47 protein-coding genes and 3 pseudogenes (1 of these 50 only partly in view) are annotated in these 57,671 nt (G+C 42.2%); 23 read left to right on the top strand and 27 right to left on the bottom strand.

Annotation, left to right across the window (positions count from 1 at the left end):
* Positions 1-167 precede the first annotated feature (167 nt).
* The 7 genes from QUD05_RS06795 to QUD05_RS06765 form a co-directional block, all read right to left on the bottom strand.
* Positions 168-842: a calcium-binding protein gene (locus tag QUD05_RS06795; protein WP_289795404.1), complete on the bottom strand. Its 675-nt coding sequence runs from the start codon at positions 840-842 to the stop codon at positions 168-170.
* 1,263 nt (positions 843-2,105) lie between these two features.
* Positions 2,106-2,804, bottom strand: a complete 699-nt coding sequence (locus tag QUD05_RS06790; RefSeq protein WP_289795403.1) for a calcium-binding protein — start codon at positions 2,802-2,804, stop codon at positions 2,106-2,108.
* Between the two features lie 555 nt (positions 2,805-3,359).
* Positions 3,360-3,953: a calcium-binding protein gene (locus tag QUD05_RS06785; RefSeq protein ID WP_289795402.1), complete on the bottom strand. Its 594-nt coding sequence runs from the start codon at positions 3,951-3,953 to the stop codon at positions 3,360-3,362.
* Positions 3,941-4,063: a hypothetical protein gene (locus QUD05_RS06780; RefSeq protein WP_289795401.1), complete on the bottom strand. Its 123-nt coding sequence runs from the start codon at positions 4,061-4,063 to the stop codon at positions 3,941-3,943. The genes QUD05_RS06785 and QUD05_RS06780 overlap by 13 nt, the downstream gene beginning before the upstream one ends.
* Before the next feature lie 1,043 nt (positions 4,064-5,106).
* A complete protein-coding gene (locus QUD05_RS06775; RefSeq protein WP_289795400.1) occupies positions 5,107-6,105 on the bottom strand; it encodes a calcium-binding protein in 999 nt (332 codons plus the stop codon).
* Positions 6,074-6,589, bottom strand: coding sequence for a calcium-binding protein (locus tag QUD05_RS06770; protein ID WP_289795399.1), 516 nt, complete (start codon positions 6,587-6,589; stop codon positions 6,074-6,076). The genes QUD05_RS06775 and QUD05_RS06770 overlap by 32 nt, the downstream gene beginning before the upstream one ends.
* 722 nt (positions 6,590-7,311) lie before the next feature.
* Positions 7,312-10,455 (bottom strand): coiled-coil domain-containing protein, encoded by a 3,144-nt coding sequence (locus tag QUD05_RS06765; protein WP_289795398.1) that lies wholly within the window; start codon positions 10,453-10,455, stop codon positions 7,312-7,314.
* Positions 10,456-10,996: 541 nt separating this feature from the next.
* Here QUD05_RS06765 and QUD05_RS06760 point away from each other — a divergent pair.
* The 4 genes and pseudogenes from QUD05_RS06760 (at position 10,997) to QUD05_RS06745 (ending at position 14,251) form a co-directional block, all read left to right on the top strand.
* Positions 10,997-12,278 (top strand): annotated as a pseudogene (locus QUD05_RS06760) (histidine kinase).
* A gap of 142 nt (positions 12,279-12,420) precedes the next feature.
* Complete coding sequence (locus tag QUD05_RS06755; RefSeq protein WP_289795397.1) at positions 12,421-12,882, top strand: BON domain-containing protein; 462 nt, start codon at positions 12,421-12,423, stop codon at positions 12,880-12,882.
* A gap of 183 nt (positions 12,883-13,065) precedes the next feature.
* The gene (locus QUD05_RS06750) at positions 13,066-13,500 is read left to right on the top strand and encodes a CAAD domain-containing protein (RefSeq protein ID WP_289795396.1); all 435 of its coding nucleotides are present in this window, start codon (positions 13,066-13,068) and stop codon (positions 13,498-13,500) included.
* Positions 13,501-13,843: 343 nt separating this feature from the next.
* On the top strand, positions 13,844-14,251 hold the full coding sequence (locus tag QUD05_RS06745; RefSeq protein ID WP_289795395.1) for a hypothetical protein: 408 nt from the start codon (positions 13,844-13,846) through the stop codon (positions 14,249-14,251).
* 347 nt (positions 14,252-14,598) lie between these two features.
* Here the strand turns inward: QUD05_RS06745 and QUD05_RS06740 are convergent, their stop codons facing one another.
* Together QUD05_RS06740 and QUD05_RS06735 are read right to left on the bottom strand one after the other, a co-directional pair.
* Positions 14,599-16,149, bottom strand: coding sequence for a metallophosphoesterase family protein (locus QUD05_RS06740; protein ID WP_289795394.1), 1,551 nt, complete (start codon positions 16,147-16,149; stop codon positions 14,599-14,601).
* Between the two features lie 206 nt (positions 16,150-16,355).
* Positions 16,356-17,327 carry a YegS/Rv2252/BmrU family lipid kinase gene (locus QUD05_RS06735; RefSeq protein ID WP_289795393.1) on the bottom strand — a complete coding sequence of 324 codons (972 nt, stop codon included), beginning with the start codon at positions 17,325-17,327 and terminating at the stop codon, positions 16,356-16,358.
* A gap of 823 nt (positions 17,328-18,150) precedes the next feature.
* Here QUD05_RS06735 and QUD05_RS06730 point away from each other — a divergent pair.
* The 3 genes from QUD05_RS06730 (at position 18,151) to glgA (ending at position 21,872) form a co-directional block, all read left to right on the top strand.
* Positions 18,151-18,888 carry a phycobilisome rod-core linker polypeptide gene (locus QUD05_RS06730; RefSeq protein WP_289795392.1) on the top strand — a complete coding sequence of 246 codons (738 nt, stop codon included), beginning with the start codon at positions 18,151-18,153 and terminating at the stop codon, positions 18,886-18,888.
* 432 nt (positions 18,889-19,320) lie between these two features.
* A complete protein-coding gene (hemC, locus tag QUD05_RS06725) occupies positions 19,321-20,292 on the top strand; it encodes a hydroxymethylbilane synthase (protein WP_289795391.1) in 972 nt (323 codons plus the stop codon).
* Between the two features lie 137 nt (positions 20,293-20,429).
* Entirely contained in the window at positions 20,430-21,872 is a 1,443-nt protein-coding gene (gene glgA / locus QUD05_RS06720) for a glycogen synthase GlgA (protein WP_289795390.1), read from the top strand.
* Positions 21,873-22,085: 213 nt separating this feature from the next.
* Here glgA and cpeY read toward each other — a convergent pair whose 3' ends face one another.
* Positions 22,086-23,357 (bottom strand): C-phycoerythrin alpha-cysteine-82 phycoerythrobilin lyase CpeY, encoded by a 1,272-nt coding sequence (cpeY, locus tag QUD05_RS06715; RefSeq protein WP_289795389.1) that lies wholly within the window; start codon positions 23,355-23,357, stop codon positions 22,086-22,088.
* 183 nt (positions 23,358-23,540) lie between these two features.
* Positions 23,541-23,723 carry a hypothetical protein gene (locus tag QUD05_RS06710; protein ID WP_289795388.1) on the bottom strand — a complete coding sequence of 61 codons (183 nt, stop codon included), beginning with the start codon at positions 23,721-23,723 and terminating at the stop codon, positions 23,541-23,543.
* Positions 23,724-23,948: 225 nt separating this feature from the next.
* On the opposite strand from QUD05_RS06710, the gene QUD05_RS06705 reads away from it, so the two are divergent.
* Positions 23,949-24,188: a DUF8630 family protein gene (locus QUD05_RS06705; RefSeq protein WP_289795387.1), complete on the top strand. Its 240-nt coding sequence runs from the start codon at positions 23,949-23,951 to the stop codon at positions 24,186-24,188.
* Positions 24,189-24,220: 32 nt separating this feature from the next.
* On the top strand, positions 24,221-25,129 hold the full coding sequence (locus QUD05_RS06700) for a HEAT repeat domain-containing protein (protein ID WP_289795386.1): 909 nt from the start codon (positions 24,221-24,223) through the stop codon (positions 25,127-25,129).
* 157 nt (positions 25,130-25,286) lie between these two features.
* On the opposite strand, the gene QUD05_RS06695 is transcribed toward QUD05_RS06700, so the two are convergent.
* The 4 genes from QUD05_RS06695 to QUD05_RS06680 all read right to left on the bottom strand — a co-directional run bounded on the left by QUD05_RS06695 (position 25,287) and on the right by QUD05_RS06680 (position 27,745).
* Positions 25,287-25,892 (bottom strand): HEAT repeat domain-containing protein, encoded by a 606-nt coding sequence (locus tag QUD05_RS06695; protein ID WP_289795385.1) that lies wholly within the window; start codon positions 25,890-25,892, stop codon positions 25,287-25,289.
* A 271-nt stretch (positions 25,893-26,163) separates the two neighbouring features.
* Complete coding sequence (gene cpeA / locus QUD05_RS06690; RefSeq protein ID WP_289795384.1) at positions 26,164-26,658, bottom strand: C-phycoerythrin subunit alpha; 495 nt, start codon at positions 26,656-26,658, stop codon at positions 26,164-26,166.
* 78 nt (positions 26,659-26,736) lie between these two features.
* Positions 26,737-27,294, bottom strand: coding sequence for a phycoerythrin subunit beta (gene cpeB, locus QUD05_RS06685; RefSeq protein ID WP_289795383.1), 558 nt, complete (start codon positions 27,292-27,294; stop codon positions 26,737-26,739).
* A 280-nt stretch (positions 27,295-27,574) separates the two neighbouring features.
* Positions 27,575-27,745 (bottom strand): NblA/ycf18 family protein, encoded by a 171-nt coding sequence (locus QUD05_RS06680; RefSeq protein WP_416211620.1) that lies wholly within the window; start codon positions 27,743-27,745, stop codon positions 27,575-27,577.
* Between the two features lie 293 nt (positions 27,746-28,038).
* On the opposite strand from QUD05_RS06680, the gene QUD05_RS06675 reads away from it, so the two are divergent.
* The 3 genes from QUD05_RS06675 to QUD05_RS06665 all read left to right on the top strand — a co-directional run bounded on the left by QUD05_RS06675 (position 28,039) and on the right by QUD05_RS06665 (position 30,403).
* Complete coding sequence (locus tag QUD05_RS06675; protein ID WP_094349981.1) at positions 28,039-28,656, top strand: phycobiliprotein lyase; 618 nt, start codon at positions 28,039-28,041, stop codon at positions 28,654-28,656.
* Complete coding sequence (locus tag QUD05_RS06670; protein ID WP_289795382.1) at positions 28,653-29,198, top strand: hypothetical protein; 546 nt, start codon at positions 28,653-28,655, stop codon at positions 29,196-29,198. The genes QUD05_RS06675 and QUD05_RS06670 overlap by 4 nt, the downstream gene beginning before the upstream one ends.
* A 437-nt stretch (positions 29,199-29,635) precedes the next feature.
* The gene (locus QUD05_RS06665) at positions 29,636-30,403 is read left to right on the top strand and encodes a phycobilisome rod-core linker polypeptide (protein WP_289795381.1); all 768 of its coding nucleotides are present in this window, start codon (positions 29,636-29,638) and stop codon (positions 30,401-30,403) included.
* Positions 30,404-30,603: 200 nt separating this feature from the next.
* Here the strand turns inward: QUD05_RS06665 and QUD05_RS06660 are convergent, their stop codons facing one another.
* The 5 genes and pseudogenes from QUD05_RS06660 to QUD05_RS06640 form a co-directional block, all read right to left on the bottom strand.
* Complete coding sequence (locus QUD05_RS06660; protein WP_289799901.1) at positions 30,604-31,521, bottom strand: RluA family pseudouridine synthase; 918 nt, start codon at positions 31,519-31,521, stop codon at positions 30,604-30,606.
* A 448-nt stretch (positions 31,522-31,969) separates the two neighbouring features.
* Positions 31,970-32,320 carry a DUF952 domain-containing protein gene (locus QUD05_RS06655; protein WP_289799900.1) on the bottom strand — a complete coding sequence of 117 codons (351 nt, stop codon included), beginning with the start codon at positions 32,318-32,320 and terminating at the stop codon, positions 31,970-31,972.
* A gap of 123 nt (positions 32,321-32,443) precedes the next feature.
* Positions 32,444-33,010, bottom strand: a pseudogene (locus tag QUD05_RS06650) (HAD family hydrolase); the annotation flags it as partial.
* Positions 33,011-33,104: 94 nt separating this feature from the next.
* A complete protein-coding gene (locus tag QUD05_RS06645; RefSeq protein WP_289799899.1) occupies positions 33,105-34,619 on the bottom strand; it encodes a thioredoxin-like domain-containing protein in 1,515 nt (504 codons plus the stop codon).
* Between the two features lie 459 nt (positions 34,620-35,078).
* Positions 35,079-35,552, bottom strand: a complete 474-nt coding sequence (locus QUD05_RS06640; protein WP_289795380.1) for a hypothetical protein — start codon at positions 35,550-35,552, stop codon at positions 35,079-35,081.
* Between the two features lie 377 nt (positions 35,553-35,929).
* Here QUD05_RS06640 and glsA point away from each other — a divergent pair, with 377 nt between their 5' ends.
* The gene (gene glsA / locus QUD05_RS06635; protein ID WP_289795379.1) at positions 35,930-36,844 is read left to right on the top strand and encodes a glutaminase A; all 915 of its coding nucleotides are present in this window, start codon (positions 35,930-35,932) and stop codon (positions 36,842-36,844) included.
* On the opposite strand, the gene QUD05_RS06630 is transcribed toward glsA, so the two are convergent.
* A complete protein-coding gene (locus QUD05_RS06630) occupies positions 36,821-38,485 on the bottom strand; it encodes a hypothetical protein (RefSeq protein ID WP_289799898.1) in 1,665 nt (554 codons plus the stop codon). The two genes, glsA and QUD05_RS06630, sit on opposite strands and share 24 nt — an antisense overlap.
* Before the next feature lie 539 nt (positions 38,486-39,024).
* On the opposite strand from QUD05_RS06630, the pseudogene psaA reads away from it, so the two are divergent.
* From psaA to QUD05_RS06615, 3 genes and pseudogenes are all read left to right on the top strand, one after another.
* Positions 39,025-41,285 (top strand): annotated as a pseudogene (psaA, locus tag QUD05_RS06625) (photosystem I core protein PsaA).
* A gap of 134 nt (positions 41,286-41,419) precedes the next feature.
* On the top strand, positions 41,420-43,645 hold the full coding sequence (psaB, locus tag QUD05_RS06620; protein WP_069070059.1) for a photosystem I core protein PsaB: 2,226 nt from the start codon (positions 41,420-41,422) through the stop codon (positions 43,643-43,645).
* A gap of 172 nt (positions 43,646-43,817) precedes the next feature.
* Positions 43,818-44,288 (top strand): REP-associated tyrosine transposase, encoded by a 471-nt coding sequence (locus QUD05_RS06615; RefSeq protein ID WP_289795378.1) that lies wholly within the window; start codon positions 43,818-43,820, stop codon positions 44,286-44,288.
* 84 nt (positions 44,289-44,372) lie between these two features.
* On the opposite strand, the gene QUD05_RS06610 is transcribed toward QUD05_RS06615, so the two are convergent.
* Positions 44,373-44,786: a tetratricopeptide repeat protein gene (locus QUD05_RS06610; protein WP_289795377.1), complete on the bottom strand. Its 414-nt coding sequence runs from the start codon at positions 44,784-44,786 to the stop codon at positions 44,373-44,375.
* A gap of 285 nt (positions 44,787-45,071) precedes the next feature.
* On the opposite strand from QUD05_RS06610, the gene QUD05_RS06605 reads away from it, so the two are divergent.
* Entirely contained in the window at positions 45,072-45,959 is an 888-nt protein-coding gene (locus QUD05_RS06605) for a DNA-methyltransferase (RefSeq protein WP_289795376.1), read from the top strand.
* Positions 45,960-46,056: 97 nt separating this feature from the next.
* On the opposite strand, the gene QUD05_RS06600 is transcribed toward QUD05_RS06605, so the two are convergent.
* On the bottom strand, positions 46,057-46,269 hold the full coding sequence (locus QUD05_RS06600; protein ID WP_289795375.1) for a hypothetical protein: 213 nt from the start codon (positions 46,267-46,269) through the stop codon (positions 46,057-46,059).
* A 906-nt stretch (positions 46,270-47,175) separates the two neighbouring features.
* Between QUD05_RS06600 and QUD05_RS06595 the strand changes: the two genes are divergently transcribed.
* Both QUD05_RS06595 and QUD05_RS06590 read left to right on the top strand, forming a co-directional pair.
* Positions 47,176-48,231 carry an SGNH/GDSL hydrolase family protein gene (locus QUD05_RS06595; RefSeq protein ID WP_289795374.1) on the top strand — a complete coding sequence of 352 codons (1,056 nt, stop codon included), beginning with the start codon at positions 47,176-47,178 and terminating at the stop codon, positions 48,229-48,231.
* A gap of 131 nt (positions 48,232-48,362) precedes the next feature.
* A complete protein-coding gene (locus QUD05_RS06590) occupies positions 48,363-48,719 on the top strand; it encodes a DUF4864 domain-containing protein (protein WP_289799897.1) in 357 nt (118 codons plus the stop codon).
* A 25-nt stretch (positions 48,720-48,744) separates the two neighbouring features.
* On the opposite strand, the gene larE is transcribed toward QUD05_RS06590, so the two are convergent.
* Entirely contained in the window at positions 48,745-49,572 is an 828-nt protein-coding gene (larE, locus tag QUD05_RS06585) for an ATP-dependent sacrificial sulfur transferase LarE (RefSeq protein ID WP_289799896.1), read from the bottom strand.
* Between the two features lie 91 nt (positions 49,573-49,663).
* Positions 49,664-51,556, bottom strand: coding sequence for a hybrid histidine kinase/response regulator HrmK (hrmK, locus tag QUD05_RS06580; protein ID WP_289795373.1), 1,893 nt, complete (start codon positions 51,554-51,556; stop codon positions 49,664-49,666).
* A 207-nt stretch (positions 51,557-51,763) separates the two neighbouring features.
* Here hrmK and QUD05_RS06575 point away from each other — a divergent pair, with 207 nt between their 5' ends.
* Entirely contained in the window at positions 51,764-52,630 is an 867-nt protein-coding gene (locus QUD05_RS06575; RefSeq protein WP_289795372.1) for a branched-chain amino acid ABC transporter permease, read from the top strand.
* Positions 52,631-52,651: 21 nt separating this feature from the next.
* Here QUD05_RS06575 and QUD05_RS06570 read toward each other — a convergent pair whose 3' ends face one another.
* A complete protein-coding gene (locus QUD05_RS06570; RefSeq protein WP_289795371.1) occupies positions 52,652-52,792 on the bottom strand; it encodes a photosystem I protein PsaX in 141 nt (46 codons plus the stop codon).
* 151 nt (positions 52,793-52,943) lie between these two features.
* The gene (lipA, locus tag QUD05_RS06565) at positions 52,944-53,888 is read right to left on the bottom strand and encodes a lipoyl synthase (RefSeq protein WP_289795370.1); all 945 of its coding nucleotides are present in this window, start codon (positions 53,886-53,888) and stop codon (positions 52,944-52,946) included.
* Between the two features lie 234 nt (positions 53,889-54,122).
* Between lipA and QUD05_RS06560 the strand changes: the two genes are divergently transcribed.
* The 3 genes from QUD05_RS06560 to QUD05_RS06550 form a co-directional block, all read left to right on the top strand.
* Positions 54,123-54,773, top strand: coding sequence for a response regulator (locus QUD05_RS06560; RefSeq protein WP_289795369.1), 651 nt, complete (start codon positions 54,123-54,125; stop codon positions 54,771-54,773).
* Positions 54,774-56,125: 1,352 nt separating this feature from the next.
* Positions 56,126-57,445, top strand: a complete 1,320-nt coding sequence (locus QUD05_RS06555) for a hybrid sensor histidine kinase/response regulator (RefSeq protein ID WP_289795368.1) — start codon at positions 56,126-56,128, stop codon at positions 57,443-57,445.
* A 42-nt stretch (positions 57,446-57,487) separates the two neighbouring features.
* Positions 57,488-57,671 carry the 5' end (the start) of an FIST signal transduction protein gene (locus QUD05_RS06550; RefSeq protein ID WP_289795367.1) on the top strand. The gene runs 968 nt beyond the window's last position, so only the first 184 of its 1,152 coding nucleotides appear in the window; the start codon lies at positions 57,488-57,490; its stop codon lies beyond the right edge, outside the window.

Raw genomic sequence — 57,671 nt, 5'->3', positions numbered from 1 at the left:
TGATTCCGGTGCAAAGATGAAGAGACTCTAACTTTGCACTAGAGTTATTCTTCAAAATTATATCTGCCTTGAAAATAGTGACTAGGGACTGAGGACTGGGAAAGAGATGTTTTCATTCTCTAGTGCTTTCTGCATTCTGCCTTATTTTCAAGGCAGGAATATTAAATTTAAAGAATGAAGTCACTTGACACTACTTGTGGTGCTCCTATAAGCCGAATTTGAAACTCAGCCGACCGATCCCCATCAGTGCTACCTTCGAGAATACCTCCTGAATAACGGATTTGTCCGGGTGCGGAGAATTGGGCACTCCCAATGAAAGTGAAAGCTTGATTGCCCCCAATAGTCGAGTTGGCATCGATATCAAATAGATCAATTCGATCGCCTGGCAAATTACCGTTTCCACGAAAGTCAGTGATTAAGTCACGTGACGAAAGTGGACTATCAGAAATTGAGTTGTACTTGAAAACATCATTACCCGATCCTCCAGTGAGGATATCATTCCCACTACCGCCAGCCAGGACATCATTCCCATCACCGCCGATGAGAGTATCTTTGCCAGTACCGCCAGCGAGGATATCGTTGCCAGTACCGCCATCGAGCTTATCGTTGCCACCAGCACCGTTAAGAATATCGTTGCCAGCATTACCAAAGAGGCTATCATTGCCACTACCAGCGTTAAGGATACTGTTGCCACCACCACCTACAAGGGTACTGTTGCCACCACTAACATTAGCGATATCGCTCTCGCTCTGACCATTATTGCTACTACTGCTACTGCTATGACTACTAGAGCTGGCACTAACACTGCCGCTACCGTAAGAGATTGATATTGAAGTTGCCATTGATGAGTTTCTCCTAAACTTAGATCAGAAAAAAATTACGTCTTTACTTCCCCATTATAAAACGGCATTGCTGATTAAGAGTATGAATTTGATTTCCTTCAAATGCATAAAGTAAACAATTTCAAACATGGAATTTGGGAATTTTATAGTTTCATTCAGTAATGCCGACAAAACCAGGTCAAAACATCAAGAATGGCAATATATTCTTGAACAAACCTGATTGGTACAGGTCTTTACTATTAAGTTTGAATATTTGAGAATATTTGAGAATATTTAAGAAGTACTAGATGTATTTAATGAGGTTTACATCAAAATCGTACCAAAAATCATTTGATATCCTTGTACCTTATGTTTTCAGTTGTTTTAGTTGGAAAATACTAAGGTATAAGTAGATTTTTTCTACGTAATTATATAGATTTTAGGACATTGGCACTGTATTCATAATAACAATACTATAGTATTACTCTCCAGCAGACTTTTGGATAAATAGAAAAAAGAATAATTAACTTTCTTTTATTCTCTGGTCAGAATAAAATCGAAAACCTTTGTACAGATAGAGTTGGTTTTGCATATTGGTATTTGTTTAGTGGTTTCTGTAGTTATATATAACAAATAATTGCCAATAAGTTAAAAGCTTTGTTAGATGCATGAGACGAAGAAAAGCCTAAAGATTTGTGTAACTTGAATTCGTTTCCAGTCTTAAGACTCAAAATGTATTTCGAGAGTACTGCTGCCTATGCTCAAGCCAATGGAGGCAGAGCCTTACAGGATCAAGGCTGTATTTGAACTTAGTGTCATTCCCTTNGTTGACCAGTGCGTAGGCGTAGCCCGCACTTCTCTACGAGACGCTGCGCGAACGGCTGCGCTCAGTCACCGTAGACATCGCGCACCCCTAGCGTTACAATTTGGATATTGTGGCATCATCACAACTTTNTGCGATTGTATTAACAGATTTTCTCATGCATACGCAGCACGCTCGAACCTTAGCAAGCATTGGTAATTTTCTACTTTTGAGATGTGCTTTTGTTAGGTGCAGTTGATGTGAGCAACTTTGTTAGTATTTAACTGTGCTTGACTATAGCAATATCATTCTTGACAAGTTAAAGCCTACTGGATTTTCTCACAATTGGAGTATGTTTTGCTTTGCACCTAAATTATTCTTCAATATTAGACTTCTTGCATAAATCATAAATAACAACCCCACTCCTAAGCGCTTGCTTTTAGAAGTAGGGTGTTCAGCGCTTTTGCAAGAGGTCTATTAGATTAGAGGATAATGTCGCTTGCCACTAGTGATGGTGCTCCTGTCAGTCCAATCTCAAACTCAGCCGACAGATCCCCATCAGTGTTAGCTTGAAGAATACCTCCTGAATAACGAATCTGACGGGCTGCTGAGAATACGCCAGCCCCGATGAAAGTGAAGGCTTGGTTGCCCGCTACACTGGAGTTAGCATCAATGGTAGATAGATCGATTTGATCGCCTGCAAAGATACCGTTTCCAACGAAGTCAGCGATAACATCTCGTGACAAACCAGTAGGACTATCTGAAACTGAATTGAAATCGAAAATATCGTTGCCAGCACCGCCAGTAAGAGAATCAGTCCCAGCACCGCCAGTGAGGATATCGCTGCCAGCACCGCCATTTAGGGTATCGTTGCCAGCCCCGCCAGTGAGGATATCGCTGCCGAGATTACCATTTAGGATATCACTGCCAGCATTACCGTTAAGGGTATCGCTGCCGAGATTGCCGTTGAGGATATCGCTGCCAGCATCGCCATTTAGGCTATCGTCGCCGGCATTCCCGTTAAGGATATCGCTGCCAGCACCGCCATTTAAGATATCGTCGCCGCCATTGCCGTTAAGGATATCGCTGCCAGCACCCCCATTTAGGGCAGGGCGAAAGATAAATGGGGAACCGTTGATGGTATTGTTGTCATTAAAATTGGTACCGTTGATAATTGCCATTAGTAAGGTTCTCCTAAACTTAGTGGGNNNNAAAATAACCTCGTCACTTTCCCATCAGAAAACCGTGTTGCTGATTAAGAGTATGAATTTGGTTTCCCCCAAAGGTGTAAAGGAAACAGTTTCAAATATTGAATTTTTAAATTTCACACTTTCATTCAGCAACGCCGAGAAAACAAGGCAAAGAAATAACGAGTGGGAAGAGATAACTGAACCACACCTGATTGGAGCAGGTCTTTGCTGTTAAGTTTGAAGATTTGACAAGCACTAGATGTATTGATGATTTGGCATCAAAATTAAGCCAAGAGTAATGTCATGTCCTTATCCCGCATTTCTCACAAGCTCAAGGCGTTTGATGGAGGAAAGGAGAAGTAATGAGTAATGAGTAATGAGTAATGAGTAAAAACTTCTTACTTCTTACTCATTACTTCTCCCCGGCACTTGCGCAGGCTTTAAGAGGTGTGGTGAGAAATCCGGGTTATATCTTTACTGGTTGCAGTAGTAGGCTGCTATGAAACAAGCAAAGTTCCTCCTAATTTTCAAGGCAGGTCTATTAGATTAAAGGATGATGTCGTTTGCCACTATTGGTGGTGCCCCTTTAAACCTAATTTCAAACTCAGCCGACAGATCCCCATCAGTGTTAGCTTGAAGAATACCTCCTGAATAACGAACCTGACGGGCTGCTGAGAATACGCCAGCCCCGATGAAAGTGAAGGCTTGGTTGCCCGCTACACTGGAGTTAGCATCAATGGTAGATAGATCGATTTGATCGCCTGCAAAGATACCGTTTCCAACGAAGTCAGTGATCACATCGCGTGACAAACCAGGAGGACTATCTGAAACTGAATTGAAATCGAAAATATCGTTGCCAGCACCGCCAGTAAGAGAATCAGTTCCAGCACCTCCACTTATGGTATCGTTGCCAGCATCCCCATATAGAACATCACTGCCAGCACCCCCATATAGAACATCGCTGCCAGCACCCCCATATAGAACATCGCTGCCAGCACCCCCATTTAGGACATCGCTGCCAGCACCCCCATTTAGGACATCGCTGCCAGCACCCCCATTTAGGACATCGCTGCCAGCACCCCCATTTAGAGTATCATTGCCTAGCATTGCCGTTAAGGACATCGCTGTTAGCACCCCCATTTAGGATATTGCCGCCGAGCATCGTCGTTAATGACATAACTGCCAGCAAAGCCAAAGATAAATGGGGAATTGTTGATGCTACCGTCAAGCAAATTGTTGATAATTGCCATTAGTAAGTTTCTCCTGAACTGAGAAGGTAAAAATTAACCTCGTCACTTTTTCATCAGAAAACGAACAGTGTTGCTGATTAAGACGATGAATTTGGTTTCTCCCAAAGGTGTAAAGGAAACAGTTTCAAAGATTTAATTTTTAAATTTCACTCTGTCATTTAGCAACACTGATAAAACAAGATAAAGAAATAACGAGTGGGAAAAGATAACTGAACTACACCTGATTGGAACAGGTCTTTGCTGTTAAATTTGAAAAACACTGGACATATTAATGATGTTGGAATCAAAATTATGCCAAAAGTTATGTGATTTTTTTATATAGCAGTCGCCAAAGCCGTTAGGACAGTTTGCGGGAAACGCGTCTTCAACAGCGTACTTTGTGATTTTATTGCTGTCCTAAGCTCCCTGTCCGTTGCTATATCTTTACTGGTTAAAGTAGTAGGCTGCTATGAACCAAGCAAACTTCCTCCTCCAGAAGTGCATAACTTTTAGAACGTTTTGATTGTATTCACAATAATACAAACTATAGTATTACTTTCAAGCCTAACTTTTTCTATCTATAAGAAAGAGTAATTAAATCTATTTTATTTCTCTCACTAAAGCAAAATATGAAACCTTTGTTTAGATAGGGTTGGTTTTGCTTTTTGAGATTTATTTGGTGATTTATCTAGTTATGTATAACGAATTAATTGCCAATAACTTAAAAGCCTTGTTAACCAGTGCGNNNGTGNNNCCCGCACTTCTCTACGAGAGCTGCACGNNNCTTGCTTCCCCGGAGGGGTACGGCTGCGCTCAGNNNCACCGTAGACATCGCGACATCCCTTGCGTTACACAATGTGCCTTCTCAAGTTCTCTGACATCTTTTGAATTAATTGGCATCATNTGCAAGATTGCGATTGTATTACCTGATTTTCTGATGNNNACGCGGCGCAATTTAATAACTATAAACTATCAGAGAGGCAAGCTAAACNNNTCTCTATTTCCGACTATTNNNTTATCAAAATTCTGCATTCTGCCTTATTTTCAAGGCAGATAATATTAAATTAAAGGATAATGTCACTTTCTACTAGTTGTGGCGCTCTTGTAAGCCGAATTTCAAACTCAGCCGACAGATCCCCATCAGTACTACCTTGGAGAATACCTCCTGAATAACGGATTTGACCGATTGCAGAGAATGCACGACTCCCGATGAAAGTGAAGGCTTGGTTGCCTTCTTTAGTGGAGTTAGCGTCGATGGTAGATAGATCTATTTGATCCCCTGCAAGGATACCGTTTCCCACAAAATCAGCGATCGCATCCTGTAACAAACCAGGTTGACTCTCTGCAACGAAGTTAAAATCGAAAACATCGTTACCCAATCCTCCAGTGAGAACATCAGTTCCACCAACACCCGTGAGGATACCACCGTTACCAAAATCACCGCTAATCGTATCATTGCCAGATCCGCCAAGTAGGCTATCGTTGCCTAATCCGCCAACAAGGCTATCGTCGCCAGATTCGCCGTTAATCTTATCGTCGCCAGATCCGCCGTTAATCTTATCGTTGCCAGATCCGCCGTCAATCTTATCGTTGCCAGATCCAGTATTAATGATATCGTCGTCAGACCCGCCGTCAATCGTATTGTTACCATCACCGGCGTTAATCGTATCGTTGCCAAATCCGCCGACAATTGTATCGTCGCCAAATCCGGTGTTAATGCGATCGTTGCCCGATACACCGTTAATTATATTGTTCCCCGCTCCGGCGTTAATCGTATCGTTGCCTGAACCGGCGTTAATCGTATCATTGCCTGAACCAGCGTCAATCTTATCGTCGCCAGATCCGCCGTCAATCCTATTGTTGCCAGATCCGCCGTTAATCGTGTCGTTGCCAGATCCGCCTTGAATCCGATCGTTGCCAGATCCGGTGTTAATTATATCGTTGTCATATCCACCATCAATCGTATTATTGCCATCACCAGCGTTAATCGTATCGTTGCCAAATCCGCCGACAATTGTATCGTCACCAAAGCTAGGTGTTAATGCGATCGTTGCCAGATACACCGTTAATTATATTGTTCCCCACTCCGGCGTTAATCGTATCGTTGCCAGAACCAGCGTTAATCGTATCGTTGCCAGAACCAGCGTCAATCTTATCGTCGCCAGCTCCGCCGTCAATCCGATCATTGCCAGATACGCCGTTAATTGTATCGTTGCCAGATCCGGCTTGAATGCGATCGTTGCCATTACCACCTTGAATTTTATCGTCACCGTCAAATCCGCCGTCAATCGTATTGTTGCCAGATCCGCCGTCAATTATATCGTTGCCTCTTCCCCCGTCAATTGTATCGCTGCCAAATCCGCCCAGAAGGCTATCATTACCGTTTCCGGCGTTAATTCTATCGTCGCCAGAACCACCATTAATCGTATCGTTGCCAGATCCGCCCCTAATTGTATCGTTACCGTCAAACCCGTTGATGATATCAGGCAAAACAGAAAAAGAATTACCAAGATTGTCAGGCTGATTAGTACCGTTAATGGTTGGCATAGTGAATTTATCCTGAATTTAGAGGGTAAAAAATTACTTCGTCACTTCCCCAGTGGAGAAATAACGAGTGAGAAGATATAACAAATTAGACCTGATTAGAACAGGTCTTTGCTGTTAAGTCTAAAGATTTGAGAAACGATCTATTGATGATATTGGCACCAAAATAGATTGTGCCAAGAGTCATTTGATGTCCTTGTACCTGATGAATTCACCGTTTCTAGCAGCAATCTGCTAGCAAATAAGCAGATTATCTCCTACGGAATTGCATAGGTTTTAGGACATTTTTACTGGATTCAGAATAACAAGAGTATGATACTACCTCAAGCTTAATTTTTTCTATCTTTCAGAAATAATAATTAACTCTTTTTTGTTACTCTTGCTATAACGAAATATGAAATATTTTTTTCAGATAGAGTTTTTTGATATATCATTCAAGGGGAAAAAGGCTTTTCCGATTTGTGCACAGATGCGGTAATCATAAGTAATTAACAGGACTTGATATCACGATACTTTTTTGATAAATCAAAAAAGTGGCATTCATTTATAAAGACTGAATGCCACTTTGTATTTCTCAAAATTTCTGATGACGGAGATATTAGACTTCTTGTATAAGTCGGTAAAAGGGTAAGGGGGAAAGGGGAAAGGAACAATAAAAACCTTTTCCCTTTAACCTTTCCCCTTTTCCCGCTTCTTGCAAAAATTACTTTTGCAAGAGGTCTATTTTACCCAGGTAGAGTTATCCCCGTCACAGCGATCGCACCTGCGATCGCACTGGCGCAAAGAGAAGTAATCGCTGTGCCAAATATCCACCACGCAGCGTTTGCAACGGTTTTCTTGGTTTCTTCGGCTTGCTTTTTAGCTTGCTCTTGAATCGCTTTCAGGCGTTTTTGAGTTTCTTTCTGGATGCGTTCGGCTCGTTGTAATACGCCATCCCGCGCCGATTCTATTTGGTTAATTATGCGATTAGCATCGGCCTCGGAAATATCTTCACGAGAACTCAATACAGCAACTAAGGTGTCACGATCGAATTCACTGAGGCGATCGCGCAAGGCTTCAAATCCGGCTTGGGGATCGTCAAACACTTTCGCAAAGTCTTGCTTAATGCCTTCATAGTTGAGTTCGGAACGATTCAGGGAGTTGAGATAGTTGCGGACTTTGGCAAAAACTCCATCTAGCACTGATTGCACTCTCTGCTGAATCTGCTGGAATTGTTCGACAATTGAGCTGCGAACAGAATCAATTTGATCGACAATTCGGTTAGCTTCCTCTTCTGAGATATCCTCACGTTGGGATAATAGTGCCACAATTGTGGAACGGTCAAATTTCGCGGCGCGATCGCTTAAACTCCCAATTCCAGCGCGGGGAGAAGACAGCAGCAATTGTAAATCGCGTTTGATTCCTTCGGGGTTGAGTTCTTCTTTGTTGGTATTACGCAGATATTCTTCGAGATTGGCTTCAAAATCTAAAGCTTGTTGAGTGGTGCGCTTTGCTAAACGTCGTGGCGTTCTCAGGATATCACCAATGGCATCTTGAGCGCGATCGATAATCTGATTAACCTGCTCTTGGCTCAAGTCGCCGCGTTGACTCACGAGTTTAACCAAGGTTTCTCGATCAACATTAGATAAGCGATCGCGCAGTGCTGAGGCTCCAGCTTGAGGATCGTCGAGTAATTTCTCCAAATCGGCTTTGATACCTTCTGGATTAAGTTCTTCCAAGTTGGTATTGCGGAGATATTCAGCGAACCCTTCGGGAAGCTCCGCTAACGCTTTTGTAGTCTTTTCGTACTGTTCTTTCGCTTGTTGCGGTACTTGCAAAATACTATCTCGGACTGCTTCTAGCTGATCGAGAGTTTGGTTTACCTGTTCCTCACTCAAATCTTGACGCTGACTGAGCAATTGTACCAAGGTATCGCGGTCAAATTGGGATAGGCGCGATCGTAAAAGGTTAATTCCGGCTTGCGGATCGTCTAGTAAAACTCTAAACTCACGTTTGATCGCTTCGGGATTGAGTTCGTCTTTGTTAGTATTCCGCAGATATTCTTCAACTCTTTGGCGCAGTTCATCGGCTTTCGCTTTTGCTTGCTCTTGCAATTCCCTAGCACGATTCAAGAAATTATCGCGGTTGCGTTCGAGTTGACTAACAATATTATTAGCTTCCTCTTCGCTGATATCTTGACGCTGTTGGAGCAATTGTACAAAAGTATCGCGGTCAAATTGCCCAAAGCGGCTACTTAAATCTTCAAACCCAGCTTGTGGATCGTCTAGTAACTTGCCAAAGTCTCGTTCAATACCTTCGGGATTGAGTTCCTCTTTACCCGTAGAACGCAGATAATCTTCAATGCGGTTGCGGAAATCTTGACCTTTTTCGCGAGTTTGAGCCTGTTTGACAGTTTCTAAAACTTCCAGGCGATCGCTTTCCATTTGTTCGGAAATTTCTTTCACCCTAGCTTCGCTAATATCACCGCGCTGCTTCAACAAGTTGCTGAAATATTCTTGGTTGATTTCTTCCAACTCTCGTCTCACAGTTGTCGGATCTGCATTTACGTCATAGATGACTTCTTTAAATTCATCTACTAGAGTAATTCGGTTAAAGTGCCAAGGGAAGGAATGCAATATGTAGTCTTCTATATCTGCCTTAATTGCATTTTCCAGTGATATGGGTAATTTTGCAGATACTTGCTCAGTTGCCTGTTCTCTAAACTTTTGAAATTGTTCTGTGACTTGCTCAACATCGACATCTTGAACTTTTTCTTTCAGTTTTTGCAACTGAGTTGTAATTTTGTTCACATCGATATTAGAAAGGTTTACCCGTTCCATAACTGCTGGCGCAGCTGCACTTAAGCCATACCTAATAGCTTGCTTGATTACACCATTGCCATTACCGCTGCCGATTGTAACCAGTTCTTGAAGCCGTTCACCTAATTGCTCAGAATTAAGTTCTTCAGGAGTAGCGGACTTGAGTAAATTAATTACTTGTTCTGTGGGATTTTTGCGATTTAAAGCTTGTTGCCATGCACCTTCAAATTGGTCAGCAATGTTATTGATATCTTCTTTAGATAAATCGCCACGGCTGCTGATTAAATCAACAAATGTTTGGCGATTAACGTTTTGCAATAGATCGCTATTAGCAACAGATTGCAAATCTGTATCCTTCAGAAGTTGGTCAAATTGACTCCGAATTTCTTTGATATCCAGCTTTGGCAATTGCAGAGAACCTAAAGAACTTTGGAGAGTATTTTTAATACCTTCAGAATCAAAACCTGAAGTTAATTCCCGCCGGACTGCGGCTGTAATATCTTCAGCAGTAGAAATTAACTGTTTTTTTGCAGTATTCGCACCGATGCCAGCAGTTGCCGTGCCCATCAGAGTTTGAAAACCAGAAGTAACAGTATTAGATATAGAACCAATTAAAGAACCTACTGCTGATGAACCCAACCAAATTACTAGTGAAAAATAGGTAGACCAAATGACTACACCAATAATTGCTCCTAAAAATGCGCTTTCGATTAGGCTAAGTTTTACTGCTAAAAAACAAGCAATAAATAATGCGATGCTAACGGTTATTAATGCCCAAGCACCAACTTTCGCTTGACCTTTACGAATTGTCTTACCCAAACCTTCAGACTCATCATCAGAATCGGAGCCAATTTCCCAAGATGAAATTCCGACAGCGACTGAAAAGTTTGTCAACAACAATTGAAAGGCAAATGCCATCAAAACCCCAGCTAGCAGTGCCACCAACAATTTAGGCCCAGAAAAAACAACTGACGCTTCTTCTGGAGTTAGTACTTCCTGAGCTAAAGTTAGGGGCGCTAATCCAAAAGATAGCCAATTCCATCCAAAAAGAGTTAAAACACCTTGAAACATAGGACTTTCCCACTTCTACTCAATTAAATAGCCATTCATAAAATGGCTTATTTATCAGCTTAATTATTATTTATGTAAGCTGGCACTTTCTTAAGTAATAGGTTGGTTGTCCAAAAGTCGTATTTAAAAAAATAAATATTTATCTGGTCTCTAAAAGAAAACATATGATTTAGTTAACATTTTTTCTCGAAGAAAATTTATGAGGCAAAAGTAAATCTCATAAAACTATATCTAACGATATACTAGGTTATGAGCGGGTTAATTATAGTTAGTAGCAAATGTTAGAAAGTAACATTTTTTGGTATCAACTTTCTCAATAAAATTGATGTCAGAGATAATTGTTATAAAAACTTTAGAAAATAAAATATATTTTCTACTTAAGATTTAGTTACTAACTTTAGATAAAGACACCTATATCTAATGATAGAGATAAAAATTCTTCCAAGCGATTGATGAAAACGAAATAGAAAAATGTATTAATAAGGGTTATTACGAGCATATGAATTAGTAAATAATTGATTTTTGCTGAGGAGAAAGAATAATGGTGGTAGGTGTACATAAACGTGCTGTAGGTGTATTTTCTCATCGCCGAGATGTTGAACATGCTCTACATGAATTAAAAAAAGTTGGCTTTGACATGAACAGAGTTTCTGTCATTACCCAAGATGGGGACAGAGATGATATTGCTGGTGCAGATGTGAGCGATCGCGTTGGCGATCAATCTGACGAAGGTGCTAAAGTCGGAGCAGCTACAGGTGGTGCTTTGGGCGGATTGGCTGGCTTATTAGTCGGTCTTGGCACTTTAGCAATTCCTGGAGTCGGGCCAATTATGTTGGCTGGAGCCGCAGCAACTACCCTAGCTACAACTCTTGCTGGCGCTGGTATTGGTGCAGTGGCTGGTAGTTTGCTTGGTGCATTAATTGGTTTAGGAATTCCTGAAGAACGGGCTAAAGTTTACGACGAACGTGTTAAACGAGGACACTATTTAGTCATTCTCGATGGTACAGAGGCAGAAATACTTAGAGCAGAAGCAATTTTAAATCATCAGGGTGTGGAAGAGTTTGGCATTTACGACCACCCAGATGCGACAAATGCAACCACTGGTTATGTGACTCCAACCTCTACTGCGGGTTATAGTGGTGTTGCGAAACGCGCGATCGGGGTATTTTCTCATCGTCGAGATGCTGAAGTCGCAATTGCAGAATTGCGAGATGCAGGTTTTTCGTTGAATCAAGTCTCCATCATTGCCAAAGATACAGACGGTCATGGGATTGGTGGTGTAGATGTAGATAGAAATGTTGGTACTGGTAATAAAGCAGACGATGGTGCTAAAGCTGGAGCAGCTACAGGCGGTGTTCTGGGCGGCTTGACTGAGCTTATTGGTTGGACTTGGAACTTTAGCAATTCCTGGAATCGGGCCCGTAATTGCAGGTGGTGCAGTTGCAACCACTTTGGCGACAACATTAGCTGGTGGCGCGATCGGTGCAGCAGCAGGGAGTATTGTAGGCGCACTTGTTGGCTTGGGAATTCCTGAAGACAGAGCGCGAGTATATAGCGATCGCTTCCAAAGAGGCGACTACTTAGTAATTCTCGATGGTACGGAAGCTGAAATCCACCAAGCTGAAGCGATTCTCAAACATCGAGGTATTGAAGAATTTGCAATCTATGATGCTACTGAGATTATTGAATATCGCCCAGGTTCCGACCGAGTAACGCATAATGACGCAGCAGTAGTCGATCCCATTCGCCCTAATTACTCAACAGAGGCTCATAGAAACGATCCTGCTGTAGTTATTGTTGATCGTCGTGATGAAGTACTTTAATCCAAAGTAATTGTCATTGACGCTAATCCTACAAAATTGCAGGAGTAAAAATTTGAAACCTTTTCTCCTGACTAAAAAAACTTGCTCCTCACTTTTGCCGTAAATATCAACAAATTTCAGTTTCTAATTCAGAATTAAACCTATGCAAAAATTAACCCCCTTCGTAATTAGTTGCCTTTTAGTTTTTGGTGTTGCTGCTTGTGATAACGCTTCTAAAACAAGTGAATCTGCACCCAATAATCCTAACGAGGCTCCCCAAGCACCGAGTGCAAAAACAACAGAAGCTTCTCAAAAAGATGCACAAAGTGAAGTTCGTAGAAGACAACTCAATGAGGATATTCGCGCCCGCGAACAGCGTAATAATGTCACTGGTGGCGATACAAAAAGAGATCCAAGTGACTTAGCAAGTCAAGTTCGCTCAAAATTAGAGGCTAATATCCCCAAAGGTCAGCTAACAGTTAATGCCGCAGACGGTGGTGTTGTGACTGTCGCCGGAACTGTCACTAATCAGCAGGAGTTAGCTAAAATTGAAAGATTAGCTAAGGAAATTAAAGGTGTCAACAGTGTAGTTGTGAAAGCAACTGTCTCCACAGTAACTAACTAAAGCAGTTAACAACATTAAGTGAGCAGGTAGGCGTAAAGAGATTTAAATGCTCCTGCTCGGTCTAAGTGGTCAGTAATAAGTTTAACTGACCACTCATAATTGACAACTGACAACCTTAATAACTATATTTATTGATGCTCAGTTCAGTTATACAAAGTCTTGTAGTTACCAAACAGAAAAACTATGGAAACCGAACAACAGCAACGTGAATCCATCAATGCTTCCTTATCACAAGGTACGCTAGCACTTGAAGGTACTGATACTGCAAACTTGCCAAAGTTACCGCCAGCACATGAGCCTGAATCTCAATGGCAGCAAATTAGCAGACAAATTTCTCAATTTTTAGAGCAACTGCCCCAATACTTAAGTAGGTTTTTTCAGGACTACAAACAACCTCTAATAACCGTTGCTTTAATTTTTGCGGCGATTGTTACAGCTAGGCTAGTACTAGCGGCACTAGCTGCAATAAATGATGTTCCACTACTATCACCACTTTTTGAGTTAGTTGGAATTAGTTACACCAGTTGGTTTGTTTTCCGCTATCTACTGAAGGCTTCAACTCGCCAGGAATTAGCCGATGAAATTCAATTACTGAAAAACCAATTCGTGGGCGAGTAAATTTACTAACCATTAAAGTAAGATTTACACGGGCAAATAGAATTCGCAGCTACGCCAACTCTCATCCGCCTCTGCGGGCTTGGGTAAAGCCTCTTATAGTTGCAGTTTCTAATTGCCCTTTTAATGTTAGGTTGACTCAACTAAAACCCTTGTTCTACCAAGAAATGTAAATCAACAGTATTTAACCGGATTCCATTTTAGTCTTTTGGATACATCAAAAGATAGAGAATATAACATTATTTTTAAATTTAAGTCACTTCTCAAGATAGTAGTTCGCAGATGAGAAACAACCTAATCTAGTTTTAGAAGTTATTCAATAGATTCTTTAACGAGGACATAAATTATGGCTAATGAAGCAGTTAAGAGAAGTACAGATTCATCCGATCGCGCGGAAGTCGATACATATGATCGCGGCATTATCCCTGCTGAAACCGCCGCTAGAATGGAAAGAGAAGGAAATAAGTACAAAACACTTCCCACAGAAGAAGGGGAAGCAGATGCATCTACTGACGATCAAACCGATCCAGACAGTATACGTACCACTGACGGCTATACCGTGGACAAAGAAGGTTTGTTAAACAACTATGCAGTTGAACCAGAAATGTACTACGAAGAACCGGGTGATGCACGCCAGCAAGTGGCAGAAGATACGGCAGAACGTATCGAAGAACTTGGAGAAATTAATCAGGATGAGGAAGGCAAGTTGACAGATAAGGGTGACAGCCGTGGTAGAGGCTCAGGAGTAATTTAATTAACAACTATTTTGCTGGGTGCAATTACAGGTAAGAAGGCTTAATAGGTGGTTTCTAGAGACGCAATAACTGCGTCTCTAATTTTTTATATTTTGTCTTTAAGACCGCAGAGCGGCAGGGTTTTTAGGCTTTCTGCATATATAGCAACGGACAGGGAGCTTAGGACAGCAATAAAATCACAAAGTACGCTGTTGAAGACGCGTTTCCCGCAAACTGTCCTAACGGCTTTGGCAACTGCTATATTTGAGAATTATAACTAAACGTGAATTGGACAGACCTCACCCACCCAGCCTCCCTCTCCTGCGTAAGCGTTTTGGATCTCTACGGGTTTAATACAGCAGTATTACTAGATAATCAGTGGCTCAAGTTCACAATTATGCCATTGCCGCTGATACCATTCGGCAACCAAAGGACGAACAATAAACTTAGGCTGTCCATCGCCTTTAACGTCAATACGTAAACCTGAATAAGGTCGTCGCTTCTGAGAACCTTGACCGTTGCGACCGATGAAGAGATGCGATCGCGCTACTAACCTATTCTCCTCCATCAAATCTGCTCCCTCAATCCGTTGGCGTCGCAAACTAAACCCGCTACCACCACAAACAATCCAGTGGATATGAGAATCAGCGTGTCCCGTATCCATTGTTTCTAGGTGTTCCAAGCAGTGTGCGTGACCATTTATTACCAAATCGACTAAAGGACGACCCTGATTTAAAGAACCGATTTCTTTAGCTACCGCATTCAACACGCCACGCAAGCGATCGCGAACGATTAGAGTTTGTGCTTGTTCCCACTTCGTCGCCTCAGTTACATAAGGAGGATGATGAAAATAAATTATCCTTCCCCGAACTTCAGGATTATTCCAAGATTCAATTAATCTTTGCTTGAGCCAATCCAGTTGTTCAATGTCAGTCAGCGTTGTCTTATTAGTGGCTAGTTGCTTATCGATATCAACGATAATTTCTTCAATTTGTGACATCTTGGCATGGAAGTCATCTAATTGATCGGCTTCATTCGGGTTTTCCGGGCGAAGTTTGGCTGAGGTTTCAATGATTTGCTGCTTTTCTCGCTCGAAATCTTCACGACGTTTTTCTAAGAGTTTGCGATCGGCTTTACCTTTTTTTGTTTTCGGTAGCGGTGGTGGATCGTTAAAGGTATTAGAATCCAAAGCGAAGAAATCAATACCGCCATAACGAAAAGTGTAATAGCGATTGGGAAGGCGGGTAAATTGCCCAGGTTGATAAGAAAGACAACGACCTGTATCTGTCTTGGCTGTGTAGTGCCGATCTAAGTGACTGGCTAACTCTTCTGGAAGCTGAAACGCCTTCAGATAGTCGAGAAATGCCTTTGCGTAAGCGTCACCGCATCCTGAGCCATGCAAGCCCACATCTAGGTCTAACCGCGATCGCAACAGGTGACGAATGGGTAAGGTTGTTAGAGATGCCAAGCTCAATAAGATTGGCAAGTTATAGTAATCGTGATTTCCCGGCACAGGTAAAATGGGCAGCTTAAAAACCATCTGGTCATAAGCAATCCGTTTGCGATGCTCTATGCCAGAGATAAACTCTCGGTAAGGCTGGATGAAGTTTTGCTGGTAATATTCACTCGATCCAACTAAATAGATTACATCCCCCGTATGCAGCATAAACCGGGATTCGTTGTGATGAGGGAGCATAAGTTCAGCCACCTGTCGCTGGGGATTGTGTCCTCTGTGTCTACCGGAACCACTATCACCGACAACTAAAAATGAGAACTCAGAGTTGTCTGTTTGACCATCTTCCAACACCAGCCGAGTTTGGTCGATATCCCGTTCCACAATTAACGGATCTTGCCACCGCACCCGCTGATTCATTTTCCGAATTTTCTTAGCGATCGCTGGATCAGATACAAGTTTCAATGCAACCTACTCCTGAGTTTTCAATTGAAGGGGAGCAGGGAGAGCAGAGGGGCAGGGGAGCAGGGGAGGCAGGGGGAGCAGGGTTAAAGGTTAAAGGGAAAAGGGAAAAGGAATAAATTTAATCTTTCCCCTTTTCCCCTTACCCTTTTCCCCTTACCCCTTTCCCTTTCCCCATGCCCCATGCCCAATACCCCATGCCCATACCCTCATTCTTCTGCCGTATCTTTCATCTCAATAGTCAGATTAGGGAGTCCCTCTAGTTTTTCGGTCGGCTCAACTTCTTCTACTAATGGCACAAAAATTCTTAAGCCTGCTGGTACACACTTAATTTCTACAGGTGTTGTGCCGACTATTTCACCATCTAGAACAACTTTTTGTGGTGGCTCAGTGGTAATTTTAAATTGTTTCGCTCGCAGAAAACCAATATCATCCCGTTCAACGGCGTTACCTGTGGAAGCCGTTTGAAATAGATGAAACGTGGCAGCGATCGCTCCTGCCTTGTTAGTTGGAGCTACAATCGTTAAATCTAGTAACCCATCATCATAAACCAGACCTGCTGGGCCTTGAGCCAAAACTGAAGTGGGAGGTGCGGCATTTGCTACCGTTACTGCACAGGCACTAGTTTTAATTATCCTATCTTCAGTTTCAATTTCAACATCAAAGTTTTTTAAATTTCTTAATTGCTGGATTCCTGCCAAAACGTAGGCCATCATCCCAAAGCGATTTTTGGCGTCTCGGTCTGCCAATTCTACAGTTTCAGCTTCAAAGCCAATACCTGCCAAAAGTACCATTGGGCGATCGTTGCAATAAGCTACGTCTACATGGGTGGTAGCTCCCTGCAAAATTGTCTGACACGCACCTGCGATCGTGTCAGGAATTCCTAAAGCTGTGGCAAAAGCGTTCGCTGTTCCTCTAGAAATGATCCCAAAGGGGATATCAGTTCCCACTAACGCCGCCGCCGCTATTGAGAGAGTACCATCCCCCCCAGAAGCAATGATTGCATCTACTCCTCGCTCTACAGCTTGATATGCCAGTTGGTCAGCATCGATTTCTTCAGTTGTAAAATGAATATCTAGATCGATCTCTGGCTCTAATATTGCCCGAATTTCTGCTAGCTCTGTATCTGGGTCGCCCTGACCCGCAACAGGATTGAAGATTAAACAGGCGGAACGATTCATAAGGTATAATAACTAAGCTTGGATAACTAATGAAGATAACAAATTATTCTTAGGATTCCTCTAAATTTTCAACTTCCCTTTTAAGGCTGAGTTTTTTAGAGATATTGAACAAGTTTAGCGGAATATGCGATCGCATCATACACCAAGAAAAGCCAAGAATCTTTAAAACCTTCCCAAAGAAGTCTATTTTTAGCCGCCTGTTTCAAAATACTCACTCAAGTGGAAGGGTGTTTGGTTAGTCGGTAGAAAAATTTAAAGCCATCATCAGAATTGTATATAGACAGGTTTTAGGAAATTCCTATATTATGGGAAGTGAGCAAATTAATGTTCTTGAGTCGTAGTTTCAGCAAAGTGAAATCAGCGATCGCAAGTTTATCTGTTTAGTAGCAAAGGGCAATTGAATTAAACTTTAGGCATCTCTTCAGTTGCGCTCCCATCAATGCGTAAATCCAGCTACCATCTCAATTAATCAGACAAGTTGTTGCTTGAGCAACTTGTTAAAGATATATAAAGTTCCACTACAGCCTACTATTACTTTGTCAAGTTAATCTTGAAGGTTTGTAGTAAGCACTTTAGTGCTTAGAAAATAAGGAATGAAGTCCTTACTACGAACTTAAATTTGACATACTACTAGTCAATTTTGCGGTGGTTACAACTCAAAGCGCTAGGAACTGGGGATAAGGGAGACAAAAGCAATCAATAAATGCCCTTCAGGAGTGCTGAGGTGGGAATCTTCAGAACTTGGAACTGACTCAACGCCTCGCTAACGGAACTGTTTTGCCTCATACATAATGCCCAATCCCTTCAAATTTATAGCTCTAATATGCCTATTCCATTGTTAAGCTATTCCCCTTCATCTCGAAATCATCGTGTATCTGGATATGAGATTCTTGGCGACGAGCAACCTAGAATTTATACAGCCGAATATCTGCAATCATCACTAGAAATGGATGCCTTGATTAAGGCAGCCTATCGCCAGGTTTTCCACGAACAACAGATGCTAGATAGCAACCGCCAAACCTGTCTAGAATCACAACTGAGAACTGGTCAAATTACAACTAGGGATTTCATTCGAGGATTAGCAATATCTGATGCATTTCGGCGACTTAATTACGAAAGCAACAACAATTACCGCTTTGTGCAGATATGCGTACAGCGCTTATTGGGTCGTGAGGTTTACAATGAACGCGAAAAACTAGCCTGGTCAATTGTGCTAGCTAGTAAAGGACTGTACAGGTTTATCGACGATTTGGTGGATAGTGAGGAGTACATGAGTAACTTTGGTTACAATACAGTCCCCTATCAACGGCGACGAATTTTACAGGGACACTCTCTAGGGGAATTACCTTTTGCCAGAATGGCTCGTTATGGCGAAGATTATCGCGATAAATTGCCGCTTCCCTTGACGAGAAAGCAGGTTGAGCCTTTTAATTTCCAGACCTTCTTACGCAGTTCTGACAGAGATGTGGTGTTATTGCTATTAGCTTCGACGCTGGCACTGATTGTCTTGTTTAGTTTGCTGACTACATTTGGTTATTTCCCAAAATTTGGTGGGTACTAGCTGAAACTTGAGGTGTAGCGATCGCCATTATGAGCGATCGCTACATCCAAGCAGTCAGAACTTTACAAACAGCTAAAAACACTCAACACTGAATTAGAACACTGCCTTCAACAACGGACTCAATAGTTAGGGAACTCCAAGAAATAAATCATCCATTATTGTGGGGTGGGCGTCTGGGCGGGCGAGACGCCCACCCCACAAGAGTTAATTGGATATTTTTTTTATTTGGAAATCCCTTAGCTAAAGTCCGCTCACAAGGAGCAATGAAAATTCCTTTTCCCTATACTTCTCATATTTGAGATTTCACAAACAAGTTTTTGGTAAAGAATTGTAATCCAAAATCCCAAATCTAAAACCCAAAATTCGTATGAGTCCCTGACTACGGTAGTCTAGATGAGAGTGAATTTATCGCCTCCTTTGATATATTGTTTTATGACTTCAGTTGTTTCTAGTCCCCCACGCACTATTCGGATTGGTTCGCGCAAAAGCCAACTTGCTCTGGTTCAAACCTATTGGGTACAAGAGCAGCTCCAGAAAAGCTTTCCTGATATCACTTTTGAAGTCCACACCATGTCTACCCAAGGCGATAAAATCTTGGATGTAGCATTAGCTAAGATTGGCGATAAAGGACTTTTTACTAAAGAACTTGAAGTTGGAATGCTCAATCAAGAGATTGACTTTGCCGTTCATTCTCTCAAGGATCTGCCGACTCACTTACCAGAAGGGTTGACGTTAGCAGCAATCACTGAACGAGAAAACCCAGCCGATGCATTAGTTGTGCATGAAAAGCACAAAGATAAACAAATCGAGACGTTGCCAGAAGGTGCGGTAATTGGTACATCTTCTCTAAGACGTTTAGCACAGTTACGCCATCACTTCCCTCACTTTACATTTAAAGATGTGCGGGGAAACTTGATTACACGGTTGGCAAAACTGGATGCAGGTGAATACGATGCTTTGATTTTGGCAGCCGCAGGATTAGAGAGATTGGGAATGGGCGATCGCGTTCATCAAATCTTATCCAAAGAAATCTCCCTCCACGCGGTTGGGCAAGGAGCTTTGGGGATAGAATGCCGTGCTGATGATAGTGAAGTGCTATCTCTACTCAAAGCAATTGAACATACCGAAACACGCGATCGCTGTCTTGCCGAACGATCTTTTCTCCGTTCTCTAGAGGGTGGATGTCAAGTACCTATCGGTGTAAATACAGAAATATCGGGTGAGAATTTGACCTTAACCGGGATAGTCGCCAGTGTAGATGGTCAAAAGTTCGTAAAAGATACCGTCACCGGACTTGCCAATAATGCCGAAGCACTAGGCACAGAACTAGCAGAACTGTTGCGGCAACAGGGAGCGCAAGAAATTTTATCAGAAATTTTTGCGGTGATTCAGCGCGGTTCCTAAGCAATTGGGCAAGCCAATGTGATTAGATAAGAATTGATCGCCGTTGCACTAAATATGTGCCAGACGCGACAATTCGCGTTGGTCGGGATTTCAGAAAGTTAATTTGACAATATAGACTCAGGGAAGCAAAAATTACCATGCGGATTCTATTTGTTGCAGCAGAAGCAGCACCCGTTGCGAAAGTAGGAGGAATGGGTGATGTTGTCGGGGCATTACCCAAAGTCCTGAGAGAAATGGGGCATGATGTGCGGATATTCTTGCCTTACTACGGCTTCCTGCCAGACAAAATGGAAATTCCCCAAGAACCGATCTGGTGGGGAGATGCCATGTTCCAGCACTTTGCAGTATATGAAAGTATTCTGCCTGGTACTGATGTTCCCTTGTACTTATTTGGACATCCGTCCTTCATGCCGCGCCGCATCTATTCTGGAGATGATGAAGATTGGCGGTTCACATTGTTTGCTAATGGTGCAGCCGAGTTCGCCTGGAATTACTGGAAGCCAGATATTATCCATTGTCACGATTGGCATACAGGGATGATTCCCGTGTGGATGCACCAAGATCCTGATATCACCACAGTGTTTACCATCCATAACCTGGCTTATCAAGGGCCGTGGCGTTGGTATTTAGAAAAAATTACTTGGTGTCCCTGGTATATGCAAGGACACAACGTCATGGCGGCGGCGGTACAATTTGCCAACAAGGTAAATACAGTTTCGCCCACCTATGCCGAGCAAATCAAGACAGCTACTTACGGTGAGACATTAGAAGGTTTGCTGTCCTTTATTAGCGGTAAATTATCTGGGATTATCAACGGTATTGATACCGAGGTTTATAACCCAGAAAATGACAAATATATTGAGCAAACCTTTACTGCTGATACTTTAGAAAAACGCAAAGCCAATAAAGTTGCTTTGCAACAAGAGCTAGGATTAGAAGTTAATTCCAAAGCCTTTTTTATTGGGATTGTTACCCGATTAGTGGAACAAAAAGGCATTGATTTGATATTGCAAATCCTCGATCGCTTCCTATCTTATACAGATGCCCAGTTTGTGCTGTTAGGGACAGGCGATCGCAACTATGAAACTCAGATGTGGCAATTAGCATCCCGCTTCCCCGGACGCATGGCAACTTACTTACTGTATAACGATGCCCTGTCTCGCCGGATCTATGCTGGTACTGATGCCTTCTTGATGCCCAGCCGTTTTGAACCATGCGGTATTAGCCAAATGATGGCTTTGCGCTACGGTTCTGTACCCATTGTCCGCCGCACAGGTGGATTAGTTGACACTGTAAGCCATCACGACCCTGAAAATGCTGCTGGTACTGGTTATTGCTTCGATCGCTATGAACCGCTAGACCTTTTCACTTGTATGATCCGAGCTTGGGAAGGCTTCCGTTTCAAACCGCAATGGCAAGAACTACAAAAACGGGGTATGAGTCAAGATTTTAGTTGGTATCAATCTGCTAAGGAGTACGTAAAGTTGTACAGATCGATTTACGGTTTGCCAGAAGAAGAAGAGACTCCAGAACCAAAGTTAGTTTTAAACGAAGCAGTCACTAGCACCAGTAGCAAGTAATATCATGTCCGCTGAGATTGCTTATTAAACCCAAAGAACCCCACCCCGCTTGCGGGGAGGGGTTGGGGGTGGGGTGTAATGACAGGCTGCTAGATCCCCGACTTCTTCAAGAAGTCGGGGATCTGAACACCACTAACCTCTTAAAACTTTTGCGATAGACCAGTAGCCGTAAAGCTTCTATGTTTATGTAGCCGCGACTTCCAGTCGCCAGCGCTATTGATTACTTGTCGCTTTCGCCCTAATTAGCCAATCACGATCGCTAGTGCAAATTTCCCGACCGGAGGAATCTCCTAAGCGGTCTAGCGCTAATAAACAAGCGTATTTCAAATCCCAAATCGGTGTATTCAGGCAAATTTTGATTTCAGGAATTGCTCGTGAATCACCCAATTCACCAAGAGCGATCGCACAGGCCGCACGAGATTTCTGAAACTGGGGTTCGCGGTTGTGCAGGTTTTCTATTAATAAATCGTAGGCGGGTGCATATTTTAGCCAGCCGAAAAGTTTCATCACATGATAATGAGCGCCATAGTCGTTATATGCTTTGTCGCCATAAGTTACTAAAAGTGCTTGGGGTGCTTCTTGTGGATAGATATCTAGTAAGGTTTTTGTCGCTAAATAGCAACGTCCAAAATCGGTTTCGTAGAGTTCGTTAATCACAAAATCTAGAACAGGGGTAGCATCATACTCATGTACTAGATCGAGGTCGTTGGGATGATCGTAAAGTACTTGCTCTAAGTAAGGTTGAATTTCTGTAAAGGTAATTTCACCACTGGGAACACCTGCATCCAAAAGCATCCGCAATCCTCGCAAGCGAAACACCAGAGATACAGGACAACGGGCAATTTCTGGGATGGCTTTGTAGTAGCGGGAATCAATCAGGTCTTGAATAGAACCGCGCCGTGCATTGACGCTAGAACTTTGCAGCAGCGCCATCACCTCGGTAATTTGGGAGTAGTCACCCGTGAAGCGACAAACTGTAGCGATCGCTGCACTACGGGTAGGTTCATCCTCAACTTGGGTAAACTTCCGTACACGTTCTAGGGAAGGCTGATAGTCAGCGTTAGCTAGAGTGTGAATAATGACTCGATAGATTTGATCTGGTTTATCCAGTAGTTGTGCCACCTCTTCGAGAATTTCTGGCTCTTTAGTGCCAATTTCCCCGATTGCCCACACAGTATTTTCAACAGTATAAATATCATCATCTTTAAGACATTGCCGAATTACAGGTAAAGCTGATTGTGCCTGTAATCGCCCCAGACTTTCTACAGCTTTGCGTCGGACAATGCGGTGGTCTAACTCATCAGGGTTACTGGTTTCAATTGCCCGCACCAAAGCCGCGATCGATTGCTCAGTGGGGAAGTTAATTAAATGGGAAACAGCAATATACTTATCAGAAGCGTCTTCGAGTTGTTCTAATGGTGTATCGATAATTGCGATCGCTTCTTCTTCTGTCAGCCCAAACATTTTAAAAAAACGTTTATCCATTGATCTATAAATGGCTCTTGGATAATTGCTTTGAAGTCACTTTTACTATCGTACTAGGGACTGGCTACTAGTGATTGGGGACTGGGAAGATGAAGCGTAGACGGGGCGAGTACAAAATAACGAGGTAGAGCCAAACAAACCAAAAAACCGCATCATCGCCCTCAAAAAAACTGTACAAAAAAGCTATTCATCCTCATCTCCTGCTGGTCGTTCGCTGTCACTTTGTTGGGTGTTCCACTCTAAAACAATACGCTCTAGCATTTCGGCCTGCGTACAGTTATTTACAACAGCGTATTGCTTAATTAGCTCTCTTACTGTAGGACTAATGTGGCGTATATCTAGTGGGTTGTTTCTTGTCGTTTCCACGATCTTTTTCCAGAATGTAGTTGGGTTAAACTTTTGAAGATTTACGTCAAAAAGCTTTACCAGTGGTAACGCGATCTGAGAAGATCATAATATATGCATTTGTCAGCTATTAGTTCAGTTGCCTCTTGCTAATTGTTCAGTTTTATGTAACAGCTAAACGTTAGTCTTTAGCGAGTAACCAATCGCACATCATTCATATAAACACATATTTAGGAAACCAAACTTATGGATGAAACCTCTGAACTCACAACAGCCAATAACATAACTGCTCAAGATGTAGCAGAAGTAATTGCAGAACTTGAGCAATATCGGGAACGTCTAGTTCAAGAAACTACGGAAACTGCAAAACGGGCTAAGTTGATGAGAGTAAGCGTTATGGCAAAACTGGAGCCTGAGCTTGCCAAGATTGATTCTGCACTCCAGGAACTCCGTAATCAACAGGCTGCCTTGAGTGGCAGCAACTAGTCATTTGTCTTGATAATTTAGCTAGAAATTATATGCTCAACTCCGAAACTCAATCCGGGGCAGATTCGTTAAATCTGTCCCATGCAGAAAGTGACGCTTTATTTAAAGCGGTGAGTGAGCAATTAAGCTTAAACACCTTCAACTCCGATGACCAAGAGCTAATAAAGCGGATGGTTGAGAGTATGGGAGACTCACGAGGCATGGTGAGGTTGAGTTTTGCAGAGGCTTTGGGTAAAATCGGCAAACCAGCGACCCCTTTATTGATGGAAGCTGTGGCAAGTCATCCCAACCCAGTTGTGCGGAGAGCCAGCGCTAAAACCTTGACACTGATCGCCGATCCGATCGCAGTTCCGACTTTGGTCAATGCCCTCTTAAATGATGAAGATATGGTGGTCAAAACCTCGTCGGTGGGGGGGCTGGCCAAAATAGGTGAGGCAGCTGTACCAGCATTGCTGAAAATCTTAGCGTCAACCGAGTATCCAGAAAGTGCCAAAGGTCATGCAGTATGGGCGTTAGGATTTATTGGTGCAGAAGCGAAGGAGCATTTATATCGAGAGATTAACTCAGACTCCGCTGAAGTTCGGGCTGCGGTAGTGGGTGCGATCGCTAAAATTGCTCAAGAAGGCACTCAAGAAGGAGCATTTAATATTTTAATTAATGCCCTCAACGATCCATCTGAAATTGTCAGGTGTGAAGCCGCAGCAGCTTTGGGTAGCCTCACCTATCGCTCGGCAATTCCTAGTCTTGTTGAATTACTACATCATCCCGATTGGGAAACTCGAAAAGCAGCGGCTCTGGCATTGATGAAGATTGGCGACGGTGCTGCTTTAGAACCCCTGCAAGCCGCATTAATGGAGGAAGAAGAAGCGGGGGTTCAAGCAGTGATGAAGTTGGCGATTTCTCAAATTGAGAGGCAGTTAGAGGAAGAAGCTTGGGAATAAAGCGATGGACAGAATATGACAAAGGTAAATGGAAAATGATCCTTACTTTTGACCAAGCTGCTTATAGTAGTCTACTAGCTGAAGTTTATCTAAATGTATGCGCCCTATTGGGATTGATAAAAGTAGTTGTAAGAGCGATCGCTACTCTCTCTTATATTTATCTCTTATATTTAATCACTTGATCTAATCGGGGCAAAGCACTCACCGCTGACTCCCGAACATAAGGATCGATAGATTCATCATTTGTCAATGCCGTCAGCACTTCCACCCCTCGGATATCGCCCATAGAACCGATTGCATTAACGATCGCCACAGCCACTGCAACATTATCTATTGTTTTCAGAGCTTCAGTCAAAATCTCAAAGGCGGGAGAACCAATCTCACCCAATGCCATTACTGATGCGATATAAACAACTGGATTTGGGTCATTGAGCGCTGTTTGCAATCCCTGTAAGCCTTCATTTGGGAAGGGAACATCAGGATGATTAGCCGCAACCTGTGCTAGAGCTTTAGCACAACTACCCCGAATGGTCGCATTATCACTATTTACTAATGACTCTACCAGTAGCGGTACAGCATCTATACCAATAGCACCCAGTGCTTTTACCGCAGCTCGACGATAGGTGACATCTTCTTCATCTAAAATACCCATCAGCCGAGGAATGGTATTTTCATCACGGACATCAGCCAGTTCCCACATGGCTCGTTCTCGCAAATTGGGGTTGGGGTGTTTTAACTGTGCAAATAAAGAATCTATTGTCATAAAAGAAAACTTCCCTGTTTAAATCCTCCAAGTTCAATCATTAATTACGAATTACGTTAGCGAGTCCGCGTACTCTTACAGAGAAGCAAGCTACGCTTTTAGCATCTCGTAGAGAGCGTCATTACGAATTACGAATTACGAATTACGAATTATTAACAACAGAGGGACTCTTGTTCAATCACTCAACCTGATACAGGCAAAGCAACAGACTGAGAGTCCCTGAGTTTTAGAGTATGACGATCACTCGTCTACGTCTAGTCAATCCCTATTACTATGAAAGGGAGTTGATTACGTAGTCAAGAAGAGAGCGGAACTCAACTAACGCTTGAGGAGACAAGTCGCGAGGAGAGCAAGCGCGATCGCGAGTATAAGTCAACGCGGTAACGTAGGGAGCGGTGGGCAGACCCAAAGAGCGATAAACTTCACGAGCACCTGCAATACCCCACTCATCCAAAGGACCAGTGCCGCCCACAACTAAGCTGTAGTTGATCAAGCGTAAGTAGTGCTTGATGTCGCGGAGGCACTTGTCTTTCTTAACTTGAGTGTCGCCAGCTTCACCATCTTGGCTCAGGTAAGGATATTTCTTGAAGGCAGCATCATAACCTTCCTTAGCTACGTTATCGATACCAGAAGCTAGCTTTTCAGCAGCTTCTAGACGAGCATTAGCACGCTGAATGCTACCTTGAACGGATTCTAGATCGGAACTGCTTGGAAAACGACCTGCTGCATCAGCAGATCCAATAACTGTAGTGATAACTGATTTCATTGCTTTTTATACTCCAGATTAGATTTGATCGAGTTTTAATTTCAGTTTGCTTGGCTAACAGCCTTTAGCCATGAGCGATTAGCTCAAAGCAGAAATTACGCGATCGAAGTAGCTAGCAGCTTCAGCAGCTAGAGCAGAGCAGTCGCCTTGAACAACTTCTTGTTTACGGAACTTTTTACCAGCGTTAGCTTCAGTGTTGGTGTTGGTGATGTGAGCGACGCTGATAGCCTTCAGGATTTGGAAAGCCCGTACAGAAGAGCCAGTGGGTACGCCCAAAGCTGTGTAGGTTTCTTTCAAACCGTTCAAAGCACGATCGTCTAATACGGAAGAATCACCAGCCAATAGTGCGTAGGTTACATAGCGCAGAACGATTTCAGCATCACGCAAGCAAGCAGCCATCCGGCGAGTGGGATACAAGTTACCACCAGCTTGTAGCAAACCTGTATTTTCACAAGCAATCCCAGCAATAGCATCAGAAACCGCGCAGCTAGCGTTGCTGGCGATCGCATTCACTGCATCAAGGCGCTTGTTGCCTTCAGCGATGAAAGACTTCAGGGCTGCCAAGTCAGCACCACCGATAGGAGCGGTTTTGGCATCAGCCGCAATTACAGCTCTGGAAAAAGCATCAAGAACCATGAGTTCTCCTTAATATTCACAAATGGCGGATATTATTTCTGGCGTGTTCTCGATCAGGTTAACTGTGAGTAGCCAAACAAAAACATAGGGGATCAATAGTACCCTAGTCTTTACTATGAGAGACAAAGTAATAATCTGTAATATTTACCTATAATTTTGGCTTTCCCGATCAAAAAATCAAAATTTAGCCGAAATTGGGCAAAAAAATTAAGACTTACGCATTTTTATGGAACTCTGCCATTGCGTAAGTCTTAAGGAAAAAATCTTGGTTTTTACTGTATCAAGCTTGTTTTAACAGATGTTTGACCAAATTATCTTTTACCATCATCTGCCGTAAAACTTCTAGTAAATATTCTTGAGCCTCTTGTTGACTCAAACTTTTTACTTGGTCTTTCAAATTTTGTAAGCGAAACTGTTGTTCTAAAGTTAATTCGACTGGAAAGTCCATCATTCACTCCTGTGATTGACTGAATCGAAAGGTATTTGTTGTTATTGGAAGACGATCGCTTTCTAATAGTCTAGCACTTGGACATTAAAATGTCTACATTGTCAAGCTATAAAGAACCATGCTTATAAAAGTTTACAATTACATAACAACACTTCTGTATCTCCTTTTTCAGGGTGTTTCTTGAAGCTGGCCGCTAATCGCTGTAATGTTTAGAATGTTTATATACCAACTACTCTAAAAAGAAAGACCTCGTAAAACATCATCCGCAGGAGTAATAAGTAGGAGTCAGAAGATTGATAGACGCAATGGAATTTTTTCAGCTAAGTGCTGGTAAGTGGCGATCGCAACGTGCAACTCATCATCTGGCGTTCAAGCGCTCAGAGATAGGAGAATCGGATATACAGGTAGAAACTCTCGATGCCGATCATCCAGAAATCATTGAACTGTGCCAGTATCATGAGATTGACCCCAGCCTTTCAGTCGGTGGTTCGCGTGTGCGTTGGCTAGGAACAATGGCTTGGGATCGAGAGGGTGAGGAGAATCATCAGGGGAAAACTATATTTGCGATCGTGCCTGATGGCGATAACCCAAGGCAAGGTAAATTACTCCGCGAAAGAGGCTACGCCGAAATAGTGCCTGTAGTCGGTCTTTTTCACATGGATGATGAAGATGGACTAGTGTTGACAACCGAATACGAAACAATGAGTTCCATTGAGCGATTCTGGTTCGCCAGCCCAAATATGCGACTACGAACCAGTACAGTCAAACGGTTTGGTGGCTTTAGCACCGCATCATTTTGTAGTGAAAGCCGCATTGAAACTTCTGTTGAGGTTTCTAGCCCAGAAGAAGTAACAGAAAAACTTGGGACGGATGTTCTGGAAAAAAGACAGTTTTATTCAGTTTTGGGCTGGTGAATTATCTCAAGCAGAGCGATGCTTTTACTCGTGGGCAAGATTATCTGCGTCTGGTACAGGGACTTGCCCTAGAACCGGGTATGGTGGATGTGTTTGATAACCTGCGCGATCGCATCCCCATTTGCACTTGGATCGGCGAGAATATTAACGCTGTAAACGCTCAGATCAACACCTATCTGGAAGTTTGTCATGAGTGCTTTCATCCCCAAGAACGTCGCCAAATCCAAATTTTTGCAGTCCCCATAGCTCAATCTTTCGGCATAGATGGGCTGTGCAATATTCTCACAAACCCAATCACGATTCTGGTAGATGTTGGTCGAGTTGCACCTAGAGATTGGTTTGGTGTAGTTGTCCATGAATACGCCCATGCCCATCTAGGAGAGTTTGGTCACAATGAGCAGTTTGCTAGTATCCTATCTCATCTATGCTTAGGACTGGGATTGGAACCACCCTACTGGCAGGCAGGAATGGAAGCAACTTTGCGTAGTTGGCCTTACTGTAAATCAACCATAGATCCCCTGGAATTTTGGATAGGTCGCTGACTCGCCGAGGGGGCAGGGGAGCAGGGGAGCAGGGGAGATGAGGGGACAAGGAGATAAACAAAACTCTTAACTCCTAACTCCTAACTCCTAACTCAGCACTCCTAACGCCCAATGCCCCATATTCTATTAATTTCTTTTGCTAAATGTTAAAAATTATTGCTTCAATTCAAAAAGGTGAAACTGAATCTCCTAATCTAAAATATGTGAATAAAATTTTTTAGTCGATTTACGTAGTCATTAAGCTAGAAGTCTGATTACCTATTTATTGATTAGCTATGGGTTGAATCCAGCAGACTAATCATTTATCCTACGAATACTTAAATTCTGCTTAGTTAAGTTTCGTGAAATTTTATCAGAATCTGAAGTTCTGATACAACTACTCCCTTAATATGTGATTAAAAGTTGTTAACTTTAATTAAGAACATGGAGGCTTTAGAGTGCCACTTCCTCTGTTAGAATATGAACCTTCAAGTCAAAATCAGCGTGTAGCTGGATACGAAGTACCTGGTGATGAGCAGCCCAGGATTTTTACTACAGACAATATACTTTCTCCGTCAGATTTAGGCGATCTGATCGAAGCAGCATATCGTCAAATTTTCTTTTATGCTTTTGCTGCTGATCGCGAAACGTATTTAGAGTCTCAACTCCGTAATGGACAAATTACAGTACGGGACTTTATTCGTGGGTTGGTGCTTTCCAACACCTTTAAGAAAAGCTTCTACGACCTCAACAATAATTATCGCTTTGTTGAGCAAGTAATTCAGCGGGTTCTAGGACGCGATCCCTACAGCGAGCGGGAAAAAATCGCTTGGTCAATTGTGGTCGCTACCAAGGGGATTGTAGGCTTTATTGATGAAGTGCTCAACACTGAAGAGTACCTGAGCAATTTTGGATATTCCACAGTGCCTTATCAGCGCCGTCGGATACTGCCATCCCAGTCTGCGGGTGAGTTGCCATTCAACATCAAATCTCCGCGATACGAAGATTATCACCGTGCCAAATTGGGTTTCCCCCAAATCATTTGGCAGGTCGAAGTACGCAGATTCCTTCCACAAGAGCAAAAGCCCAAGGCTGGCGATCCAGCTTTATTCTTGGGTTTGGCACAAAGTATCAATGCAACTGGCAATGCTCCACAACGGATCTCGCCATACAACATCGATATCGAAAAGTCTGTACCTTATCGGCAACTGTCAGGAATTAAATAACGATTTTTGGTCGGTGGCTGGCTAGTACATCCATTGGATCGTTTTATAGCGTGCATAAGTCTTGGGTTATGTAGGAGTTTTATTTAGATATAACTAAGTGAAACAAACTCTATCCCATGTCTAATGCACGCTAGTTGTTAATGGTTTTTTATCAATACTTGATGTATTTAAAACGGGGTTAGATTCAAGCGTGGATGAACTTAAAGTGTAGTTCGTCTTTTTAGCATCTCTAAAAGTTTTGTAAAGTGGGCGGGAGGAGTAGCTGTCACCTCAATCAACTCCTCAGATAGGGGATGCTGCAATTTGAGTCGCCAAGCGTGTAGTGCTTGACCAGGCAAATTTACACCCACTGAATGGCCAGAACTATAAACTGGGTCGCCGACAATGGGATGACCAATTTTGCTGCTGTGAACACGAATTTGATGTGTGCGTCCAGTTTCTAATTGAAAGTGAATTAAGGTGAAGTTACCAAGACGTTCTAATACTTTCCAGTGAGTGACAGCGACTCGTCCGCCTTGTTCAACAGGCATAACAGCCATTTTTTTCCGGTCTTGGGGATGGCGACCAATAGGCAAGTCAATAGTGCCACTTTCAGTTTTTGGCGCACCATAAACTACGCCCAAGTATTCTCGTCGTGCAGTTTTTGCTTTCAGTTGTGCTTGTAGATGATGATGGGCAATATCTGTTTTAGCGATCGCGATCGCACCTGTAGTATCCTTATCCAATCTATGGACAATTCCCGGACGTTGGACTCCGCCAATTCCTGGTAAATTGGGACAGTGAGCCAATAGAGCATTTACTAAAGTACCATCTGGATGACCGGGCGCAGGATGGACAACTAAACCTGCGGGTTTGTTGAGAATAAGTAACTGGTCGTCTTCATATAGGATATCTAAGGGGATATCTTCGGCTTGTAGTTCTAAAGGTTGAACTTCTGGTATTTCGAGAGTGATGCGATCGCCTAGCTTGACATTGATCTTCTTAGATGTGCAGACTCGATCGTTAAGTTGGACGTTACCCTGTTCGATTAACTGTTGGATGCGAGAACGAGATAAATCTGGTAATTCTTGGGAAAGGTAACGGTCGAGGCGATCGCTTTTGGTGTTGACACAGTGTATTGTACTCTGAAGGGGAAGCAAGCTAGGTAAAGCATCCTCCAGTGGAGTTGACAAGCGATCGCTATTTTCTTGGATTTGTAAATTAAATTCGGTCACAATTGCTCTAGATTAATTCCCGTTCTTTAAGTAAAGCGCGAAATACTTTAAAAGGGCGTTATAAATCACGTCTACCAAGGCAAAACCTTGATTTTACCTTAGAGGTTGTTTGAAAAGTTTGAAAAGTCTAAATTATTACTTGCCCTACACAAGCAAAGTCCGTCTGCGCGGACTAACACAAAATCAAGCTTCTTAACCCACGTAGGTGGGTTTCGTCTGTGTAGTCGCGATTTCCAATCGCCCAAAACTTTTCAAACATCCTCTTAGCGAACGAGAATTAAATTTGAGATGTAGCAAATGCTCTAACCAAAAAGCGTCTCCTCCTCTCCTTCTCCGTGTCCTCTGCGGTTCGTTATTCTAAATCTATAACTTCTTGCGGCAACTCAAATAAACCATCTTCCCCAGCTTCAAAATCAATCACCTGATACACAGCATCAATATTTAACTCACCATAAATGTGAGGAAATAATTCTACTATTTCAGCAGGTTCATAGCGAATTTCAGCTTTGACTTTTTCAGAATCAATCAAAAGTAGTACCAATTCTTTTTGATTATCAAAAAATCTCTTTGCAACCTTGAGTATTTGCGTAGATTTTGAACAATGTATAAAACCTTCACTGTCTAACGAATCAGCGCGATATGTACCAAGATTTTTTGCTTGTTCCCATTGTTGACGTTTGGTAATGTGGAGAATGGTGTTCATAGAAAATTTCGGGATTACTGCGGATTGTAATATTTTCAGGAAATTTTCTAGATTTGTAAAGTCTTTAATTACTTTAGTAGCACCTACATTTGTTAATTTAGTATCACCTATTCCAATAAAAGCAATACTCAACTGATAGGCTGCTTTTACATCCCAAACACCATCACCTACAAAAACAATTTTCCGAAAATTTTCAACTTGATAAATATTTTTGGCTTGGAGGATAGCTGTTTTAATAATATCTTCTCGTGATAGTGCATCATTTGCTGAAGCCAACGGTATCCCTTCTATTACTAAGTTAGCTTTTTGAAGTTTTAATTTAGCAGACTCACCCCAACCACCAGTTGCGATCGCAACACACCAATCAGGGTCTAGCTGTAATTTAGCTAATACATTTGCAGAACCAGGAATTTCGCTGAACAAATCTTGCTTGTTAATAAATGCTTCCTGGAGGAGGCTAATAAAACGTGCTTTAAGTCTTACTAACTCTTCATTTGAAGGAAGACGTTCTAATTTTTCTTGAAAAATTTGCTGGGTAATTCCAGAATCTGTGGTGTACGTATATTCAGCCCAATTTGTATTTATACCAAAAATACCAAATTCCAGCGCGAAAGCATGTACAAAACAATTTTCATCAATTTTGTTGGTATTTGTTAGTGTACCATCAATATCAAAAACGACTAATTGCATACAAGCGATCGCTCTAAAAAATTACTCTTTAAAATATCACGCATAGTCCTGAAACAGAGAATTTTCCTTTACGCTTTTGCGTAAGGTTATCATTCTATAAATTAAGTGGAATACAAACATCTGGCGCACATAAACCAGGAAATTGAAGAGTTGTCACCTCAAAAGTATCCAAATCTACACAACGAATAGCATGGTTATTAGTATCAGCAATATATAAAAAAGAACTCAAAGCACTCAATCCCGAAGGTTCAAAAAAGCGGCTATTTTTACTTTGACCATTTTGTAAACCAGCAAAACCATCTCCCAAAACTGTTTGACAATTCCCACTAGGACTAACTAATTTAATTTTATGGTTATAAGTATCTGCTACCCACAAAAAATTCTGCGCGTATTCCACTCCTAAACAGTGTTGGAAACGGACATCTTCACCTTGTCCATCAACATCGCCAAAACCAAATAAACCGCCACTACCGCAAACAGTTCTTACTTGATACGGTTCGACAATTCCAATACCACGAATTGAACTAACTTCACTGTCAGCAATATATAATTCTTGCCCATTATTAGTAATACCACTAGGTTGAGCAAAGGCAGATTCGGTAAGTGAACCATCAATACACGCTTCTGCACCAGTACCAGCATAAGTTTTGATAATGCCAGTTTCTAAATCCATTTCCCAAATTTGATGCGGCCCAGCCATTGCAATAAATAAGGTATTTCCCACTTTCGCTAAATCCCAAGGGGAATTCAGCGCGGTTTCTAAAGCAGCACCGCCATGAGGATGAATATTGCGGCTTTGTTCACCAATTCCTGCAATAGTTTTGACTACTTGGCGCTTTAAATCAACTCGCCGTAGCGCATGATTTTCTGTATCAGCAACGTAAAGAATCTGATTTTCGGCATCATAAGCCATTCCTTGCGGTGCAAAGAATTGCGCTTCGTTAAAAGCACCATCGGTTAAGCCAGATTGTCCAGTCCCAATTAATTGTAAAATTTCCCCATCAAAGCTACTCATAACTAGGCGGTGATGTCCAGAGTCAGCGATGAATAAACCTGCTTGAGTAGCTAGAACTTTACCAGGAAAAGCTAAAGGTGTGATTAATGGTTGGCGCTGTTTTTCTAAAGTTAAACTTATTTCTTGGAAATTAATTGTGCCTTTGTTTTGGTGTTGCTGAATTAACTTTTGAATCAACTCGTCTAAAGTATCACGGTTTCCTTCACCAGAAATCTGGCCAATCACGTAACCTTCTGGATCGATAATTATTAACGTAGGCCAAGCACGCACAGCATACTCTTCCCAAATCCGAAAACCTTTGTCAACTACAACTGGATGTTCAATGTCATAGCGCAGAATAGCTTGGCGAATATTTTCTGTTTCTTTTTCATTTTCAAATTTGGCAGAGTGAACGCCGATAATAGTAAGGCTATCTTTATATTTTTGTTCTAAATATTTCAGGTTTGGCAGAATATGCAGACAATTAATGCAGCAGTATGTCCAAAAGTCTAAAATTACGACTCTACCCTTAAGTTGTTTAAGAGACAATGGTTTATCGGTATTGAGCCAAAAATAATTTCGCGGTAATTCTGGCGCTCTGACACGGGGAATCATACTAATTGGTAATTCGTAATTAAGCTCGACTTTATCCATTTTCTAGCAACGCGATACTCCTACAGAGTCGTTGCACTAATGCTAATGCTAAAACCTATATGGGGTATTATTTTTACTTTTTAGTAGGACTTATGCACGAGTTACGGAATAACGAACCATAGAGGCACAGAGAGAGGGCACGGAGAAACAGAGTTTGAGAGATAATTTGTGTAAGTCCTATTTAGATTTCACCGTGAATTCAGTGACATCGAAAAAGTTTTTGCTAAAAAGTTAGGGTTTTTTCTCTATTAAGGAGAACTAAGTTCTTAATTTTGAATAAAGTCGAGTTAAAAAATGTTTGAAAAGTCTCAAAGTATACCATAAACACCACTTCCACTCCTCTCAAAGCATCGAGGAGATGCGCAGGCGGTGGGGTTATTTCTATGCAGCTTCATAAATAAATGGTATAAACAAGGCAGCTTATCTGTTGGTATTTGTTGCCCATACAGGAATATTATCACCTCTATAAATTACCAAGTTTCCATCATTTTGAACTTCGAGACGACAATTAGAACCAAGCCCACCTGTATTACTTGCCCACACAGGGTTTCGACTATAATTATAACTGACTAAATTGCAGTCGGTTTGCATTATGGTGTAGTAAACTGATGTGTCAATAACGTTTGATGCCCACAGACGAGTGTTGTAAGCATAAAGAACAAAGTTTCCATCAGATTGCTGGATAGCTTTATATACCCCATTAGGTGAAATCAAGTATTGATTAGTGGCAGCGAATAAGTATTCGCCTGTATAAAGTACAGATGTAAGAGATGTAAGGATAGATAGATCAATATCCGCTAGAGCCTTGTTTTGTTGAATTAGCAACGTAGCTTGTGATGAAATTGCAAATGCTGTTGTTAAACCTAGAATTTTAGACAGTTTAGATAAATTCACAAACCTACCTCCAATACAGTTCTGTTGTTTAGAAACAATGCTGAGGTGTGATAAGTAGTACTGTAAAATTAAGTCCGGGGGTTCCCGACCTGGTGAGGTACGTTTTTAAAGCTGCTTATTTTGTTAGAAAAGATTTAGATGTACCTCAGTTACTTAGGAAACGCTATATACATTTGTCATTGTGAATAAAGCGAAGCAAAATGAGGCAATTCTCTTATGTTTGGAATTGTTTCTCTACGAGACGTTACATTTCATGCCGCTTGCAATGACAGAAATAATTTAATTTTGCGTAACCACTTAGGGGTAAATTCAGCCATTAATATCAGACTATACTGTTAGTTGCCGTTTAAAAAATAAATTGTTAAAAAGTTTACACTTTGAAAGGACTTGAAAAACTAACTACTACGAAGTTATCAGCCTGGGTGCAGTTAGCTCAAACCCAAGTTGAACGAGGACAAGTTGCCGATCGCATTCCGCAATTAGCTAAAGCCGATCCTGCTTGGTTTGCAGTTCATATCTGTCTTAAATCGGGTGAAAGTATCAGTTTTGGGGATATAGCTTCTATTTTCCCGCTAATGAGCGTGATTAAGACATTTTCTCTCCTTTATCTGCTGGAACATTTTGGAGCAGAAACGGTTTTTAAGTGGGTTGGGGTGGAACCATCGGATGCACCCTTCAATTCTTTAGAACAATTAGTTAGCGATCGCGCCCACCCTCGCAACCCTATGATTAATAGTGGGGCAATCACTCTCGCTGATAAGTTACCAGGAAAGGACGCAAATCAACGCACTCTTTTATTTTGTCAATGGCTCAACCAATTAGCAGGTTGCCAATTAAGCTTAGATGAGGTAATGCTAGCTTCAGTGCGATTAACCCGCTCAACAGCTAATGAAGCGATCGCAAACTATCTCGCTGAAGCTGGACATCTAGAAAATATTGAAACAGCGCTTGACACCTACGAGCAAGTATGCTGCATATCTGGGCGAGTTGAAGATTTAGCTTTGTTGGGAAAACTGCTAGCTTGTGAAAATAACTTTTTAAAATCACAAAACCGCCTAATTGTCAATGCTGTGATGTTAACTTGTGGATTGTACGAAGCTTCTGCCAAGTTTGCAGTCAGAATTGGTCTACCAATGAAATCAGGGATTGGTGGTGGACTTGTAGCAATAGTACCAGGAGAGGGAGCGATCGCTTGCTACAGTCCTGGGTTGGATAATATCGGAAATCCTGTAGGTGCGATCGCATTTGTTGAGGCTTTAGCGCAAGAGTTACAGTTGAGTATTTTTGGTTAACTCTGGTTTTTCTGTTTCGGGAGCGCTTATTTTAGGTAATGGCGTTGATTCAGGAGTCGGCGTTACCTCTGGCTGTGGTTCTGGTGCTGGAGACTCGATAATCTCTGGCAGCGTGGGTGGCAAACTGGGAGATGGCGCAACTGTTACTTGTGGAGTTGGTGTCTTGCTGGTTTGACGGTTGAAAAATCCCCCAAATCTAGATTTTTTTGGCTGAGGCGCAACTTTTTCAGGTAACGGCGTTGATTCAGGAGTCGGCGTTACCTCTGGCTGTGGTTCTGGTGCTGGAGACTCGATAATCTCTGGCAGCGTGGGTGGCAAACTAGGAGATGGTGCAACAGTTGTTTGTGGTGTGGGAACTTTACCAGCCCCACGATTAAAAAATCCGCCAAATCTAGGTTTTGTTGGTTGAGGGATAACTTTTTCAGGTAACGGCGTTGATTCAGGAGTCGGCGTTACCTCTGGCTGTGGTTCTGGTATCGGAGACTCAATGATTTCTGATGGTGTCGGGGATAAGGTGGGAGATGGTACAGCCGTTGGAACTTCCAATTCTGGTTGTTCTGGCTGTGTTTTAGATTCTTTGGGAACTTCAGTTTCAGGAATGGGCTGTTTTTCTAGCTTCGGTTGTATTTGGGGTGTTTTTTCAACAGAAGGGGTAGGTGTGGGTTTAGGTACAAGTTTATAATTCGGATCTACAATGCCCCGAACCTCATCTGCTGTGAGTTCTCCTCTCACAATTTTTGATAAAGTGTCTTTACCCTTTGGCTGGTAGTCAATCAACCGGACTGTGGTATTAAAGGCATTTTTGAGAGGATTTCCCTGATTATCGAGAAATTCCAGCTTTATCCAGTTTTTACCAGTTTGGAAACCTTTAAGATAAACAGCTTGCCAGCGATCGAAAATAAAACTTTCACCATTAATTGTGACGCGGATACGCCAATCACTAAATCCGTCGTTAGTGTTTTCCTTCTCAATCAGATGTAGGGGAGCGTTAGTTAGATAAAAGTCCAGTAATATTGGCTCTGCCCCATAGGTGCTTTGAGGACGGCTGTAAGTTAGCAGGGGTAATTTAGAATCTGGGGTGTTGTCGTCGGTTTTGGTGAAGACGTGAAATGTTGTTTGGGCATAAGCGCCTTCATTCTTAAAGCTTTCATGCCAAGGACGAGAGGCAAAGACGCGCAGGGTATGAGTACCTGGAGACAAGTCAGGCAAAACCAAAGGCTGATTCAGGTCGTAAACAGGTATATAAGGTTGATTATCCAGAATTACGTGTAAATGTGGCCCCAATTGTAATTGTGGGTCTTTAAATATTGGTAGATCCCTAACTTGAAAACTGGCTGTAATTTTATCATCTTGAAAAACTTCATCAGATTTTGGAGTAACAATTGTCACTTGTGGCTGATAAACTTCCAAAATTGTCCGCAGTTCTTGAATAACAGATGGTGGGGAAACTTCCGAAAATTGCTTTGAAATTTGAGAAATCTGTGGAGAGTTTTCTCTATAGCTATTAGATACTTCCTGGCTAGCGACTTTCTCGCCGCAACTGGTCAAGCTTAATACCAGCAACAATGTCATTATCCACCTAAGAATCGGGAACCTCTCAGGGACGAGCTTCTCTAACACCCTTTTCTGCCACGAGTTCATGCGTTGCACCCAGTGATAGTCTTCGACAATTGACAGATTATTTTCGCTCAAACTGTCCATCTGGAACTATAGCCCAAAAGGTGAAATCCACCTCACATCGCCTAAGTTTTCCTGTGTCTATTTCAGTAGATTTTAAAATAAGTCATACTTTTTACAGCTTTTTACTTACAACAATGGAAAGATGACACAAATGTTCATGAGTAATAGTAGTAAAAGCTGGAACGCCCAACACATACAGCAAAACCATAAAACTTACCAATTGTTATTCTTTGTAAATTAAAATGGTTAATCTATTGACTTTTAGACAAATAGTTTGACGTTAAAAGGCAGATAAGGCGGGAATTCCAGCAATATTCCACCAAGTTTGAATTATTGTTAAAATATCTCCAACAAAGTGCAGGTGAAGACTCTATAATTCAACGAGAAACAACTCTCCACATAGGGTCTTCATCGCGGCTTCAGTAAAATTCTGAGTATCCGGTAATGGTTCACTTTGTGGTATTCATGATTCCTCATTCCTTATCAAGAGAGGAGGTCAAATGACAATAAGTCCTCCGGAGCGAGAGGAAAAAAAGGCAAGAGTAATCGTTGATAATGACCCAGTTCCAACCTCATTTGAGGCATGGGCAAAACCTGGACATTTTGACAGATCCTTAGCCAGAGGTCCCAAAACCACCACATGGATTTGGAACCTGCACGCACTCGCCCATGATTTTGATACACATACAAGCGATTTAGAAGACATATCCCGCAAGATATTCTCAGCCCACTTCGGCCACTTAGCCGTAGTGATGGTTTGGTTGAGCGGGATGATTTTCCACGGCGCGAAGTTTTCTAACTACGAAGCTTGGTTAAGCGACCCATTGAACGTTAAACCAAGTGCCCAAGTTGTTTGGCCCATTGTCGGGCAAGACATTTTAAACGGTGATGTTGGCGGTGGTTTCCACGGTATTCAAATCACCTCCGGTTTGTTCCAAGTATGGCGTGGCTGGGGGATTACAAACTCCTTCCAGCTTTACTGCACAGCGATCGGTGGATTGGTATTAGCAGGCTTGTTCCTATTTGCTAGGCTGGTTCCACTACCACAAACGCGCTCCCAAACTGGAATGGTTCCAGAATGTGGAGTCGATGCTGAATCACCACTTGCAAGTACTGCTAGGTTGTGGTTCCTTGGGATGGGCAGGTCACTTAATCCACGTGTCCAATCCGACCAACAAGCTTTTGGATGCAGGTGTTGCTCTCAAAGACATCCCCTTGCCCCACGAGTTCATCTTGAACAAAGACTTGTTGACCGAGTTGTATCCCAGCTTTGCTGCTGGTTTAGCACCTTTCTTCACCTTGAACTGGGGTCAGTATGCTGACATCCTGACCTTCAAGGGCGGTCTGAACCCGGTAACAGGTGGCTTGTGGATGACTGACATTGCTCATCACCATTTAGCGATCGCAGTTCTCTTTATCGTTGCTGGACATCAGTACCGTACCAACTGGGGTATTGGTCACAGCATTAAAGAGATCCTCGAAAACCACAAAGGTCCTTTCACCGGCGAAGGTCACAAAGGTCTCTACGAAAACCTGACCACATCTTGGCACGCTCAGTTGGCTACTAACCTAGCCTTCTTGGGTTCGCTGACCATCATCATCGCGCATCACATGTACGCGATGCCCCCCTATCCATATTTGGCAACTGATTACGCTACACAGTTGTGCATATTCACTCACCATATTTGGATTGGTGGCTTCTTGATTGTTGGTGGAGCGGCTCACGCTGCGATCTTCATGGTGCGGGATTACGATCCAGTTGTGAATCAAAACAACTTGCTGGATCGGGTGATTCGTCACCGTGACGCGATTATTTCTCACCTGAACTGGGTGTGTATTTTCCTTGGCTTCCATAGCTTTGGACTTTACATCCACAACGACACAATGCGTGCATTGGGTCGTCCTCAAGACTTGTTCTCTGATACAGGGATTCAATTGCAGCCAGTATTTGCCCAGTGGATACAAGGTATCCACGCCTTGGCTCCTGGTACAACTGCACCTAATGCCCTAGAACCAGTTAGCTATGTCTTTGGCGGCGGTGTCTTGGCTGTTGGCGGTAAAGTGGCAGCTGCACCCATTGTTTTGGGCACAGCGGACTTCCTAATTCACCACATTCACGCTTTCACCATTCACGTCACCGTCCTAATTCTGCTCAAAGGTGTACTGTACGCCCGTAGCTCTCGTCTGATTCCAGACAAAGCAAACTTGGGCTTCCGCTTCCCTTGCGACGGCCCCGGTCGTGGCGGTACCTGTCAAGTCTCTGGTTGGGATCACGTATTCCTCGGACTTTTCTGGATGTACAACTCCCTGTCTATTGTAATTTTCCACTTCAGGCTGGAAGATGCAATCAGATGTTTGGGGAACCGTAGATGCAGATGGGACTGTAACTCACATCACTGGTGGTAACTTCGCCCAAAGCGCCATTACCATCAACGGTTGGTTACGAGACTTCTTGTGGGCACAAGCTACACAAGTCATCAATTCCTATGGCAGCGCGCTATCTGCCTATGGTCTACTCTTCTTAGGCGCTCACTTTGTCTGGGCATTCAGCTTGATGTTCCTGTTCAGTGGTCGCGGCTACTGGCAAGAACTGATTGAGTCCATTGTTTGGGCGCATAACAAACTGAAGGTAGCACCAGCAATTCAGCCTCGCGCTCTGAGCATTATTCAGGGTCGGGCTGTAGGGGTAGCTCACTACCTCTTGGGAGGAATTGCCACAACCTGGGCATTCTTCCATGCACACATCCTTTCAGTAGGGTAGCAATCAGTTGTGGAGTGCTGAGTGCTGAGTGCTGAGTGCTGAGAAAATACTCAAAACTCAGAACTCAGGACTCAAAACTCAGGACTCAAAACGCTGGTATTTGATGGCTAAAGGTCAGAGGATTTATTAAACCTATGGCGACAAAATTTCCGAAATTTAGCCAGGATCTCGCACAGGATCCGACGACTCGTCGGATATGGTATGCGATCGCTACAGGCAACGATTTTGAAACCCATGATGGCATGACGGAAGAAAATCTTTACCAAAAGATTTTCGCAACTCACTTCGGTCACTTGGCAATCATCTTCCTGTGGGCATCCAGCCTCCTGTTCCACGTAGCCTGGCAAGGTAACTTTGAACAGTGGATTAAAGATCCCCTTCACATCCGTCCCATCGCCCATGCGATTTGGGACCCCCACTTTGGTAAACCAGCGATCGAAGCTTTTACCCAAGCGGGCGCTAGCAATCCGGTAAACATTACCTACTCTGGTCTTTACCATTGGTGGTATACCATCGGTATGCGGAATAACGGCGAACTGTACAACGGTTCAGTGTTCTTGCTATTATTCGCTGCTGTATTACTGTTTGCTGGTTGGCTGCACTTGCAACCCAAGTACCGTCCTAGCTTGGCATGGTTTAAGAGCGCGGAACATCGCCTAAACCACCACTTAGCAGGTTTGTTTGGTGTTAGTTCATTGGCATGGGCTGGTCACTTAATTCACGTTGCTGTCCCCGAAGCTCGCGGTCAGCACGTAGGTTGGGATAACTTCCTAAATACCCCACCCCATCCAGCAGGTTTGACACCATTCTTTACAGGCAACTGGGGTGTTTACTCTCAAAACCCTGACACTCCTGGACATATCTTCGGGACATCGCAAGGTGCAGGAACTGCAATTCTGAGTTTCTTGGGTGGTTTCCATCCCCAGACAGAAGCTTTGTGGCTGACTGACATCGCTCATCACCACCTAGCGATCGCAGTTTTATTCATCGTTGCTGGTCACATGTACCGGACAAACTTTGGGATTGGTCACAGTCTCAAAGAAGCATTAAATGCCAAGAGTTTCTTTGGTATTCCTGTTGAAGGCCCGTTCAACCTACCTCACCAAGGTATCTACGACACCTACAACAACTCCCTGCACTTCCAATTAGGTTGGCACTTAGCAGCGCTAGGTGTTGTTACTTCCCTGGTAGCGCAGCACATGTACTCCATGCCTTCCTACGCATTTATTGCGAAGGACTACACAACTCAGGCAGCGTTGTACACGCATCACCAGTATATTGCTGGATTCCTGATGCTTGGTGCTTTTGCTCACGGAGCAATCTTCTGGGTACGTGACTACGATCCAGAACAAAATAAAGGCAACGTACTTGACCGCGTATTGAAGCACAAAGAAGCGATTATTTCCCACCTCAGCTGGGTATCCCTTTTCTTGGGCTTCCACACCCTTGGTTTGTACGTACACAATGACGTAGTAGTTGCTTTCGGCACTCCTGAAAAGCAAATCTTGATTGAGCCAGTATTTGCTCAATTCGTCCAAGCTGCTAACGGTAAAGTACTGTACGGTTTAGATGCTTTGCTATCTAACCCCGATAGTATTGCTTACACAGCATGGCCTAACTACGCTAACGTTTGGCTTCCAGGTTGGTTAGATGCCATCAATGCTGGTACTAACTCCCTGTTCTTGACAATTGGCCCTGGCGACTTCTTGGTTCACCATGCGATCGCTCTAGGTCTGCACACCACCACCTTGATCTTGGTCAAAGGTGCCTTGGATGCCCGTGGTTCTAAGCTGATGCCCGATAAAAAGGACTTCGGCTATGCCTTCCCTTGTGACGGCCCCGGTCGTGGCGGTACTTGCGACATCTCAGCATGGGATTCCTTCTACCTCGCTACATTCTGGATGCTCAACACCATTGGTTGGTTGACCTTCTACTGGCATTGGAAACATCTAGGTATTTGGCAAGGCAACGTAGCTCAGTTCAATGAGAACTCTACATATCTCATGGGCTGGTTCCGCGATTACCTCTGGGCTAACTCTGCTCAGTTGATTAACGGTTACAACCCCTACGGCGTGAATAACCTGTCTGTCTGGGCTTGGATGTTCCTATTTGGACACCTAGTTTGGGCTACTGGCTTCATGTTCTTAATCTCCTGGAGAGGTTACTGGCAAGAGTTGATTGAAACCCTTGTTTGGGCACACGAACGCACTCCTCTAGCTAACTTGGTTCGCTGGAAAGACAAGCCCGTTGCTCTGTCCATTGTTCAAGCTCGTGTAGTTGGTCTAGCTCACTTCACTGTTGGCTACGTCGTAACTTACGCAGCATTCTTGATTGCTTCTACTGCTGGTAAGTTCGGTTAATTTCGGCTGCTAGTTTTGTAGGTAAGTAATTTAAATCCCCTGCCGCAAGGTGGGGGATTTTTTTTTGGGTTTTAGGTGGGGAGGATGGGAAAAATAAAGAAGGGGCGGGCAAGATGCCCACCCCACAAGAAAGAAAAGTTGCAGAAAAATTACAAATAGTTTTGTATTCTGAATGCAAGAGCCAAAGTTGAAAATTTTTCGGAGAAGATTACCTCGTTGGGAGTTAGATGGGGCGGTTTATTTCATTACCTTTAATACTTGGGAAAAGTTAGAACTTACCCTAGAAGCTAGAGAAATAGTTTTTAATTCTTGCTTGTTTTTTGATAAAAATAGATATCGTATATTTGTCCTTGTAGTAATGACAAATCATGTGCATCTGCTTATTCAACCTTTACTCAAATCGGAAAAGGAGTTTTGGTCATTGAGTAGCATTATGAAAAGTATTAAAGGTTATAGTGCTAAACAAATTCCCAAAGTGATGAAACATATAGGAACAGTTTGGCAAGATGAAAGATATGACCGTATTGTTAGGAATGACCAAGAGTTTCAACAATATTGGGAATATATCAGAGAAAATCCTGTAAAAGCAGGACTATCATCAAGCCCAGAAAATTACCCCTTCTTTTGGCAACTCCCTGAATAATCTCACTTATCACATTCTCTCTTCTCTTGTGGGGTGGGCATCTTGCCCGCCCCTTTGTAGCCTTAAGTGCCAGTCTAGAATTGACTATTGAATCAATTTAATTCTCTCTATTGTCTCTAAATATTTTTTTGTATCCCCTTGTTGTAAATAAAGGTTAGCAGCTTGCTGCCAATCTTTAATTGCACCTTGTTTGTCTCCTAAGTCATAGCGGAGAAAAGCTCGATTATTGTAGGTAGTAGCATTTTTTGCGTTTAACTGAATCGCTTTATCAATGTATAACTGTGGATTTTTAGAATCTAGCTTAATAGCTGTGTTAAGGTCGTCTAAAGCTGATTTGTAATTTCCAGAAGCCCTGTGAGCGTTACTTGACTTAATATACTTTGATGGAGAAGTAAAATTAGTATAGTTAAACCAGATTATACTCACTCCTATAATTGCTGCACCTATATAAGGTATTAAAGAATATTTAGACTTGTGATTATCTAAGTTGCTTGTCATATAAATCACACCGATTTCTTGATTGAATAGAATTTTTTCTGAGAGTAAAAATTTTTTGTAGCATTGTCGGTATTATACTAATGTGATGTACCAAATTTTTGATATTATGCTGATATAAATACTGGCTACCCCTGACTTGACATTATATGCCGGATAATCTTGATGCTTTTATGGGGTAGGCATCTTGTCAATAACCAAGGGCGGGCAGGATGCCCACCCCACAAGAGATTATTGGATACTATTTTTGATTTGGAAGTCCCCAAAGCCGGGATAATTTTATAACTCTTGAACTTACAACAAATAAATTTAAAATCATATTACACCCAAAATCACGGCGCAATATATCTAGGTGATAGCCTAGAACTAATTAAGTCTATTGAAAACAACAGTATTAATCTCATCCTCACCTCACCTCCATTTGCACTGACCCGCAAAAAAGAATACGGTAATGAAACCGCTGAAAAATATATTGAGTGGTTTCTACCTTTTGCTTATGAATTTAAAAGAGTCCTGGCAGATAATGGCTCATTCGTATTAGATTTAGGCGGCGCTTACCTACCAGGTAATCCCGTGCGGAGTATCTACCAATACGAACTTTTAGTGAGGTTATGCAAAGAAGTAGGTTTCTTTCTTGCTCAAGAATTTTACCACTATAATCCGGCTCGACTGCCAACCCCTGCTGAGTGGGTGACAATCAGACGAATTCGCGTTAAAGATTCAGTCAATACAGTTTGGTGGTTGTCTAAAACCCCGCATCCTAAAGCAGATAACAGAAAAGTTTTAAAGCCTTATAGCCAAAGTATGAAACAATTACTCAAAAATGGTTATAAGGCAAAAATACGTCCTAGCGGACATGATATTTCTGATAAATTTCAAAAGGATAATCAGGGGGCAATTCCGCCAAATTTGCTAGAAATTGCGAATACTGAATCGAATAGCGCTTATTTACGACGCTGCAAAACAGCAGAAATTAGACCCCATCCAGCACGTTTTCCGCAAGGTTTCGCCGAGTTTTTCATCAAATTCTTAACTGATGAAGGTGATAGGGTATTAGATCCATTTGCAGGTTCTAATACAACTAGCTTTGTTGCTGAAACTCTGCAACGTCGATGGATTTCTTTTGAAATTAATGAAAATTATGTAATGGGAAGTCGTTACCGATTTAGCCAATAACCAAATTAAGTAAAGAGTCAGGAGTGAGAAGTTAAAATTGATAACCCTTCGGCAGGCTCAGGGCATCGCTTATAACTCTTAACTCATAGCTACTCAATTAAATGTCCCCATTCACCTGCATTTGATGAACTTGATCGGCTAGCTCTTGACGACCTCGGTCATCTAGTTTATCAATAGCTAACATCCCCATGAGAATAACTTCTTTCAGGGTCAAACGTGTCGAATGTGCCTGTTTTTGCACAATCTCTTTAATAATGGGACTGACACCAATCGCTGTACTAGCTCTTGCCACAGAAGAAAAGGAAAACACTAATGATTAAGCCTAAATCTTAGCACTTTCAATGAGGTTATTTTCTAGAGTGAAAACTTAATTTAAATGTGTTTCAACTCATACTTCAATGAGTAAACATAAATTTTAAATTATGTATAATGAGTTCTCGAATTCTCAGTATGGCAAACGTCGTACTTGCTCATTGAAGACATATCATCGTATGATATCAATATTCTCAACAGTTATAATTTTGCCTATTTCTCCAAAATTTCCACCAAGTCCTCAATTGTAAAATTAAAGGCATGAGCTAATTTGTATATAACTGTAAAGTCAACTGTTGCCATTTTACGACGACACTCATAACTTATAACTGGGCTGCAAATTATCCCAGAACGGTCAGAAGAAAGTTCTTTGCTTGACCANNNTTTTACTTGTGCTAGTTCTCCAATCGTTAATCTGAACTAATCACATCTTTTAATAACTGGTGCATTTGCACTGCTTAATTTCACATTATAAAGTGAAAAATGTAGACGTGTTCGCGTAGTGTCTTGCAGAGAAACGGCTTGTCGATCAACTCTCACGCGATCGCGACAATTGACTAAAATCTAGAAACCTAAAATCTAATGTCCTGAGATCCTCAAAATCACTCACTAATCGCCTAGTTTGCAAACACTTGCAATATTTGTGCAAACTGAGTTATGAAAAGTAGTCGGCTGAAGAAAACAGTGCCCTCAGTAGAAGTATTCGCATAAACGAGACTTGTATACCACCGGGAAAACCGTACTTTAAAGAGATCGTAAATTGTCAGATATAATCTCATGAACACGCTTTACAGAACTATACAGCGTAAATAAGAATAATAACTTAACCGAAGTAAAATTTTCCTGAATACAGCCAATTAATGCCGTCATAAGGAAAAGCAGTGAGTAGAGGAGAGAGAAAGCGATGAGGGACCCTTATCTGTTGGCAGCAGGCTTGTTAACAGGATTAGCAATACCAGCATCGGCTCTTCCACATCTGTCAATTGTCCTGCCAGAAAGTTCTAGATTCCTGTGGGATTTAAAACAAGGTTCACAGACAATAGTCAGTACAAAAATTATCAAGAGCGTTGATCTCTCCTTACCCGAACTCAGCGGCCAAGCGTTCCAACCCCTAAAAAGTTCGCAGCCAATAGTAAGTGAGAAAAACGTCCCTAGCGTACCAGAATTCAGCAGTCAGGGATTACCAGTATCAACAGAGTCATCACTCAACCCCAGCACCCAAGCAACAAGCCTCTTATTGACATCTGGAAATCAACTTTACTACCAAAGATTGGCAGCTCTGAAAACAGGTCAGATTTATACACGCGTAAATAGTGATAATTTGCAATCATTGTGGGAGTCGATCAAGAAACGTCAGCTAACTTATGATGACTGGAAAAGTTTATTAACTTTAGAAGCAAGAGCGATCGCTCAAGGTCAAGGTGCCAATCATCTAAGTATTTTAGTTGGTGATTCTTTGAGCATGTGGTTTCCCAGAGAAAAACTGCCTGCTGGTAAATTGTGGCTGAATCAAGGCATATCTGGAGATACTTCTACTGGCGTTTTAAAAAGATTGGGGGCATTTTCAGCAACGCGCCCAGATGTTATTTACCTCATGGCTGGGATTAACGACCTACGAAAAGGCGCTAGTGATGACACAATTTTGCATAATTATCGCCGGATTGTCCGGCGTTTACGCCAGACTCATCCCAAAGCTCAAATCATTGTCCAATCAATATTGCCTACTCGTCTACCAAAAATTTCTAATAGCCGTATTCGTCATCTCAACATCCAACTAACCGTGATTGCTAAACAAGAAGGCGCTAATTATCTCAATATTTATAGCTGGTTTACGGATATGGAAGGTAATTTGCGCCCAGAATTAACCACAGATGGGTTGCACCTGTCTCAAGAGGGATATGATGTGTGGCGAACGGCACTACAGCAGATAGAATACACACTCACTCAGCGNNNGAATTGAGCGATCGCTTTGCCGCACTTGGAGCGATGTCTACGATGGTCATTGAGCCTTGTCGTACCCCTCCGGGGAAGCAAGCTACGCGCAGCGTCTCGNNNAGAAGTGCGGGCTGCGCCTACGCAATTTTTAAATTTATGGAAGTTACTGATACCGATGCCATCAACATACGTTCTGTAATTGAATACCAATTGGCAGCCTTTAAAAAAGATGATGCTCAAGGCGCTTTTGCCTTTGCTAGTCCGGCGATTCAGGCGCAATTCGTAACCCCAGAAAATTTTATACAGATGGTAAAGACAAGCTACCCAGCAGTATACCGTCCTCGTTCTGTATTTTTTGAAAAAATAACAACCATCCAGGGAAACATAACTCAACCAGTGTTGCTACTTGCTCCTGATGGAGTTCCCTTGAGGGCTTTATATTTTATGGAAAAACAGCCCAATAATATCTGGAGAATTAACGGTTGCTTTCTAGTTTCTCTAGAAGGTAAATAAACTTTATATTTATAAAACTAAAATCCTATACTTTAACGCCCAAGGCTTCCCTATTTAAAACCTGATTTAACTTACCGCTACGATAACCTTCTAAATCTAAGGTTACGTAGATAAATCCAAAATCTTGAAATGCCGAAACTAGTGTTTGTAAATCATTAGTTAATACAAACTCTTTGATTTGTTCTGGTGGTAATTCAATACGTGCTGTATCCCCTTCCGATCGCACGCGTAAATTCTGCCAACCTAGCTTTCGCAGATAAATTTCTCCTCTGCCGACTCGTTGCAACTTAGCGACAGTAATTTCTTCACCGTAAGGAAACCGGGAACTGAGGCAAGGTTGAGCAGGTTTATCCCACCAAGGTAAACCGAGTTGTTGCGAAAGTTGGCGAACTTCTATTTTAGTGACACCCACTTCTGCTAAAGGCGATCGCGCACCTCTTTCCTTAGCCGCCTGAATTCCTGGGCGATAATCATGCAAATCATCAGCATTTACCCCATCCACCACATAAGGATAACCCAGTTCTAAAGCTAAAGGTTTGAGAGTGTCGTGCAACTCGCTTTTGCAAAAATAACAGCGGTTAACCGGGTTAGAGGTGTAATTGGGATTTTCCATCTCGTGAGTCTGGACAATTTTATGAGGAATCCCAATTGTTGCAGCTTGAATTTTCGCGTCTTCCAATTCTTCTGGTAACAGCGAAGGAGAAACAGCCGTGACAGCTAAAGCGCGATCGCCCAACACATCATAAGCAATTTTGGCAACCAAAGTGCTATCAACGCCCCCAGAGTAGGCAATCAACGCTTGCTCCATTTCTCTAAATAAAGCTCTTAATTGCTCAAATTTTTCTGTCAGCATCATTTCCCAATCCTGCCAAAACCTTACAGCACCCAATCATTTATATTGTAGTCATTAGTTATGGAGCATTGGGCACAAGAGGCAGAGGGATTTACTGTAACTTCCCCTCTGCTCCTCTGCTCCCCTGCTCCTCTGCTCCCCTGCTTCTCTGCTCCTCATCAACCAACATTGGTGCTTGACTATACTTAGCCACCAGACTAGCTAAAAGTGGTAAATCAATTGGTTTAGAAATATAGTCATTTACTCCAGCCGCTAGACAGGTTTCGCGATCGCCTTTCATCGCCATTGCTGTTTGAACAATTACCGGAATCTTCCCATATTGTTGATGTTCTCGCAGTTGTTGTACCAAGTTAAGACCATTTTCATCTGCCAAACAAACATCCATTAAAATTACCGCTGGTTCTAACTGTGCTAGGGCTTCCCACATCTCGGCAGCATTCTTAACCCAAGTCACTTGATATCCCAATTTACGTAAATAAATTTGCATCAAGTCAGCATTGGGTAAATCATTTTCTACCAGCAAAATTTCTACAGAAGAACTAGGTGTCAAAGGCAGAGGAAATGAGGGTAAATTTGCTTCCCCTGCTTCCTCATCTACCCTGACTTCCATCTCTTGCTTAAGAGGAAGTACAAGAGTAAAACGGGAGCCACGATCTATTTCCGATTCAACTTTCACCGAACCACCGTGAATTTGGGCGAGTTTCTGAGTCACTGCTAAACCCAAACCAGTACCTTCAATACCATCTGCTACGGCCTTGGCAATTTGGAAATATGGCTGAAACAGTTGAACTTGGTCTTCCTGGGAAATGCCAGTGCCAGTATCCCAAACTGTAAAATGCACAAATACACCTTTGGAAGCAATCTGTAAGCCAACACTTCCTTTACTGGTAAACTTTAGGGCGTTGAAGAGTAAATTCAACAACATTTGCTTGAGTCGTAAGGGGTCAGCTACTAAGGTTGTAATATCGGGTTCAAGTTCTAAGCACAGTTTCAAACCCTTATTAGCAGCTTTCTCTTTCACCAGTGCCAAAACATTGTTACACAGCAGTGGCACATCTACTGTTTCCCACTGTACTTCTAGCTGATTTGCTTCAATTTTAGAGAGATCCAAAATATCATTAATCAGCGCTAGTAAATGTTTACCGCTAGACTGAATGATATTTAAATACTCTTGCTGACGTTCTTTACTTGGTTCGTACCCTGGAGCTAAAAGCAGATGGGTAAACCCAATAATGGAACTAAGCGGTGTGCGAATTTCGTGGCTAGTGTTTGCCAGAAACTGATTTTTCAGTTGATTAGTGCGCTCCAATTCTTGATTAGAGTTACTTAACTGTTGACACCGTTGCGGCCAAGACAAGATGTGTCTAAGTTGTACTAAGGCTGTACTACAGCATTTGGCAGACCTTGTTATCAATTGCGATCTGAGTTGAGCTTGCGATTCTATGAACGACTCATGATGAGGACTTAGGGGCGCTGTGGCAAGAATTAGCCAGCCGATAACGCTGCCAGAATCATCCGCCAACCGCCAAGCGCTAGGTAGTTGTTGATTCTCAAGCTGTTGCAAATCTTCAAGTTTTATCACCTCTTGCAATCTCAACAGCAGCTTTTTTTCTGCTGTCAACACTTCTAGAAATAAAGGTGGTGAATTTGGGGATGGAGAACGAGAAATATAACAAACTGTGGCAAAATTTTCTTGTGTTTGACACATAGCGATGCCTACGGCACATTCTGTAAGTGCCAGATTACTGCTATGAACAGCACTATTAATCTCGTTAACCACGGTTTGGAAAATTTCCGCTTGTGCTGCTTCTGGCTGTGGGACAGAGTTACAAGCAGAAAGCAAGCAATCATTAAGGCGACTTTGCAACTGGTTTAAGCTGCTCTCCAGCCACAGTTGCGCGCGAAGTTGCTCAATTGTTGTCAAAAGTTTTGGCGTTGCATCTATCAGTGAGTTCTGGTCTGGTAAGCTTGAATACTGCTGCATGGTCAACTAGACCGCTGAACAAGTTTAGCTACGCATAAAAATCCCAACAGGATTTTATGTATATTAGCGGACAATTCTTTTTTATTTATAAACGATAACTTATGTTGTTATAAACCATAACTTATGATGTCGAGTTTAGCAGCTACTCCAAAAAAAATTATTGTATGAACCACTAACCTAAAATTTGTTCAACGCAACTTAAGACTTATGGATGCACAATTCGCCCAACTAATCGTGAATGGGATTGCGGTGGGGAGCATTATTGCTCTAGCCGCAGTCGGACTGACTCTTACTTATGGAATTTTACGGCTATCTAACTTTGCTCATGGTGACTTTCTCACTTTAGGAGCCTATCTAACTTGGTTGATAAACAGCATTGGAGTCAATATTTGGCTGTCGATGATCCTAGCGGCTGCGGGAACAGTAGCAGCAATGCTGTTATCGGAAAAGCTACTGTGGTCAAAGATGCGCTCTATCCGTGCTACTTCGACTACGCTGATTATTATTTCTATTGGACTTGCCTTATTTCTTCGCAATGGAATTATTTTTATCTGGGGTGGCAGGAACCAAAATTATAATTTACCTGTTACTCAGGCTTTAGATATTTTGGGTTTAAAGATACCGCAAAATCAATTATTGGTATTAGGATTGGCGGTACTAGCAATTTTGGCGCTGCATTACCTGCTGCAAAATACCAAAATTGGTAAGGCGATGCGAGCAGTTGCAGACGATCTTGACTTAGCGAGGGTTTCAGGTATCAATGTCGATCGAGTAATTTTCTGGACTTGGGTAATTGCTGGCACTCTTACGTCATTGGGCGGCAGTATGTATGGGTTAATTACAGCTGTGCGCCCGAACATGGGATGGTTCCTAATATTACCATTATTTGCCTCAGTAATACTTGGTGGAATTGGCAATCCCTACGGTGCGATCGCAGCAGCTTTTATCATTGGCATCGTCCAGGAAATCAGCACTCCTTGGCTGGGTTCACAATACAAACAAGGTGTAGCACTGTTAATCATGATTTTGGTGCTGCTCATTCGTCCCAAAGGTTTATTCAAAGGAACGATTTGAGCAGCACCATTCCACTTCTAATTATTCAATAATGTGGAAATACCAGGCTGCTACCAGGAAATTGATAGCTAACAAGAACAGTGCCCAGCCTGTGCGATAGGGGTAGGGAGGTTTAGCTCCACTGTCGGCAACTGGGGAATTCTTCGTTGTTTTAGCGGTCATAATGCGATTCTCCTTATGTCATGACTTTTTAAGAAATACCAAACTGGGGTACCAAATACTCAAATTCTTTAAGAATATTTGTGTGAAGTTAAGAATTGGCATTAGGCATGGGACATTGGGCACGAGAGGCAAAGGGGCAGAGGAAAAAAACTTACTGCAACTTCTCCCCTGCTCCTCTGCTCCTCTGCTCCTCTGCCTCCTCTCCAGCATGATAGGAACTGCGAACCAGAGGTCCAGAACGAACATGGTTGAATCCCATTTCCCATGCTAATCTGCCAAGCCGATCGAATTCCTCTGGAGTCCAATATTTTTGGACTGGCAAATGTTCAAGAGTTGGACGCATATACTGCCCAATAGTCAAGCGATCGCATCCCACAGCCCTTAAATCAGCCATTGCTTCAATTACTTCATCAACTGTTTCTCCGTGTCCTAGCATCAAACCTGATTTGGTGGGAATTGTCGAATCGATTTCTTTAACTATAGCCAGCACCAAGAGCGAGCGATCGTACTTGGCTCCCCGACGCACTGGGCCAGTTAACCGCCGCACTGTCTCAATATTGTGATTGAAACAAGCTGGTTTGGCTTTCACAATCATCTCTATCCGCTGGCGTTGACCTGATTCCCCAACACCAGCACCACCCCAAAAATCTGGGGTCAGCACTTCAATTTGAGTCTCTGGATTCAATTGGCGGATAGTCGCGATCGTCTCTACAAAGTGTCCTGCACCTTGATCGGGCAAGTCATCACGGGCTACAGAAGTCAACACCACATAACGCAATCCCAAAAGCTGCACCGCCTGGGCAACCTTTTCAGGTTCCTCTAAATCAAGAGGCATTGGTGCATGACCTTTATCTACTTGACAGAAAGCACAAGAGCGTGTGCATGTAGGCCCCATTAGCAAAAAAGTTGCAGTTTTTTGGGCATAGCACTCTCCGCGGTTAGGGCAGCGTCCTTCTTCGCAAATCGTGTGAATTTGGCGCTGCTTAATAATGCGTTGTACGGTAGAGATTTCACTGGCTTTACCAATTGGGCGACGTAACCAGCTAGGCATTGCCTTAATTTCAGACTTTAGTTCGGCTTGTTGTGACGAAATCATAAACATCCAAGCAAGATGCGGATATAGATGTAGTGGTCTGTTGATTAAATATCACAATGACACAAATTTAAAAGAGCACAAGCAAAAGTTTTGCAAAACACCTCTAACAATGTCATTTATACCGAAATATACTATCCCCCAATTGCTAGAAATTATGTATATAGTGGGAGGATTCTCAAGGACAATCGGCAAAGCCGCTATTTACACTTATAGTTTCTGTTAGAGCAAACAGTCGTGGCAAGCAACAAGATTTTAGTTATCGATGACACTACAGTTGTCAGGGTAAAAGTACGAGAAATGTTGCCTCCGGGCAATTTTGAGGTACTAGAAGCAAAAGACGGTGTGGAAGGACTAAATTTCATCCTTCAGGAAAAACTCAGCCTGATTATGCTGGATTTCCTGTTACCTAAAATGAGTGGCTGGGAGGTTTTCCAGAAAGTTCAAGCCGATCCAGAATTAAGGAAAATTCCTTTAGTGATCATGTCTGGTCGCAAGGAAGAGGTGACTGAAAAAATCACAGAACCATTTGAATATTTTGAATTTCTGGGCAAGCCTTTTGATCAGAAACAACTAATTGGCGCTATTAAGTTAGCTATGGCTAAAGCGAAACAGCCACGCCCAGAACTAGTAGCAGTAGGGGCAGGGGTTGCTGTCAAAAATGGCACAGTAGCAACCTCTAGTGTCCCCAATGGTACGGTAGTAGCTCCTAGCGTTGCAAACTCTAGCGTCGCAGCCCCCAGCATCACAACCCCCAGTACTGGAGGAGTCTCCGAGGCAGAAATTAATGCATTGAATGAGAAAATTGTCAAAATGCAAGCAGAAATTGATGGTTTGAAGAAACAGCTAACTCAGGTGGTGACTTTTATTAAACAAAAAATCAAGTAGTATTTGTGCTGGTTATTATTATCGCAGCCAAAAATACACCATCTATACTGGTGTCCGATTAAAAGCGGATAAAAATAGTTAGTTCAAAAACACTTATGTTGATAAATCATCATTATTTAGTGAGGTACAGCTTAACCTAAGCCCGGTAAAGCTGTACTTTATCTTACCTCTTAGTAAGTTTGGAGAAGGGTTATGTTGATATTTTGATATGTACTTCAGTTGATGAGAAAACACTACAGTTTAAGATTCAGATATTTAGTAAAAAAATATATTAAAAGTCATATTTTCTAATACAAATTAAACACAAAAATCCTCTTTCATGATGAGGATAGTCTTTGCGCAGGAATAATAAGCCATAGAAACAATAATTATGAGCATAGTCCAATACGATTCAGTTAAGGCTAAAAGTCGTGTAAATTAAGCATTGTCTCAAGAATGAAAATGAGCGTGTGGTGCATCTCAAAGATTTCTCATTGGTGTCTCCAGATATACAAAGTAGTGAAGTACTGAAAGCAATCGAGATAGCGATTCCAGCTTTTGCCATCGAACAGGTGATGCCTTTGGCAAGCCGCTTCTCTACGAGACGCTGCGCGAACGCGTCTACGTTAAGCTGATGTGCAGCTAAATTTTATAACACGAAAACGTAAAATTATTGTAGTGCGGGCATCTTGCCCGCATCGCATATACAAATTAAATACGCAACAGCTTAATACCAAAACCGAAGAAGAACGCAGGCGATCGCTACCAGCACAATTAGTGGTTAGGGACTTGCGTGAAAATAAAGTACCAATAAACCGAGTTTCGACACTTCGACTGAGCGCAGTCGAAGTGTCGAAACCCTCCTGGCTGGGACACTATTAACCCGCAGATCCCTTAGTCTGGTAATAGCAATGAGTCTTTTGGTCTAAAGACTCGATGCGGGTAATTGTTTCGATGTTCCAGACAGCGATGAAAATGCAAGAGCTTCAAAACGAGTTGAAGCTCCTAAATTTCATATCACTAATCAGTTTTTCAGCCTTCACTGAACCGTATTGAACTTAAGGCATCAAGAATATTGTTCTTAGATAGCGCTAATTTTCTAATAAAACAAGAGTGAAAATAACTAATTTAAGAGCGATCGCCTTTATAAAAGAGGACTTTAAACTTTGGTGATTGATGTCTATTAGCGATCGCCCCAACGCAAAGTTATAGGCAATTTAGCTTGAAGATGTTGCTGTTATCAGAGTTTTTGGGAACTATAGGGTTGTCAGACGATAAATTTGCAGTCTGTCTACCAATCAAATAGTGGTGACTTAGCTGCGATCGCAGGGCAATAGGGAATAACTAACAATGAATAAAATTAATTTAAATATATGAATGAACAACCAGATATAGAAGTGCTTTATACCCCAGATGATAGTTTAATCCTAGTGGTAGATGATACTACTACCAATTTAGAAATAGTCTTTAATACATTAACTAATGTAGGCTTTAAAGTTATCACGGAAAATGATGGAGAAAGGGCACTTAAGCAGGTTGAGTTCCAACTGCCTGACTTAATTTTATTAGATGTAATGATGCCAGGAATAGATGGATTTGAAACTTGTAAAAGACTGAAAGAAAATTCAGTTACTTGTGATATACCCGTAATTTTTATGACAGCAAATTCTGATACTCACAGTAAGGTAAAGGGTCTAAACATAGGAGCAGTTGATTACATCACAAAACCCTTTCATGAAGAAGAATTATTAGCTAGAATTAAAACCCATCTTCAATTACGAAATCTCACAAAAACTTTAGAAAAACGAGTTTTAGAAAGGACATCAGCATTATCTAGGGCATTAAAAGACCTACAAGAGTCTCAACTTCAGCTTGTACAGACAGAAAAAATGTCTGCTCTTGGTCAATTAGTAGCAGGAGTTGCTCATGAAATTAATAATCCAGTTGGTTTCATTCATGGCAATCTTGGACACGCTTCAGTATATTTCCAAGAAATGATTAATATTATTGACCTCTATCAGCAGCACTATCCTAATCCAGTTCCAGAAATTCAAGAAGAAATTGCAACGATAGATTTGAAGTATATACTTGCCGATCTACCTAATTTAATTTCCTCAATGAAAGAGGGAGTTCAGCGTATTCGCAACATTAGTACCAGCTTGAGAACCTTTTCTCGAGCAGATAGCGATCGCAAAGTGTCTTGCAACATTCATGATGGCATAGACAGTACAATTATGATTCTCAAACACCGTTTAAAAGCATCTGAAGATCGACCCGATATTCAAGTAATTAGAGATTATGATATATTGCCAGAATTAGAATGCTTTATCGGACAACTCAATCAGGTATTTATGAATTTATTAGCTAATGCTATTGATGCTTTAGAGGAATCTAATGTAGGACTTACCTATATGGAGATTGAAGCAAATCCTAATCAAATTTTGATTCAAACTACTCTCACTGAAGATAAAAATTATATCTTGATTAGGATTAAAGATAATGGCGTAGGAATGTCGGCTGATGTCCAACAAAAAATCTTTGACTATTTATTCACCACTAAGCCTGTGGGTCAAGGTACAGGACTAGGGTTATCAATTGCTCGTCAAATTGTTGTCGAAAAACATGGAGGAACTCTAGAGGTAAGTTCATCAATAGGACAAGGTTCAGAGTTTATCATTAAACTTCCTATTTAATAATTATAGTAAGTTACGTTTACCAACATAATAAATAAATTTATGTTCAAGGCAGTAGTAGGTCACAGTAACGATCCAGATTCTCTAGCAGCAATTGAAGAAGTTCTTCAGCAATCTGCCAGTTCTCTTGCAGGAGATATACCAAAAGCTGGGATTATTTTTGCTGCAATTGACTTTGATCATTCTCTCATTTTGCAACAAATCGATCGGGCTTTTCCGGGGATTG

The organism is Nostoc sp. GT001 (assembly GCF_030382115.1).
Classification (GTDB): Bacteria; Cyanobacteriota; Cyanobacteriia; order Cyanobacteriales; family Nostocaceae; genus Nostoc.
The sequence above is the reverse complement of the archived record's forward strand: the minus strand, read 5'-3'. Positions and strand labels throughout refer to the sequence as shown.

Excerpts from the sequence above, each read along its gene's own strand:
- QUD05_RS06795 (WP_289795404.1), bottom strand. The coding sequence starts at position 842 with ATGGCAACTTCAATATCAATCTCTTACGGTAGCGGCAGTGTTAGTGCC.
- QUD05_RS06790 (WP_289795403.1), bottom strand. The coding sequence starts at position 2,804 with ATGGCAATTATCAACGGTACCAATTTTAATGACAACAATACCATCAAC.
- QUD05_RS06785 (WP_289795402.1), bottom strand. The coding sequence starts at position 3,953 with ATGGGGGTGCTAACAGCGATGTCCTTAACGGCAATGCTAGGCAATGAT.
- QUD05_RS06780 (WP_289795401.1), bottom strand. The coding sequence starts at position 4,063 with ATGGCAATTATCAACAATTTGCTTGACGGTAGCATCAACAATTCCCCA.
- QUD05_RS06770 (WP_289795399.1), bottom strand. The coding sequence starts at position 6,589 with ATGCCAACCATTAACGGTACTAATCAGCCTGACAATCTTGGTAATTCT.
- QUD05_RS06765 (WP_289795398.1), bottom strand. The coding sequence starts at position 10,455 with ATGTTTCAAGGTGTTTTAACTCTTTTTGGATGGAATTGGCTATCTTTT.
- QUD05_RS06755 (WP_289795397.1), top strand. The coding sequence starts at position 12,421 with ATGCAAAAATTAACCCCCTTCGTAATTAGTTGCCTTTTAGTTTTTGGT.
- QUD05_RS06750 (WP_289795396.1), top strand. The coding sequence starts at position 13,066 with ATGGAAACCGAACAACAGCAACGTGAATCCATCAATGCTTCCTTATCA.
- QUD05_RS06745 (WP_289795395.1), top strand. The coding sequence starts at position 13,844 with ATGGCTAATGAAGCAGTTAAGAGAAGTACAGATTCATCCGATCGCGCG.
- QUD05_RS06735 (WP_289795393.1), bottom strand. The coding sequence starts at position 17,327 with ATGAATCGTTCCGCCTGTTTAATCTTCAATCCTGTTGCGGGTCAGGGC.
- QUD05_RS06730 (WP_289795392.1), top strand. The coding sequence starts at position 18,151 with ATGCCTATTCCATTGTTAAGCTATTCCCCTTCATCTCGAAATCATCGT.
- hemC (WP_289795391.1), top strand. The coding sequence starts at position 19,321 with ATGACTTCAGTTGTTTCTAGTCCCCCACGCACTATTCGGATTGGTTCG.
- glgA (WP_289795390.1), top strand. The coding sequence starts at position 20,430 with ATGCGGATTCTATTTGTTGCAGCAGAAGCAGCACCCGTTGCGAAAGTA.
- cpeY (WP_289795389.1), bottom strand. The coding sequence starts at position 23,357 with ATGGATAAACGTTTTTTTAAAATGTTTGGGCTGACAGAAGAAGAAGCG.
- QUD05_RS06705 (WP_289795387.1), top strand. The coding sequence starts at position 23,949 with ATGGATGAAACCTCTGAACTCACAACAGCCAATAACATAACTGCTCAA.
- QUD05_RS06700 (WP_289795386.1), top strand. The coding sequence starts at position 24,221 with ATGCTCAACTCCGAAACTCAATCCGGGGCAGATTCGTTAAATCTGTCC.
- QUD05_RS06695 (WP_289795385.1), bottom strand. The coding sequence starts at position 25,892 with ATGACAATAGATTCTTTATTTGCACAGTTAAAACACCCCAACCCCAAT.
- cpeA (WP_289795384.1), bottom strand. The coding sequence starts at position 26,658 with ATGAAATCAGTTATCACTACAGTTATTGGATCTGCTGATGCAGCAGGT.
- cpeB (WP_289795383.1), bottom strand. The coding sequence starts at position 27,294 with ATGGTTCTTGATGCTTTTTCCAGAGCTGTAATTGCGGCTGATGCCAAA.
- QUD05_RS06680 (WP_416211620.1), bottom strand. The coding sequence starts at position 27,745 with ATGATGGACTTTCCAGTCGAATTAACTTTAGAACAACAGTTTCGCTTA.
- QUD05_RS06655 (WP_289799900.1), bottom strand. The coding sequence starts at position 32,320 with ATGAACACCATTCTCCACATTACCAAACGTCAACAATGGGAACAAGCA.
- QUD05_RS06645 (WP_289799899.1), bottom strand. The coding sequence starts at position 34,619 with ATGATTCCCCGTGTCAGAGCGCCAGAATTACCGCGAAATTATTTTTGG.
- QUD05_RS06630 (WP_289799898.1), bottom strand. The coding sequence starts at position 38,485 with ATGAACTCGTGGCAGAAAAGGGTGTTAGAGAAGCTCGTCCCTGAGAGG.
- psaB (WP_069070059.1), top strand. The coding sequence starts at position 41,420 with ATGGCGACAAAATTTCCGAAATTTAGCCAGGATCTCGCACAGGATCCG.
- QUD05_RS06615 (WP_289795378.1), top strand. The coding sequence starts at position 43,818 with ATGCAAGAGCCAAAGTTGAAAATTTTTCGGAGAAGATTACCTCGTTGG.
- QUD05_RS06610 (WP_289795377.1), bottom strand. The coding sequence starts at position 44,786 with ATGACAAGCAACTTAGATAATCACAAGTCTAAATATTCTTTAATACCT.
- QUD05_RS06590 (WP_289799897.1), top strand. The coding sequence starts at position 48,363 with ATGGAAGTTACTGATACCGATGCCATCAACATACGTTCTGTAATTGAA.
- larE (WP_289799896.1), bottom strand. The coding sequence starts at position 49,572 with ATGCTGACAGAAAAATTTGAGCAATTAAGAGCTTTATTTAGAGAAATG.
- hrmK (WP_289795373.1), bottom strand. The coding sequence starts at position 51,556 with ATGCAGCAGTATTCAAGCTTACCAGACCAGAACTCACTGATAGATGCA.
- QUD05_RS06575 (WP_289795372.1), top strand. The coding sequence starts at position 51,764 with ATGGATGCACAATTCGCCCAACTAATCGTGAATGGGATTGCGGTGGGG.
- QUD05_RS06570 (WP_289795371.1), bottom strand. The coding sequence starts at position 52,792 with ATGACCGCTAAAACAACGAAGAATTCCCCAGTTGCCGACAGTGGAGCT.
- lipA (WP_289795370.1), bottom strand. The coding sequence starts at position 53,888 with ATGATTTCGTCACAACAAGCCGAACTAAAGTCTGAAATTAAGGCAATG.
- QUD05_RS06555 (WP_289795368.1), top strand. The coding sequence starts at position 56,126 with ATGAATGAACAACCAGATATAGAAGTGCTTTATACCCCAGATGATAGT.